Here is a 56,967-nt window from a genome sequence, read left to right as displayed (position 1 = left end):
CTCCTGCTCGCTGATCGCGCCGGTGGCCCGGAACACCGCGTACAGCAGCGGGGAGGCGTGCCCCTTGGAGAAGATCAGGTGGTCGTTGCCGGGGTTGCCCGGGTAGGACCAGTCGTAGCGCAGATGCCGGGCGACGAGCACGGCGAGCAGGTCGGCGGCGGAGAGGCTGGACGTGGGGTGCCCGGAGCCGGCCATCGTGCTGCACCTGATCGCGTCCACCCGCAGCTGGGCGGCCAGGTCCGCCAGCCCGGTCAGGTCCTCGTCGCGCAGTGTGCGCTCTGCTTCCAACGTCACCGCGATCGTCCCCCGGGGTCGCCGAATTTCCGGACCAACGCTAGGCCGCGAACGCGACCATTGGTCCCTTTTCTGGCGATTCATGCTCGACCGGTGAGTAGCCAGAGCGCCACCAGCAGGTACGGCAGCACCGCGACCGCGAAGGCAGCCGGGTTGCCCATCGCACCGGCGAGCAGCCCGTACCCGGCGTAGAAGGCGACGATGGTCAGGTCGGTGGCCATTCCGGCGAGCGAGGTGACGGTGGCCCGCGCCGACCCGGTGATCCGGGCCTGGAGCCGCACGTCGGCGAGCACGGTGGCCAGCTGGAACGCGGCGAACGCCGCAGCCAGCAGCACGAACCCCGCCGGGTGCCGCAGCAGCGCCCCGGCCGCCGTCGCCGCGGCCGCGAACACGAGCAGACCGGCGTACCCGCTGTGGGACAGCCGCTCGCCCAGCGGCGCGAGCAGCCCGCCCACAGTCATCCCGGCCCACACCAGCAGGAGCAGCAGCGGTACGCCGACCTCGGCCATGCCGGTGTCGGCGGCCAGCAGCCCGGTGTACTCGTCCAGCCCACCCCAGATCGCTGTGACCGCCGCGACCAGCAGCACGGCGGCGCGGACGCGGCGGTCGGCCCGCACCTCGCGCAGGCCCAGGCGCAGGCTGTCCAGCCAGCCGGGCTCGTCGTCACCCCCGCTCGGGACAGGCGCGGCCGGCGGCTGGCGGTGCTCCGGGAAGCGGGCCGCGACGGCAGCCGCCAGCAGGCACGTGACCACGCTCGCCGCGCCGACAGCGAGGTAGCCGCCGAGCGCGAACACCGGCCCGGCGAGCACCCCTGATCCGACCGCGCCGAGCACCTCGGCGGTGCGGGTCCGGCCGATCAGCCGGGCGTACCGGTCGGCCGCGCCGAGGCGTTCCAACTCGGTGAAGACGAGCGCCTCCAGCGCGCCGGAGCGCAGTGCGCCGCCGGCACCCCAGAGCAGGAAGCCCACGGCGAAGGCCGGATACGACGGCAGCAGCACCCAGAGCGCGAACCCGGCGGCGGCCAGCAGCGGCGCGAGGCAGAGCAGCAGGCGGCGCGACACCGCGTCGGCCCACACGCCGGAGGGCACCTCCAGCACGATGCCGGCGGCCGCCCAGAGCACGAACAGCGAGGAGATCTGCCCGACCGACAACCCGGTGTCGGCGAACAGCAGCACGTAGAGCGGGTAGAGCAGGACGAGGTCGGTGAGGAACGCGTACCCGTAGAGCGTCGCCGCCAGGCGGCGGGTCGCTGGTACGCGGGCAGGAGCGACGAGCATGGAACCTTCCCACGGGACGTGACGGACACCGGTCGGAATGCACGGCGTCCGCGGCGGCCCGCGGCCTCGTCGCTCAGGAAGGCATCAACATCGCCAGGTCATGCCGGGATCCTATCCGCCGCGAGGCGCCCGGGTGGTCCCCCGGCGGGCACGAATTCGGGGCGGGACCGTGTGGTCCCGCCCCGGTTCGTCTCCGCTGTTCGGGTCAGCGGCGGAACTTCTCCACGTCGGCCTGCGGAATGACCATGGTGGCCTCGTTGTCCGCGGCCTGCTCGGCGGTCGGCTGGCGCGGCGTGGTCGGCTGGGTGCGCTCGGAGTCCGCGTACGCCGGAATGTGCTGCGTGGCCTCCGCGCCCGCCTGCGACGGCACCGGCTCGGTGGGGTCCTCACTTGCGGCGGCCGTGGTCGACGGGGTGGCCGGGTACGCCGGCACCGGCTGCGTGCGGTCCGCCTCGGCGTCGCGGCTCACCGGCTGGGTCAGCTCGGACTCCGCGTACGGGCCGGTCGCGGCGAGCCGGGCCTCGACGTCGCGCCGGCCGGCCTGGTAGGCGCGGGCGTGCGTGGCGATGGTGCGCGACTCCTCCTCGGCCCGGGTCAGCCAGTTCTCCCAGCGGCTCTGCATCGGCCGGACCAGCCCGCCGCCGACGCCGACGACCAGGATGCCGCCCACGGTGGCGAGCACCGCGATCAGCACCGGGGTGGTGACGGTGGTGGCGACGCCGATCTGGTTGAGCGCGGCGATGACGCCGAGGCCCAGGATGAACACCGAGGCGAGGTTCGCCAGCACCCGGCCGTACGAGAGGCCACCGAGCGCGCTGGAGATGATGTCCTTCACCGCGCGGGCGATGGCCGCGGCGACCACCACGATGACGATGGCGACGAACGCCCGGGGCAGCCAGGCGATCACGCCGGCGATCAGGTCGGAGATGGGGTTCGGGCCCCAGATGCCGAACGCGAGCTGGAGCGTGACCAGCAGCACCCCGTAGTAGGCAAGCTTCGCGACGATGTCGCTGGCGTCGTACTTCGAGCGGGCCAGCGCGGTCTTGATCCCGCCGCGCTCGACGGCCCGGTCGAAGTGGACCCGCTCCAGCACCTTGTCCACGAGCTTCAGCACGGCCTTGGCGATCAGCCAGCCGACGACCAGGATCGCGGCGAACGCGACCGCCTTGGGCAGGAACAGCATCACCGAACGGAACGCGTCGCCCACCGCGTCCCCGAAGTTGTCTCTCATCGAAGGGCCTCCACGTGCGTGGTCCAGGTTTGTTCGGGTGGGGCTACCCGGACGGGCGCGCGCGGAAACGCGGTCAGCCTCCGGGGCAGCGGTAGACGACGCGGGTGCTGGCCTGCGCCGTCGTCGGTTCGACGATGTTGACGGTGGCGATGCCGGTGGTCGTACCGACCCCGGTGAACGTCCACTTGAGGGTGAGCGCGGCGGTCTGCTGCCCGCTGCCGACCCGTTCGGTGAGCACGGCGCCGGGCGGCGCGTCGGAGCGGAACCACTGGTACCGGATCGTTCCGCCGCGCCCGTTGGTGCGCACGGTGGCCACCACGTCGACAGTCACGTCGCAGGCGACACCGGCCGGCCGGGGCACCGCGACGGTGACCCCCTCGACCTCCAGCGGGCGCAGCCGCTGCCACAGGTAGAGGCCGACAGCCAGCAGCAGCACCACGGTGAGCAGCGTGGACAGCACCGAGACGACGCGACGCCAGGCCGGACGCGGCCGGATCGGCGGCGCGGTGGGCCAGGGCGGCGCGGGCGGCGGCGTCGCCGGCACGCCCGGCCCGAAGCGCAGCTCACCGCCCGGGGCCGGCACGCCACTCACCGCCCGCGCGTGGCCGGTCCGATCCGGGTACGCCCCGGCGCCGGTCGCCGCCGTCCCGGTGGTGTGACCCTGATGCGGTACGCCGGTGGGCTGCCAGGAGGCGGTGGGCTGCCACGATGCGGTCGGTTCCGCGCCGGGGCGCTGGGGCGGTTCCGCGCTCGGACGCGGGTGGACGGTGGCCTGTCCGGTCGCGTTTCCGGCTGACGGGCGCATCTGGACCGTCGCCTCGCCCGCCGAGCCGTCGAGGGCCGGACTCAGACTCACTGTCCGCTCCCCCGCCCTGCTGTCCGGAGCCGCCACGAAGTGAACGGTCGCCTCACCTGTGTCGTCTGCCCGGCCTGGGCGCATGTGCACGGTCGGCTCGGCATCGGGCGGTGTCGCCGTGGCCGAGGCGGCGAGGTCTGCGGTGCGGTCGTCTCCGCCGGGGATCGCCGTCAGGTGGACTGTGGGTTCGGCGGTGGGTGGCTGGGCGGCCCCCGCCCCGGGTAGGTGGACGGTGGGCTCCGACCTGCCGGTCGCCGCAGGGGTGTCGACGGCGAGCCGGACGGTCGGCTCCGCGCTCTCGATGACCAGTGCCGTCGTCGGCTCCCCACCCTCGGCAGCCGGCTCCGCCTGCATGACGGCGAGCGGCACCGTCGAGTCGGCGTCGGCTCGGGGCCGGGTGAGATGAACGGTGGGCTCGGCGGCGTCCGCGTCGCCGGTGAGCGGCAGGGCGCGGGTGGGCAGCGCCTCGGTGGGCTCGTCGGGGCGGGTCACGCCGACCGTCCCCGGGACGGGCTGCGGTGCGGGGCAGCGGGCACTGTCGTACTCCTAGCCGGGGGTGCAGTCGTGGTAGAGCGTCACGTACACCGGTGACGTCGAGGTGGTCGTGTTGCCGGCGGCGTCGGCGGCGGTGACCCGGATGGGGATGCGGGCGCTGCGCTTGGGCGTGGACAGCGGGCCGAGCGTGCCGGTGAACACGCCGCGCCCGGCGGCGGCCATCCGGATCGTGCCGGTGGCGCCGTCGACGGTGTAGACGAAGGTGACCGTGAGCGCGGCCGGGCCGCTGCGGTCGTCGGTGACGGTGGCGGTGACGGTGCTGCTCTTGGCGCCGTAGGGGCAGCCCTTCGGGTCCAGCTCGCCCGGGTCGGCGCTCACGCCGTCCACGACCGGCGCTGTCACGTCCGGTGGCGGCGGGCTGGTGGTGCGCGACGCGCTGGGGGTGGGTGTGCCGGTTCGGGTCGGCGTCCCGGTCGGATCGGGGGTGGCCGACGGCGCGGGAGGTGGCGGCGCGGCGGACACGGTGGACGGGCCGGGTGTCGGTGACGGGCTGGGTGTCTCGGCGCCGGTCGGGTCCGGTACGGGTGCGCCGGTGGTGGCGGGGGCGGCGCTCGCCGGGCCGGTCGGGCCCGCGGCGGACGTGTCGTCGTGGGCGGCGTAGCTGTAGCCTGCGCCGCCGGCCAGGACGGCGGCGGCCAGGGCACCGGCGGCGAGGACGGTACGGGTGCGGCCCTTACGGAACCGTCCGCCCCGGCCGGTGGTGGTCGTGCCGAGTTCGGTGTGCGCGACGGCGGTGGCGCCCTCGGCCCGGTCCGGGAACGGCCACAGCGCGGCCAGCAGCAATGACCGCCGGGCCAGCTCGCGCAGCCCGCGTTCCTCCCATTCCGGGCCGTAGCCGGTTCCGGCGACCCGTTCCAGCAGCTCCAGGAACGCCTCGGCGGACGGCGGGCGCTCGTCGGGGCGTTTGGCCATGCCGTGGCGCAGCAGTTCGTGCACCGGCGGGGGTGCCGCCTCGGCGGGGATCGGCGCGCTGGCGTGCTGGTCGCGCAGGGAGAGCAGGTCCGGTCCCTGGTACGGGGGGCGGCCGGTGAGGCACTCGAAGAACGTGGCGGTGGCGGCGTAGACGTCGCACGCGGGGCCGGCCGGGGCGCCGGTCCACTGCTCGGGGGCCATGTAGCGGGGCGTGCCGGACACTGTGGTGTCGGAGCCCTGGCCGATCGGCATGGCGATGCCGAAGTCGGCGAGTTTGCTCAGCCCGGTGCCGGTGACCAGCACGTTCTCCGGTTTGTAGTCGCGGTGCACGACGCCGTGGGTGTGTGCGGCGGCCAGGCCGGCGAGTGAGCCCTTGAGGACGCAGAGCGCGGCCTCGGGTGTGGTCGGGCCGTGTTCGCGCAGCATCTGGCGCAGTGAGACGCCGTCGACCAGTTCCATCACGATGGCGGCGCCGTACGGGCTCTCCACGTACTCGTAGAGGCGGCTGACGTGCGGGTCGTCGATCTCGCCGAGGAGCCGGGCCTCGGTGCGGAACGCGGTCCGGAACGCCGAGTCCTCGCCCAGGTCGCGGATCAGGTACTTGATCGCGACGGGGGTGCCGGTCGCGTCGTGGGTGGCGAGCACGACGCTGCCCGACGCGCCGGCACCGAGCCGGCGGACCGGGGTGTATCCGGACAGTTCCCAGCCGCTCATGCGACAGACTCCACGGCGTCCCACGGGCGGATGTCGGACGCCGCCTCGCTCGTCACTCTCACCGTGGCGCAGCCGACGGCCATCGCCGCAACGGCTGTTTCCGGACGCCGGTCGGCGCCCGGTTCCCCGCGCGGCGCTGCGCCGCGCGGCAGGTGGTCGGTATCGGACACACCGTCACGATTACCAGACCCCGGCAACAGCCGTCACCTCGTCGATCATGAAGTTGACAGGGACAAAGAGGACGGATCCCGCCGACAACTTCATGATCGACGGAGAGGGGGCACGGCGGGAGCGGGCGGGAGAGGGGGCGCGGGTCAGAAGCGGCGGGGTGCGGGGATGCCTGCGGGGGGCGGGGTGCGGAGCAGCCAGAGGGGGTTGCTCGCGCCCACTATCTCGCCGTCGCGGTCGCGGACCTGGGTGCGGACGTACGTGCCGGCGCCGACGCGCACCGGCAGGTCGTGCCAGCCCTGCCGCAGCTGCCGCCAGGGGACCTGCCCGACCCGGACCGCCGGTGTCGGGTCCGCGACACCGGCCCGGTCGACGTCGCCGGTGACCGTCTCCAGCGTGGCCCCGGCCGGCAGGTCGGTGGCGCGCAGCCGCACCGTGACGGTGTCCTCGGCGAGCAGGGCGAGCGCGCCCATCGCGCTGCGGCCGCCCAGTTCCAGGTCCAGCGCGCCCCGGTAGCCGGTCAGGTCGGCGAACCACGCCTGCCCGGCGCGCAGCGCCGCGACCAGGTCGTCCCGGCCGGTCGAGGCAGCCCACACGGATGTGACGTTGCGGTCCCGGCCGGCCCGCCAGTCGGTGCCGTCGTGGTCGTCGGTGACCCCGACGGCGGTGAGCGGGATCGCGTTGCGGGCCGCCACGTCGTACGCCCAGAGGTGGTCCTCGACCGGCCGGCGTCCGATCTCGATCAGGTCGACGCCGAGCGCGTTCCGGCTGACCAGCAGGCGGGCCAGTGATTCGCGGCGTTCGGTGTCCAGCGGGTGGTTCCAGCACACCACCCCGCCGTGCGCGTGCAGGAACTCCACCATCCGCTCGGTGGCGTCGACGTCGTTGTCCCGGTACGGCGGGGACGGAAAGCGCGGCAGCGTGCCGTCGCCGCCGAACCAGTTGAGGTGCCGCACCATCGACACCTCGTACGCCCGGTGGTGGGTGACGCCGGGGTACGCGCCGTCGTAGCCGCGCAGCACCTCGGCGCGCAGTTCCTCGCCCGCCTGGCCGGCGCGGCGGGCGCGGTCGAAGACGAGCCGGTCCACCAGGTACGCGCCGCGCCCACCGCCGGCCGCTGTCACGCCGAGGCGCAGCCCGCGCAGCGAGTTGTCCCCGGCGACCAGGTCGGGCCAGAGCCGCCGCACGTCGGCGAGCAGATCGAACGTGTGCCGCCGCCAGGCGCCGGGCGGGGCGGGCAGCTCGACGGTGCCGTGCCGGCCGTCGACAGTGTGCCGGACCGCGTCCACGCCGCCGAGGCGGTAGCGCAGCACGAGCTGCCCGGCGGGCCGGCCGGGTCCGGCCGGGTGGTGCGACAGCGCGAGCTCCACGGTGAGCGTGGCGTGCCGGCCCGCCGCTTCGGGGCGTACGTCGAGATGCAGTGTGGTGTCGGAGATGTTGGCGGTGTGCGTCCAGTTCCACGCCTTGCCCGCGTACCAGAGGGTGCCGGAACCGGCGGCGGTGAGGCGCAGCGCGCGGCCCGGGCCGTCGGGGGCGTCCGGCGCGTCCACGAAGTCGGCGGCCGAGGCGGTCAGCCGTCCCTCGGCGGCGGGCTGCCAGGTCCAGGCGAGGCCGCCCTCGCGTTCCTCCGGGCCGTCGAAGTGGACGACCCGGCGGTGGTCGTGGGCGGCCACCCGGAAGTCGTGGTCGGTCCACCACAGCACGTCGACGCCGTTGCGGCGGGCCTGGTCGAGGTGGGCGGCGTAGCTGGCCACGCCCTCGCTGAACGAGGCGTGCAGGTGCATCGCCATGCTGACCGGCCGCCGGCCGCGCGGCGGGGGCGGCGGCCCGTCGTTCGTGGCGGCCAGCCCGATCGGCACGCCGATCCCGGCGACCGCCAGCCCGCCCGCGGCGACGAGCACGCTGCGCCGGTCCAGCCGCCCTCGACCCGCCATGCCACTCCCCCGTCCGCCGGGGCCAGCGTACGGGCGGAAGCTCAGCGCGGGGGCACCGCCACCCGGGCGGCGAGCGGGCGTCCGGCCAGCCGCCGGATCGTCAGGTACGCCTCGCAGCCGAGGCAGAGCCCGAACGCGGCGTTGAGGAAGGCGGCGGCCAGCGCCGCGCCGGTGGCGGCCAGGCCGAGCGCGGGCAGCCCGGCGAACCAGCCGGCCGCGCCGACGACGCTGAAGACCAGGCCGACGACCTGGGCGAAGCGCACCGGCGCGACCGGCTCCAGCTCCGCCGGCGGGTCCAGCCGGGGCGCCACCAGGGCGCGGAACAGCAGGCCGTACGGGCCGACGCGCGGGTTCAGGGCGGTGAGCGCGAACACGACGGCCTGGGCGAGCAGGAGCAGCCCGGAGCCGGTGACGAGGACGATCGCGAGGACGACTGTGGTGAGGACGGCGGCGAAGCGCGGTCCCCGGGGGTCGAGCAGCATGGGGTGGGTCCGTTCGTGCGGGGGGCGGTCGGTCAGGCGGGACGCGCCGCCGCACAGAGGCTCGTGGCGAGCCGGCCGTGGTCCACCACCCGGCGGCGGGTCAGCCGTACGCCGGTCATCGCGCCGCCCCGGCCGTGAGCGCGGCGATCAGGTCGTCGCGGTCGGGCACGCCGGCGGCCCGGCGCACCACGCGGCCTGCGGCGTCCACCACCAGCACCGTCGGGGTACGCCACACGTCCAGTTCCCGGGCCGCGTCGAGGTGTTCGTCCACGCCCACCTCCAGCACCGCGATCCCGTCGAGGCGGGCGGCGACGTCGGCGAGCACCCGGCGGGCGGCCCGGCAGGGCGCGCAGACCGGGGCGGAGAACTGCACCAGCGTGACCTCGCCGGGGCGTACCCCGAGGGCGGTGAGGGTGGCCCGGTGCGGCGCGTCGGCGCCCGGTGGGCGCTTCCGGACGGCGCGCAGCCGCCCGTCGTGGCGGCGGCGCCACCAGCCGAACGCGGTGGCGGCCGCGAGCACCGCGACGAGCACGACGATCCCGGTCGGGCTGGGCGACTGCACGGGCCCAGGCTGCCACGGCGGGTCGCGGAAGGCCATGGTCCGTCCCGGTCAGCGGACGTGAGATCGCCTACTCCGGTGGTAGGAGCAACCGGCTCACCGGCCGGTGAACGTCGCTTTTGTCCTCTGGCGCGCCGCGCGAGCTTGGCAATATTCTCCACCACGCGCGCAGTCGTTGCAGTTCCTTTACATCGCCCGGCGCCGGCCGGGCCATCGAGGAGGCGAGATGCACTTCGACCACCCCGAGCTGGACCGCCGTACGCTGCTGCGGGCCGGTCTCGGCGCCGCCGCGGTCGCGGTCGTCGGCAGTGAGCTCGCCCTGCCGGGCACCGCGCAGGCCGCGCCGGGCGCGGACCTCGACTGGATCATCAGCTGCGACGAGTGGGCCGCCCGGCCGCCGGCCGACCCGCTGTCGGTGAGCGCGATCCCGACCAACAAGATCATCGTGCACCACATGGCGTTCCCGAACGTCACGGACTACTCCGAGGAGCACGCCAAGCAGCTCGCCCGCGACTGCCAGGACCTGCACATGGACGGCAACGGCTGGTCCGACACCGGGCAGCACTTCACTGTGAGCCGCGGCGGTCACGTCCTGGAGGGACGCCACGGCAGCCTGGACCGGCTGCGCGCCGGCGACCGGCAGATGATCGCCGCGCACTGCCCGGGCGAGAACGGGCGGGCCATCGGCATCGAGAACGAGGGCACCTACGTCTCCGAGACGCCGCCGGAGGAGTTGCTCAACTCCCTCGCCCGGCTGTGCACAGCGATCTGCCGGCAGTACGGGCTGCACGCCCACGACGTCTTCGGTCACTGGGACTTCCGCGCCACGCTCTGCCCGGGCGCGATGTTCTACCGGGAGTTCCCGGCGCTGCGCCGCGCGGTGTTCAAGAAGCTCGGCACGAAGCTGGGCGACGTGCCGGCCCGCCGCTGGCCGGACATCTGGCGCTTCGTCGGCGGCCCGGTGGTCCGGGTCGCGCAGTACCTGCTCACGTTCCGCGGCTACACCGTGCCGGTGACGGGCGTGTTCGACGCGGCCACGGTCGCGGCCGTGCAGGACTGGCAGGCGCGCAACGGCATCCCGGTCGACGTCGACGCCACGCTCACGGCGCCGACGTGGGAGACCCTGGCCCCGGAGCTGGACCAGAAGTCGTCGGGCGTCCCGGTGGTGGCCGCGCAGTTCATGCTCGCCTCCAAGGGCTACGCCGAGGTCACCCCGACCGGCGAGTACGACCACGCCACCCGCACTGCGGTGAAGGACCTCCAGCGCCTGCACGGACTACCGCCCAACGGCAAGATCAGCACCACTACCTGGTGCGCGCTCGTGGGGGGTGTGGTGCGCCAGTCGTTCCGCAAGCACTGACGGCGCACCGGCGGGGAGAGCGGTGGGGGTGGCAACGGCGCCACCCCCACCGCGTCGTTGCGGGATGGAACGCGACGAAACGTCGGCATTGACGACTGGTGAACGACGGCTATCCCGGACGGCGGTGGTGCGCCGATCATTGCCCGCAGATAGATATGAGTCATTCTCACCTCCGGGCAGAACGCCCGGGCGCGGAGGCCGAGACGCCGTCAGCCGGGCGTACCGAACGGCCCTACTCCGCGTCCCCCGGAGGATCGCCATGCCATTACCCGCCATCCGTGCCCGCCTCGCGGCGCTCACCGCCGCCGCCCTCACCGCGAGCGTCCTGACGGTCATCGCGCCGGCACCGGCGCTCGCCGCCACCACGTTCACCCCCGACGACTACTGCCTCGGCCAGTGCGCCGACATCCTGCCCCCCGGGCAGAACGGCAACGCCACACTCGCCGGCATCCTGGCCCACCAGGCGCTCGGCACCCGTCCCGCGCACTCCAGCGACCAGCTCGACGAGTACGCCAACCTGGTCTACAACTACGCCGGGCTGACCGACGAGCAGATCGCCCACTTCTACAACGACGCTTCCTTCGGCGTCCCCGACGCCCAGGTCGAGAGCAGGATCTCGCCACGCTCGGACGTCACCATCGTGCGGGACAAGGCCACCGGCGTCCCGCACGTCACCGGCACCACCCGCGCCGGCACCATGTTCGGCGCCGGGTACGCCGGCGCCCAGGACCGGCTCTGGGTGATGGACCTGCTGCGGCACGTCGGCCGCGGCAACGTCAGCTCGTTCGCCGGCGGCGCGCCGGGCAACCGGGAGCTGGAGCAGAGCGTCTGGGCCAACTCGCCCTACACCGAGGCGGACCTCCAGGCCCAGGTCGACGCGCTGCGCCTCAAGGGCACCCGGGGCCAGCAGCTCTACACCGACGTCGTCGACTACATCGCCGGCATCAACGCCTACATCGACAAGTCGATCGCCGACGACAACTACCCCGGCGAGTACGTGCTCACCGGCGCCGGGAAGCCGAAGCACTTCACCATGACCGACCTGATCGCCACCGCCGGTGTCATCGGCGGGCTGTTCGGCGGGGGCGGCGGCAGCGAGATGCAGTCCGCGCTGGTCCGGGTGGCCGCCCGGGCCAAGTACGGCCCGACCGAGGGCGACCGGGTCTGGACGGCGTTCCGCTCGCAGAACGACCCGGAGACCGTGCTGACGCTGCACGACGGGCAGAGCTTCCCGTACGGCGCGACGCCGCCCGGCGCGACCAGCGCGGTGCTGCCGGACGCCGGGACGGTGGTCGCCGAGCCGCTCGCGTACGACGCCACCGGCGGAGCCGCCGCCCGCACCGGCAGCAGCGCCGCCACCAAGGACCTGGTCGGTGGCCTGTTTAACCTGCGGGCGCACGGCATGTCCAACGCGGTAGTGGTCTCCGGCCGGCACACCACCACCGGCAACCCGGTGGCCGTGTTCGGCCCGCAGACCGGCTACTTCGCGCCGCAACTGCTCATGCTCCAGGAACTCCAGGGGCCGGGCATCAGCGCACGCGGCGCGGCGTTCGCCGGGCTGAACCTCTACGTGCTGCTCGGCCGCGGCCAGGACTACGCGTGGAGCGCCACCTCCGCCTCCCAGGACCTGACCGACACGTACGCCGTGCCGCTGTGCACCACCGACGGCAGCGCGCCGACACTGCGCTCCAACAGCTACCTCTACCGCGGCCAGTGCCTCGCCATGGAGGTGCTGGAGAAGCGCAACTCCTGGTCGCCGACGCTCGCCGACTCCACCCCGGCCGGCGCGTACACGCTGCGCTCGCTGCGCACCAAGTACGGGCTGGTGGCCTACCGCGGGCTGGTGAACGGGCAGCCCACCGCGTTCACCAAGCTGCGCTCCACCTACCGGCACGAGGCCGACTCCGCGATCGGCTTCCAGGCGTACAACGACCCGGCGGCGATGGGCAGCGCGGCGGCGTTCCAGGCGTCCGCGGCCAGCGTCGGGTACGCGTTCAACTGGTTCTACGTCAACTCGACCGAGGCGGCGTACTACAACTCCGGCTCCAACCCGGTCCGCCCGTCCGGGCTCGACCCGAACCTGCCCGCGAAGGCGGAGCCGGCGTACGAGTGGGCCGGCTGGAACCCGGACACCAACGACGCCACGTACGCCCCGGCGTCGGCCCACCCGCAGTCGGTCAACCAGGACTACTACGTCAGCTGGAACAACAAGCAGGCGCGTGACTTCGGCGCGGCCGACGGCAACTTCAGCTACGGCGCGGTGCACCGGGGTCAGCTGCTCGACGGTCCGGTGCGCGCGGCGATCGCCCAGCGCAAGGTCGGCCGCGCCGACATCGTGCGGATCACCGCCGAGGCGGCGGTGACCGACCTGCGCGGCCAGCAGGTCCTCGGCGAACTGCTGCGGGTGCTCGACAGCACGCCGGTCACCGACCCGGCGCTGGCCGCCGCGGTGACCAAGCTGCGGGCCTGGCAGCAGGCCGGGTCGCGGCGGGTGGAGACGTCACCCGGCTCGAAGGTCTACCAGCACGCCGAGGCCATCCGGATCTTCGACGCCTGGTGGCCGCTGCTCACCTCGGCGCAGTTCCGTCCCGGGCTCGGCCCCGACCTGTACGGCGCGCTCGTCGGCGCCCTCCAGGTCAACGAGGCGCCCTCGGGCGGCCAGAACGGCGCCCGCGACGGCACCGTGAACTGGGCGGCGCAGGGCCAGGCCCACAAGGGCTCGGCGTTCCAGTACGGCTGGTGGGGTTACGTCGACAAGGACCTGCGGGCCGTGCTCGGCGACCCGGTGGCCGGCGGGCTCGGACGCACGTACTGCGGCAACGGCAACCTGGGCGCGTGCCGGCAGTCGCTGCTCGACACGCTCGGTCAGGCCGCGGCGGCGCCGGCGACCACCGTCTACCCGGGCGACTCGTCCTGCGGGGCGGGCGACCAGTGGTGCGCGGACTCGATCGCCCAGTCCGGGCTCGGCGGCATCACCCACCCGCTGATCGCCTGGCAGAACCGGCCCACGTACCAGCAGGTCGTCTCGTTCCCGGCGCGCCGGGGCGACGCGGTGACCAACCTGGCGCAGGGCCGTACCGCCACCGCGTCCAGCACGCAGTTCCTGACCAGCAACACCCCGGCGAAGGCGGTGGACGGCAGTCTCGGCACCCGGTGGGCCAGCAGCTACAACGACAACCAGTGGCTGCGGGTGGATCTCGGATCGGCCCGGACGATCAGCCGGGCGGTGCTGCGGTGGGAGGCCGCGTACGCCACCGGCTACCGGATCGAGGTCTCCGGTGACGGCAACTCCTGGCAGCCGGTGTTCAGCACCACCGCCGGCAACGGCGGCGTCGACAACGTGACGTTCGCCCCGGTCAGCGCACGCTACGTGCGGATGTACGGCGTCACGCGGGCCACCTCGTACGGCTTCTCGCTCTACGAGTTCGAGGTCTACGGACGGTGACCGCACGCGACCGGCCGACGGGGACTCCCGCCGGCCGGTCGTCGTGTCCGGGCAGGTCAACACCGTCGATTCGAACACGTGTGCGAAGATGGCGGGGTGTCGAGCGAGGCCACCATCCTGCACGCCGACCTGGACGCGTTCTACGCCTCGGTCGAGCAGCGCGACGACCCCCGGCTGCGCGGCCGGCCGGTGATCGTCGGCGGCGGCGTGGTGCTCGCGTGCAGCTACGAGGCCAAGGCCCGGGGCGTGCGCAGCGCGATGGGCGGCCGGCAGGCGCGGCGGCTCTGCCCGGACGCGATCGTGGTGCCGCCCCGGATGGCCGCGTACACGGCCGCCAGCCGGGCGGTGTTCGAGATCTTCCGGCACACCACCCCGCTCGTCGAAGGGCTCAGCATCGACGAGGCGTTCCTCGACGTGGGTGGGCTGCGGCGGCTCTCCGGAGCGCCGGCCGCCGTCGCGGCCACGCTGCGGGAACGGGTACGCCGCGAGGTCGGCCTGCCGATCACCGTCGGCGTGGCCCGGACGAAGTTCCTGGCGAAAGTGGCCAGCGGCGTGGCGAAGCCGGACGGGCTGCTGGTGGTCGAGCCGGACCGGGAACTGGCGTTCCTGCACCCGCTGCCTGTCGAACGGCTGTGGGGCGTCGGCCCGGTCACCGCCGCGCGGCTGCGCGACCGCGGCATCCGTACCGTCGGGCAGGTGGCCCGGCTGGACGAGCCGGCGCTGGTGTCGCTGCTCGGCGCGGGCGCCGGGCGGCACCTGCACGCCCTGGCGCACAACCGCGACCCCCGGGCGGTGCAGGTGGGCCGCCGCCGCTCCTCGATGGGCGCGCAGCACGCGCTGGGACGCGGCCCGCACTCCCCCGCCGACCTGGACGCGGTGCTGGCCGGGCTGGTCGACCGGGTCACCGGGCGGATGCGCGCGGCCCGGCGCACCGGCCGCACGGTGACGTTGCGGCTGCGCTTCGCCGACTACACGCGGGCCACCCGGTCGCACACCATCGACGAGCCGACCGCGCAGACCGGGCCGTTGCGGGCCGCCGCCCGTGACCTGCTGCGCGCCGCGCTGCCGCAGATCGCGGAACGGGGCGTCACGCTTCTCGGCGTGTCGGTGGGCAACCTGGGCAGCGGGCACACCCAGCTCACCCTGCCGTTCACCGCCGAACCCGGCCCGGCGCTGGACGCCGCCGTCGACGCGGTGCGGGACCGCTTCGGCTCGCGGGCGCTGACCCGCGGCGTGCTGCTCGGCCGCGACCCGGGCGTCGAGATGCCCCGGCTGCCGGACTGACCGCCCGGCCTCCTCCCGGAGTAGGAGACGGGCTCCGACCCGTGGCCGCGGGTGCGGCCTCCGGGCGGGCGCGACCGGCCCGGCCCGTCACGAGCATCTACAGGCATGACTACCCTGCGGAACCGGGCGGCCGGATGGCACCGCCCCCTGATGCTCCTCGTGTCCGCGATGGCGGTGCTCACCGTCGTCGCCGCGGTCGGCGTCGTGGCCGACCCGCGCGTGCTCACCGGCGCGCCCATCTGGCTCAAGCCGCTGAAGTTCGCGATCTCGTTCGTGCTCTACGGCGTCACGCTCGCCTGGATGCTGTCCCTGCTGCCACGACGCAGCCGGGCGGCCGAGCGGGCCGCCACCGTGATCGTGGCCATGTCCGTGCTGGAGATGGTCGTCATCGTGGGTCAGGTGCTCCGGGGCACCACCAGTCACTTCAACGGCACCACGACGCTGAACGCGGTGCTGTTCGACGTCATGGGCGTGGCGATCACCGTGTTGTTCGCGGCCCAGTTCGTGCTGGCGGTCGTGCTGGCCCGCCGGTCCCTTCCGGACCGGGCCGGCGGGCACGCGGTCCGGCTCGGTCTCGCCGTGTCCCTGCTCGGCATGCTCGTCGCGTTCCCGATGGTGGTGCAGCGCCCGGCCGGCGCGGCCGCCGGGATCAGCGGCGCGCACAGCGTCGGTGTGCCCGACGGCGGCCCGGGGCTGCCGCTGCTCGGGTGGAGCACCACCGGCGGTGACCTGCGCGTCGGGCACTTCGTCGGGATGCACGCGTTGCAGGCGCTGCCGCTGCTGGCGATCCTGCTCGACCGGTTCCTCGGCGCGCGGCTGGACGAGCTGACCCGGGCCCGGCTGGTGCTCGTCGGCGGCGCCGCGTACGCCGGGCTCACCCTGCTGGTGACCGGGCAGGCGTTGCGCGGGCAGCCGCTGGTGGCCCCGGACGCGCTCACGCTCGCCGCGGCGGGGGTGCTGGTGGCGGCCACGGCGACGGCCACCACGCTGGTGCTGGCCCGCCGCAGCCCGCGTACCGGTGTGGTGCTGGTCGGATGAGCACCACGGTCTCCGGCCCGCTCGGCCCGGCGGTCCACCTCGGACCGCCGGGCGGGTGGCGGCGGCCGGTGAACGCGGTGGCCTCCGGCCGCACCGGTTGCCTAGGCTGACGCCGTGGCCTGGGTCGGTCGGCTGTTCGACGCGCGCGACACGCTCGCGCGGATTCTGCTGCTGGACCTCAGCGGCATCGGCTACCTGGTCTTCGGCGCGCACGGCGGCCCGGCCGCCACCGGTACGCAGTGGGCGCTGGCGGTCCCGGCGTTCGTGCTGGCGCTGCTGTGCCACCGCCGTCCGCTGCTGAACCTGCTGATCCAGGCGGTCCTGCTGGTCGCCGCGCTCGTCCTGGTCGACGACGTGATGATCAACCAGGTCGGTGCGAGCTGGGCGCTGCTGGAGCTGACGATGCGGGCCACCCGGCCCCGCACCGTCTGGCTGGGCGCCGGGCTGCTCGCCGTCGTCGACCTGACCAGCCTGATCGGCGAACCGGTCCGCGCGGCGCTCACCGGCCTGTTCGGGCTGGCCGTCACCGTCGGCCTGCCGCTGCTGCTCGGGCTGGTCGTGCGGACCACCCGGGAACTCGGGCGGCAGGTCGAGGAGCGGGCCGAGGCGGAACGGCGACGGCGCGAGTCGGAGAGCCGGGCGGCCCGTGCCGACGAGCGCGGCGCCATCGCCCGGGAACTGCACGACGTGCTCGCGCACCACGTCGCGTCGATGGTGCTACGGGTCGGCGTGGCCCGGCACGTGCTGCCGGACCTGGACCCCCGGGTCGGCGAGGTGTTCGACGACGTGCACGCCACCGGCACGGCCGCCCTGACCGACCTGCGGCGGCTGGTGGCGGTGCTGCGCGACCCGGACGGCCTCCGCGGCGACGCCGCCCTGACCGCGATCGAGCCGACGGCGCTGCCGGCCGCGCTCGGCGCGGCGGTCGACCGGGCCCGGCAGGCAGGCGTCGTGGTGGAGGCCGACATCGACCCCGCGGTCGGCACGCTCGACGCGGTACGCGGCCAGGCGGTGCTGCGACTGACCCAGGAGGCGTTGACGAACGTGGCGAAACACGCCGGCGCGGCGGCCCGCGCACACCTGACCGTGTCGGTCGAGGACGGCGCGGTGCACTGGACGGTGACCGACGACGGGCGGGGCGCCGCGCCGGCCGGGGTGCCCACCGGCGGCGGCCACGGCATCGTCGGGATGCGGGAGCGGGTCGAGGTGCTCGGCGGGCGACTGGAGGCCGGGCCCACCGGGTCCGGCTGGCGGGTCCGGACCGTGCTGCCCCCGGCCGAGTCCGCCCACCGGGCGCCCCGGCCCCGGGCGGGCACGCCGGAGCCGGCGTGATCCGGGTGCTGCTGGTCGACGACCAGCACCTCATCCGGGCCGGCCTGCGGATGCTCTGCGACGCCCAGCCCGACCTCGAGGTCGTCGGCGAGGCCGACAACGGCCGGGACGCGGTCGCCCTCGCCGCGCGGCTGCGACCCGACGTGGTGGTGATGGACCTGCGGATGCCCGGCGTCGACGGGATCACCGCGACCAGCCGGATCCTCGCCGACCGGCCCGCCACCCGGATCATGGTGCTCACCACGTTCGGCGACGACGACCACCTCTACCCCGCGCTCACCGCCGGTGCCTGCGGGTTCCTGCTCAAGGACGCGCCCCCGGCCGACCTGCTCGACGGCGTCCGCCGCGCCGCCGCCGGGGACAGCCCGTTCAGCCCGGACGTCCTGCGCCGGCTGGTCGAACGCGCGGTGCACGCCCGCGCCGGCGCGCCCCGGCGGACGGCCGACCTGACCGCGCGCGAACAGGACGTGCTGGACCTGGTCGCCGACGGCCTGTCGAACACCGAGATCGCCGACCGGCTGCACATCGGGGTGACCACGGTGAAGACGCACATCACCAGCCTGATGACCAAGACCGGCAGCGCCAACCGGGTACGCCTGGCGCTGTGGGCGCGCGGCGGCTGACCCGGTCACTCCTCGATCGCGCCGCCCACCGCCCGCAGGTGCGCCCGGAACGTCAGCGCCGGGTCCGCCTCCCGGGCCGCCAGGTACGCGCCGAACCCGACCTGCGCGCGCAGCGACTCCCCGGCCCGGATCCGGTCGGCCTGCCGCCGTTCGGTGTCCCGGATGGACTCGGCCAGGTCGAACAGTTCCCCGGCCCGATCGGCGGGTACGAACAGCACACCGTCGTCGTCGGCCAGCGCCAGATCCTGCGGGCCGACGGTGAACGGCCCGACCATGGCGTGCTCCAGCGCACCGTCCGGACGCGGGTCCAGCTCCAGGGGCCCGCTCGGGGTGGCGCCGAGGCTGAACACCGGCAGCCCGACCGCGACCAGGTCCGCGGTGTCCCGGTGCGCGCCCCACACCACCAGCCCGGCCAGGCCGGCGGCCCGCGCCTCCAGCACCACCAGGTCGCCGACGCAGGCCCGGTCGGTGCGCCCGCCGTCGTCGACGACGAGCACGTCCCCCTCGGCGGCCTGCTCGATCGCCTCCAGGAAGACGTCCACGCTGCCGGCGTGCCGGGCCGGGCGGACCCGGCCGGCCAGGCGCCGCCCGGGCAGCACCGGGACGACGGCGGCCGGGGCGCAGCGGACGGGGACACCGGCGCGCAGGCAGGCGTCGGCGACGTGCGCGGTGGTGAGCGCGGCGAAGCGGGCGGCCGGTGCGTCCTGACGGATGTCCATGCGCCGACGCTAACCAGCCGGACCGGCTCGGGCAGGTGCCAGTTCACGCCCGGTGGCCTTCGGCTGGTGCCGTCCGGCGGGCCGGCGCGGGACCGGCCGGCTCATCCGGGCCCGGACCGGCGGGCGCGCCTCCGCCTCCCCCGCCCCGGCGGCCCGGCGCACTGTGCCGTTGGCGTCCTCGGGCCGGCAGCCGGTGGCCCGCAGCAGCTCGCTCTGCCCGGTCCGCAGGTCGCTGATCATCGCCTCGCCGTAGGTGCGCACGCCCTGCGACCAGGCGCGCCCGGCCAGCTCGGCGCCCTGCCGGACCAGCTCCCGGGTGCGTTCCAGATCCTCTCCGGACTTGCAGGCCCGCTTCAGCTCCCGCACCGCCTCGCCGAGGCGGGCCACCGCGTCGGGCAGCGCGGGCGGGATCGGCTCGTCGTACTGCAACGCGGTGGCGGAGCGGCGGGCGATCGAGCGGGCGTACAGGAGCAGCCGTTCGAGGTGCTGGGTCGCGTCGGCGTACCTGTGGAACTGGGCGCGGCGGTGCCAGCGGGCCGGCGCGATGGTGACCACCTCCTCGGCCCCGCTGAGCGCGTCGTTGAGCCGCCCGATGTCCGGTTCGAGCCCGCGCAGGTCCTCCAGGGCGCGCTGGGCCGCGTCGGCGTCCCGCCGGGTCAGCGCGTGGGCGACGGCGTCGAGCTGCTCGGTGAGCCGGGCGACCACCGGTTCCACCGCCCGGTCCAGCACGCGGATCGGGTTGACCGGCAGCAGCAGCGCCACCACGAACAGACCGACCAGGCCGCCGACCAGCGCATCGAAGATGCGGGGCAGCTCCAGGCCGGGCTGCACCGGCGCGAGCGTGGCGATCAGCACCGCCGTGCCGCCGGCCTGGCCGACGAGCGCGCCGCCGCGCCCGGCCACCAGCAGGGCGGTGGCGATGGCGAGCGTGACCACCAGGCCGGTCTGCCAGGAACCGCTGCCGAGCAGCGCGCGCAGCAGGTCACCGACCACGATGCCGAGGCCGACGCCGACGAGCAGCTCGAACGTGCGACGGGCGCGCTGGCCGATGGCGGTGGCGATGGTGCCGACCGCGGCGGCGGGAGCGAAGACGTGCGCGCCGGAGCCGAGCAGCTCCTGGGCGAGCAGCGCGGCGAGCGCCGCGGCCAGCCCGGCCTGCGCGGAGATCACCACGGTGATCTCCAGCTGGCGCAGCCGGTTCCGGCCGGCCGCGCCGCCCTGGGCGCGGGCCCGGGAGAGCGCGAGACCGCCCCGCTCGACCGCCCGGTCCAGGGGCGAGCGGACGGTGTCGGCGCGGCGGTCGGTCATGACGGCGGTTACCCGGCTCCGGGCCGGTGAATCGTCTGCCGCGCTCCCGCGCGCCGTGGGCGGGTCAGCGGCGGTACGTGCGGTCGAGCAGGTCGAACAGCGCCGTCCAGTGCCGCTGCGTGGCCTGCTCGTCGTACATCGGGGTGTCCGACTGGGTGTAGCCGTGGCGGGCGCCGGCGTACACCTCGGAGCGGTAGGTCACCCCGGACGCGTCCAGCGTCTTCTCCAGCGTGGCGATCTGCTCGGCGGTCATCGACGGGTCGGCGTCGGCGTGCCCGAAGTAGAGTTCGCCGGTCACCGCGCCGACGGCCAGGTGCGGGCTGTCCGGGGCGTCGGTGACCACCCGGCCGGCGTGGAACGCGGCCACCGCGGCGATCCGGTCCGGGAGCGCCTCGACGGCGCGCAGCGCGTTCGTGCCGCCCATGCAGTAGCCGGTGATCGCCGCCGGACCCGGCGCGACGTCCGGACGGGCGGCGAGAAAGTCCAGGTAGGCGGCCGTGTCGCGGGCCACCGCGTCCGGCGTCAACGCGGCCATCATCGGCCCGATGCTCTCGAACAGGGCGCCCCGGCGGCTGTCGTCGGCGAGCGCGCCGAGGTCGATCAGCGGGGCGCGCCCGGCGCGGTGGAACAGGTTGGGGGCGAGCACCACGTACCCGCGCTCGGCGATCGTGGCGGCCATCTCCGCGACCCGGGGCCGCAGCCCGAACGCGTCCATGAACAGCAGCACGGCCGGGAAGGGCCCGCCGGTCCCCGGCGTGGCCAGGTAAGCGTCGGCGGTTCCGTCGGGGGTGGGCACGTCCACGGTCGTCGGCTGCACTGCCGGGCCTCCTCGCTGCGGGTTCCGCGCTGCAGGCTACCCCCCGGCCCGGCGGCCGTTTGCGGAGGTCCAGCGTGGGAATCCGGCGATCCCGGCGGAGGAAGGCGGCGAGATGGACCAGGACCAGTTCATCGGCGCGGTGGCCCAGCGGTGCGGCGCGTCCGCGGAGCAGGCCACCGCGATCACCCGGGCGACGTTGACCACGCTGGCCGAGCGCATCGACGGCGGGGAGGCCCGCGACCTCGCCGACCGGCTGCCGGAGGCGCTGCGGGCGTACGCGTTCGGCCCGGCCGAGGACGCCGAGCCGTTCGGGCTCGACGTGTTCGTGGAGCGGGTGAGCGGACGCGCCGACGTGGACGTGGACGCCGCCCGGGACGGGGTCACGGCGGTCTTCGACGTACTGCGCGACGCCGTCGACCCGGCCGTCTACGCCCAGGTCGTCGGGCAGCTCCCGGCCGAGTACGGCGACGTGGCCGACCAGAGCGCCCCGTACGTACGGCGCTCGGCGTGACGGGGACGCGATGAGCGAGGACGCGCTGCGCCGCCCGCCCGAGGCCGACGCGCAGGAGCAGCGGCAGGACGAGACGCTCGTCGGGCCGCCCGACACGGTCGACGCGGCGGTGCCCGAGGCGAGCGAGGCGGACCTGGCCGAGCAGGGCGTGCTGCGCCCGCCGAGCGACCGGGCCGGCCTGGGCGAGTCGGTGCGCGACGACCTCACCGCCGCCGACGCGGTGGAGCAGAACACGGAGATCCCGCTGCCCGACGAGGAGCACTGGGCCTGACGGTCAGTGATCCGGGCTGTCCGCCCGGGCCATCAGCCGCAACGCGTTCGGGTCCAGGCCGATGCGGACCGGCGTCTGCCCGTACGGCTCGCCGTCGACCTCGATGCGGGCCGGCCGGTCGGTGTCCAGCCACAGCTGGCGTACCGCCAGGAACGGCTCGTCGCCGAGGGTGCGGCGGTGGCCGGCCGCCGCGTTGCGCGCCGTCTCGCGCAGCAGCCCGCGCCGGGTCGGCCCACCCACCGGGTACGCGACCAGCAGCCGGTCGTCGGCGGTGGCGTCGGCGGTGATGGGCCGGCCGGCGTGGAAGCCGCCGTTGGCCACGTACACCTGGTGGGTGGTGAACGTGTGCTCGCGGCCCTCGGCGCGGACCGTCACGGCCAGCGGCCGGTGCCGGGCGAGCAGCCCCAGCCCGGTCAGCGGGTACGCGAGCCGCCCGACGACCCGCTTCAGCCCCGGCGGCGCGGCCTGCATGATGTCGGCGGACAGCCCGATCCCGACGTGGTTGGTGAACCGGGTGTCACCGATCAGGCCCAGGTCGACGTCGATCACCTTGCCGTCGGTGAGCACCGCGATCGCCGCGTCCAGGTCGAGCGGGACGCCGACGGTGCGGGCGAAGTTGTTAGTGGTGCCCAGCGGCAGCAGGCCCATCGCGACGTCCCGGTGGGCGAGCAGCCGGGCCGCCGCGCCGACGGTGCCGTCGCCGCCGCCGGTGACCAGCAGGTCCGGCCCGAGGTCGGCGGCCTCGGCGAGTACCCGGTCCAGCTCGCCGGGCCGGTCCACCGGGTACGCGCCGAGCAGCGTGAAACCGGCCGCCCGCAGGCGTGCGTGCACGGTGTCGTACAGCCGGCGGCCGCGGCGGGAGTGGGCGTTGACCACGAGCGCCGCCCGCCGTCGTTCCCGGATCGCCGTCGACAGCTCCTGCTTGGTCCGCACGGTTGCGACCCTATCCGCTGCGGCGGCGACGGATCGGCGCACGGGTGGACGACATCGGTTATCGTCGCGACGGCCATGATCGTCGATCTTCGAGGGTGGATGTCCAGATGAGTCAGCCGGCCGCGCCGCAGGCGACAGCACCAGTGCCCCCGCCCACGCCGCCGTACCGGCCGTCGCGAGTCCTGATCGGGCTGGCGCTGACCGTTCCGGCGGTGATCGCCTGGGTCTGGTCGTACGTCCTGCCCACGCTGTCCACTGCGGCCCGCAGCTTCCAGGCGGACGGGCCGCGCCGCTCGGGCGAGTCGGTCGGCACGGCGAACTACGAGGCCGCCTTCACCGACGGGGTGGTCGGGCAGATCGGGTTCGCGGTGCTGCTCGGCCTGGTCCCGCTTGCGGTGGCGCTGATCGCGGCGCCGCTGCTCGCGGTCCTCGCCGACCGGGCCGGCCGGGCCGCCCGCCTGGTGACACGGGGCGTGCTCGCACTGCCGCTCGCCGCGTACGCGCCGGTCGCCGTGCTCCTCGGCCTGCGCGCCGAGGGCATCGAGGACGGCACCCTCGCCCGGGACCTGCAGTCCCCCCGGCTGTTCCTCACCTCGGCACTGGCGCAGGTGACGTTCGGGCTGGTCGTCGCGGTGGCCGCGACGCTGTACCTGAGCGCGCTGCGCCGCCGCGAGCCCGGCGACCGGCCCGCGTCCGCCGTGCTCGCCGTCGGCGGGCTGCTCACCCTGGGCGTTCTCGCCACCGCCCTGCAGACGTACGCCGCCCCGGCGCTGCTGACCGCCGGCGGGCCGCGCGGGGACTCCGCCACCCCGGTGTTCGCCACCGTGCAGGGCGCCTTCCGGACGATGCGCTTCGGTCTCGGATCCGCCACGTCGACGCTGCTGCTGGTGCTGCTCGGGATGCTCGGGCTGGCCGCGGCAGGGCTCGTCCTGGCCACCCGGCTGCGGATCGAGTTCGACGGCTGGCGGGACCGGCCGGCCGTCGGGGCGGCGGAGTCCTCCCCCGGCCGCCGGCCGCTGTTCGCCGCGCTGGTCGCGGTCGCGCTCCTGGTCGTCGTCGGCGTGACCGTCTGGGCGTCGCTGCCGTGGCTGCGGAACTCCTCCTCCGGCACCGGGCGTCTACCGGCCGCGGTCGAGACCTCGACGGTGCTCGTCAACACCTGGCTGCCGCCGCTGCTGTCCACGCTCGTCGCGGTGGGCGTCGCGGCGCTCGCCGGGTTCGGCATCGGCGCGCTGCGCCCGCTGGGGCGCTTCAGCGAGCTGCTGCTGGTGCCGTTCGCGCCGTGGCTGTTCGTCGGCGTCGGCCCGCTGGCAATCGCCGGCTACGAGCGCACCCAGGAGTCCGGGCAGCTGGGCTCGTTCCTCGGCCTGGTCCCGCCGGTCTGGCTGTCGGTGCCCGCGCTGTTCGCGTTCACGCTGCTCTTCCGGGGCCAGCACGCCCGGTGGCGCTCCGGCGGCGGCACCGGCCGTACGCTGCTCCTGCCGGCGCTGCCGATGCTGGCCGTGACCGCGCTGCCGACCTGGCTGGCGCACGCCCAGGCGCCACTGTGGGCGATGCTCGTGAGCCGGGGTCCGGACAGCATGACCGCGCCGGTGCTGGTGCAGATGCTCGCCGACCGCCGCTTCGGCGCCGACGGCGGGCCTCCGCTGGGCCTGGTCATGCCGCTTCCCCTGCTGGTGCTGTACGTGCTGCTGTTCGCCGCGCTCATGGTCGGCTACCTGGAGCGGCTCGCGATCCGCGTCGGGCGGCCGACCGACGTGCAGCCGACGCCCGCCGGGGCGGATCCGTCCGTCCGCAAGGTCACCGCGTAGGGAAACCCCCGATTACGGCCGGTGACGGCGCGCCTAGCCTCGGAGCCATGGCATCTGACGCGCTCACACCGGCCCGGACCGCCCGTACCCACCGCGCCCGCCTGGCGCTGCCCCTGCTGCTGCTCGCCCTGCTCGCGCCGGCCGGGTGCGACTCCGGCGACGGGATCGTCGACGGCAGGTCGGCCGACACGGCGGCGGGCGAGGACGGCGGCGGCGTGGACGCGGGCGCGGTCGACGACGTCCGGCCGCCGTGCCCGTTCACCGCCGCCCAGGTCTCCGAGCTGGTCGACCGGAAGCTGCGCGACGAGGGCAACTGCTCGTTCGGCGACGGCATCGCCCAGCTGGCGGTCACCACCGCCTCCGCCACCGCCGGCAAGGCCACCTACGACTACCAGCACGACCAGGCCGGCCAGCAGTACGAGAAGGTCGTCGACCTGGACCGGGGCGAGCGGGGCTACCTCGCGGTCAAGGACGTCCGCGGCGAGGCGGTGCTGATTGACGGCAAGGGCACGTACACGGTGACCATCAGCAGCTTCGGCGGCGGTACCGCCGGCAACGAACAGATCCTCCGCCGCACGCTCGACGCGATCCCGGCCTGAGCGGGGCAGGCATGCGAACCCGCCGACTGATCGCGCTCGCGCTGGCCGCGATCCTGTTCACCGCGTCCGCCGGCTGCGGCGGCGACGAGCCGCCGGCCCCCGGCGGCGCTGCGCCCGGTGCGGGCGCTCCGGTCGCGGACCCGACCGGGGAGGCGCCGGCCGAGCCGAGCGCCGAACCGGTGGACGACGCCGCCCCGGAGGCGTGCGCGCTGGTGTCGAAGGCCGACGCGGAACGCCTCGCCGGCACGCCACTGGACGAACCGGTGGTGGCCGGGCAGTCGTGCACCTACACCGGGCCGGTGAGCGGGCCGACCGCCCAGGTCGAGGTGTTCGTGGGCGAGGGCGCCAAGAAGTACCTCGACATCGAGCGGCAGCTCGGGCACGAGATCCGTGAGCTGGCCGGTACGGCTGACGAGGCGCTGCTCACCGCCGAGGCGTTCTTCCTGCGCAGGGGCGAGCTGTGGGTCGCGGTGCGGCTGGTGCGGCTCAACGACCCGCAGGAGAACCGGGCGCCGCTGGAACGGCTCGCCCGTACCGTCGCCGGCCGGATGTGAGGCGGCCCGTGCGCGGCCGGCGGCTGCTCGCGGCCGGCCTGGTGGTGCTGCTCGCGCTGACCGGCTGCGGCGCGTTCGGGCCGGAGCCGGGCCCGGCCGGCGCGGGCGACGGCGAGCAGCCCCGGTACGGGCAGGCCCCGGCGCCGGGGAAGGACGTCACGCTGCAACCGGACGTGGTGCTGGTCGGCGGCGGCAGCCGCACCGTGAGGTCGGTGAGCCCGGACGGTCTGACCTGGCGGCTCGACCCGGGCGCCCGCGACGCCGACCGGCTCGCGCCCGGCCGGGTCATGTTCCTCACCGGACGCGGCGTGGGTCGGGTGCTCGACCTGGCCGAGGACGGCGGCGACCTGGTCGTCACGATCGGCCCGGTCACGCTCACCGAGGTGATCCGGGACGGCACGTTCGGCGGGGACGGCGTCATCCTCGACCGCCCTACCGTCTACGTGGCGGGTGAACCGTCGTGGACCCGGGAGGCCGCGGCGGCCGGCGGCACGCTGGGCCGGTCGCGTCCGCTCGCCGTCGCGTCCGCGCAGCCGCCACCCGCGCCGGGCGGGCAGGCGGGCGCCACCGCCCACGGCTACCGGGTGCAGACGTTCTGCTGCGCCGGTGGCGTCGGCACGCACTTCACGTACGACGACGGCGGGCTCCGGCTGGCCGGCACCGTGACGCTCACCGTCGGCCGCCCGGCCGCGTCGTTCCACCTGGCCGTCGGCGCCGGCCGGGTGAACCGGGCCGAGCTGGAGATCGGCGGCGGCTTCGGCGTCAAGGTGGACTTCACCGCCGGCATCGACGGCGGCCAGAACCACCGCCGCACGTTCCCGGTCCCGGTGGACATCGCGTTCCCGATCGGGCTGGTCGCCGGCCTGCCGCTGTCGTTCACGGTGAGCCAGACGCTGGAGGTGGCCACCGCGTTCGGCGCGCGCCGGGGCACGTTCCGCGGCGCCGGCGAGTACGCGCTGGCCGGCAAGCTCGGGTTCGGCTACGCCGACGGCCGGGTGGGCTCGCGCGTGACCGAGGGCTTCGCGCGCCGGGCCAGCCTGCTCGACTCGCTCACCGGCGTGCCGGTCGGCGTGATGGGCCTGGTCGTCCGGCACGGCGTGCGGTTCACCATGGGGATCAGCGCGTTCCTGTTCACCGCCGGGATCTGGTTCGAGCTGATCACCTCGTACGGCGCCACCATCGGTTCCGCGCTCGGCGCGCCGTACGCGCTGTGCCGGGGCGTCGGGCTCGGGGTGCGGGCGCGGTTCGGGATCGGCTACCGGATCCTGGAACCCGTCGTCCAGGTGATCAACAAGTTCCTCAGCCTGCTCAGCCCGTCCCGGGCGCCCCGGATACCGCCGATCGTGGCGTCGGGCGGGCCGAGCTGGAGCGCCGACGTCTACCGCAACCAGGAGGTGATCCCGCCCGTCTCGATATGCGGACAGCTTCCGGGCTAGGCCGCGCCGACGCTGGGTTAGCGGGCGCCGCTGTGCCACCATCCCGCCATGGACGCCGCACTGGTCGGCCGCGACGCGGTCGTCGAGCGGGTGTGGCGTGCCCTGACCTCCGGTACGCCGGTGCTGCTCGACGGCCCGAGCGGCATCGGCAAGACCGCGCTGTGGCGGGCAGTGGTCGCCCACGCCGGGCGGACCGGCTGGCGGGTGCTGTCCGCCGCGCCCACCGAGGCCGAGACCGCGCTGCCGTACGCGGCACTCGCCGACGTGCTCCGCCCGCTCGCGGACGCGCTGCCGGGGCTGCCCGCGCCGCAACGGGTCGCCGCCGACATGGTGCTGCTGACCGGCGAGTACGACGGCGCGGTGGACGAGCGGGCGGTGGGCGCGGCCACCCGTACGCTGCTCGACGCGGCGGTCACCGACGCGCCCCGGGTGCTGCTCGCCGTCGACGATCCGCAGTGGCTGGACCCGCCGAGCGCCCGGGCGCTGCGGTTCGCGCTGCGCCGGCTGACCCGGTGGCCCGCCGTCCTGGCCACCCACCGCGCCGGGGACAGCCCGCCGGTGCCGGTGCCGCTCGGGCTGGACGACGACCCGACCGGCCGGCATCCGCTGCTGCGTGCCGACGTACCCCCGCTCTCCCCGCCCGACCTGCACCGCGTCCTCGCCGCCCGGCTCGGCGGCACGCTCAGCCGTCCGCTCACCGACCGGCTGGCCCGCGACGCCGACGGCAACCCGCTGCTCGCGATCGAACTCGCGCGGGCGGTGCTGCGGCTGCCCCGCCCGCCCGCGCACGACGAGGATCTACCCGTACCGTCGTCGCTGCGCCTGCTGCTCGCCGAGACGCTGCGGGCGCTGCCCGGCCCGAGCCGGGACGCGGTGCGGCTGGCCGCGCTGCTGACCGTGCCGACGCTGCGGGACCTGGCGGCGGCGGGAGTGCCGGCCGGGGCGCTGGACACGGCCGAGGACGCCGGGCTGGTCGTGGTCACGGCGAGCCGGATCGACTTCGCGCACCCCCGGTACGCGGCGGCGGTGCGCGAGAGCATCCCGCCGGGCGCCCGGCGGCGGCTGCACGCGCTGCTCGCCGCCGCTGTCGCCGACCCGGACGAGCGGGCCCGGCACCTGTCCCGGTGCACCATCGCGCCGGACGCCGCCGTGGCCGCCGACCTGGCCGCCGCAGCGGCCCGGCAGCGTATGCGCGGCGCGTCAGCGCTCGCCGCCGACTGGTACGCCCGGGCGGCCGAGCTGACCCCGCCGTCCGTGACCGCCGACCGGAACCGGCGTCGCCTCGACGCGGTGCAGTGCCGCATCGACAGCGGCGACTACGCGGCGGCCGGGCGGGCCGCCGAGGCGGCGGCCGGCGAGCTGACCGGCACCGAGCGGGGCGAGGCGCTGCTGTTGCGCGCGCTCGTCGCGTGGTGCGCCGACGACCTGGTCACCGCCGTCCGGGTCGCCGAGCAGGCGCTCGCCGCCGCCGGGCCGGACGGCGACCTGGCCGGGCGGATCCACACCCACCTGACCATGTTCCACGACCAGCCGGAGCCGGCCCGCCGGCATGCGCGGGCCGCGATCGCCCGGCTGTCCGACCGCGACGAGCACCGCCCGCTGCTCACCGCCGCGCTGCTGCTGCTGTTCTTCCACGAGGTACGCGCCGGCGGCCCGGCGCCCACCGAGCTGCTGGACCGGGCACTGTCGCTGGAGGGCGGTGAGCCGTCCTTCCTGGCCGGTTCGGTGCCGGCGATCTGGTGGAAGTCGGTCGACGACCACGACCGGGCGCGGGCCCGGCTGCACGTGATGCTGGACCTGGCGGTGGCGCGCGGCGACGACCCGCTGCGGCACGAGGTGCTGACCCACCTCGGCGAGACGGAACTGCTGGCGGGGCGCTTCGCCGAGGCCGGTACGCACATCGCCGCCGCCCGCGACCTGGGTGAGCAGCTGGGCACCGGGCTGGTGGGCGAGAGCTGGCTGGCCGGTGTGCTCGACGCGCACCGGGGACGGCTGGCGCAGGCGGGCACCGCCGCCGCCGGGCTGCGCCGCGACGACGACCTCGGCGACGCCTGGAGCCGGCGGCTGCACCACCAGCTCACCGGGCTGGTGGCGCTGGCCTCCGGGGAGTGGGCCACCGCGGCGACGGCGTACGGCGCGCTCGCCGCCGACCTGGACGGGTCGGGCATCGCCGAACCCCTGGGTCAGCGCTTCGAGCCGGACTGGATCGAGGCGTGCGTGGGCGCCGGTGACCTGGACACCGCGCACGCCGCGCTGGACCGGCTGGCGCGGCGCCACAGCCGGCTGCCGCGCCCGTGGACGACGCTCGGGCTGGCCCGCAGCCGGGTGCTGCTGGCCGGGGCGACCGGGGCGGATCCGGGCGCGGCGCTGGACGCGCTGACGCAGGCCAGGGCGGCGGTGCCGGAGGCGGTGCTGCCGCTGGACCGGGCCCGCTGCCTGCTCGCCGCCGGCCGCACGTACCGGCGGGTGCGGCGGCGGCGGGAGGCGCGGGCGGCGCTCGACGCGGCGGTGGCCGAGTTCGACGCGCTCGGCGCGTCCGGGTTCGCCGACCGGGCGCGGGCGGAGCTGGGCCGCATCGGCGCCCGCACCCCGGCCCCGACGACGCTCACCGCGACCGAGGAGCGCGTCGCCCGGCTCGCCGCCCGAGGCCAGACCAACCGGCTCATCGCCGACGCGCTCTACATCAGCCCGAAGACTGTGGAGGCCAACCTGGCCCGGGTCTACCGCAAGCTGGGCATCGCCAGCCGCGCCGAGCTGGGCGCGGCGATGGGACGTCCGCCGGGCGACTGACCGTCAGGGCGCGGCGAGCGCGTCCAGGTGCGCGCCGAGCAGTTCCCGGGCGCGCCGGGGCGGCATCCGCTCGGGGTGCAGCAGCGCGTGCAGCGCGAGCCCGTCGAGCAGGGCGTGCAGCCCGGCGACCGCCTCGGGGTCGGCGGCCGGCTCCCCGGTGAGCAGGACGACCGCGAACTCGACGGCGCGGCGGATGCCCTCGTCGGCCTCGGTCATCCGGGCGCGCGCGGCCGGGTCGGTCCGGGTACGCGCGGCGAGCAGCAGCCACACCTCGGCCTCGCGGAGGCGCTGACGGTCCAGCGGCAGCAGTTGTTCCAGGATCCGCTGGGCGACCTCGCGCGGGCTGCCGGTGCGGTCCCCGGTGGTGATCCGCTCGGCCGCCTCGGCCTGCACGTGCTCCATGGCGAACACCAGCAGCTCGGTCTGGGTGGCGAAGTAGTGCCGCAGCGCGCTCGGTGACCAGCCCGCCTCGGCCGCGATGCTGCGGACGGTGGCGGCGCCGACGCCGTCGCGGTAGACGACCCGCCACATCGCCCGTGCCAGTTCGGCACGGCGCGCGTCGTGGTCGACGATCTTGGGCACGGGCCCCTCCGGAACCTTGTCGACGAGCGCTGTTACGGTTATCGCACAGCGTACTAAAAAAGGAGGGCACATGCTCGTGGCAGTGATCGTCGGATGCGAGGTGGCGTTCTGGGTGGTGCTGCTCGCCGGCCTGATCGCCCGGTACCCGCTGCGACGGCCCCGCCTCGGCGCCGCCCTGCTGATCGCCGTGCCGGTGGTCGACCTCGTGCTGCTGGCCGCCACGATGATCGACCTGCGCCGGGGCGCGACCGCCACGTTCGCCCACGGCCTCGCCGCCGCGTACCTCGGGTTCTCGGTGGCGTTCGGGCACAGCATGGTGCGCTGGGCCGACCAGCGGTTCGCACACCGGTTCGCCGGCGGCCCTCCCCCGAGCCGGGCCCCCCGGTACGGAATGGCGCGGGCCCGGCACGAGTGGCGGGAGTGGGGCAAGGGCATGATCGGCTGGGCGGTCGCCTGCGCCGTGCTGCTGGCCGGCATCGCCGTGGTGGGCGACAGCGAGCGCACCGCCGAGCTGCGGGCGTGGACCGGCCGGCTCAGCGTGGTGATGGCGGGCTGGCTGGTGTTCTGGCCGGTCGCGTACACCGTCTTCCCGAAGCGGGCGCCGCGCGACGCGTGAGGATCACCGACCGCGCCGGCGATCCGGCCTCAGAGCGGTCGATGCGCGTCGGTGACCCCCGGCCGTCCGGCGGCGGCCGGCTCACCGAGCCGATCGACGGCGATCGCGGCCAGCAAGAGCCCGGCCAGCGCCGCCAGCGCCAGCGGTGGCGGCAGCACCGTCCCGAGCGCGGCCAGCGGCAGTGCCGCCCCGGCGACGGCGAGCCGGGCCGGTCCGACCGGCTGCCCGGTCAGCCGGCGGAACAGCAGCCGCCCGGCCAGGTAGACGGCCGCGCCGCCGAACAGCGCCACCGCGGCGGAGCGGTCCAGCCGGGGCCCGGCCTCCGGGTCCGCGACGTGCTCCAGCACCTGTTCGATACCCAGCGCCAGGTAGATGACGCCGGCGACCAGCAGCAGATGGGTCTGGCTGTAGGCGTCCGCGGCGATCCGGTCCCGCTGCGCCGGCGACGCGGCGGCGAGCGCCCGGGCCGCCGCCGGGGACGTGCGGTGGAAGTACAGCCACCAGAGGCAGGCGGTCACCACGAACCCGACGAGCGCCACGGCGAGGACCGGCGGCTCGGTCACCGCCGAGGCCGCGCCCACCCCCGCGGCCACCACCGACTCCCCCAGCGAGATGATCAGTACCAGGCCGTACCGCTCGGCGAAGTGCGTCGGGCTGCGCAGCGGCCAGGCTCCCCGGCGGGCGTACGACAGCCGTTGACCGGCCACCTCGACGGCGAAGCCCAGCACCCACAGCACCGCGTGTGCGGCCCCGTCCAGCAGCGCGCCGAGCAGCAACGGCACCCAGCCCACGGCGCTGACGAGCGCGAAGAACCGGATCCGGGCGCGCAGCTCCGGGTCGTCCGCGGCGGCCCAGTGGAACAGCGTCAGGTGCACCACGCGCAGCACCACGTACGCCAGCACGACGATCAGCGGCCCGTCCAGCCCCGGACCCGGCGTCCACGCTTCCGGCATGGCGAGCGCGGCCAGGAACAACGCGGCCATCGCGATCAGGAACCCGCCGCGCACCACCCCGACGTCGGCGGGCGTGTGGTTGCCCAACCAGGCGTACGACAGCCACGCCACCCAGAGCAGCACGAGCAGGAGCATGCCCTGGGCCATCGTGGTCAGGGTCGGGTGCGGCTCGATCAGCGCCATGATCCGGGTGAGCGCGAAGACGAAGACCAGGTCGAAGAAGATCTCGAAGGGGGTGACCCGGCGCTGGTCCGGCCCCGGCCGGGGCGGGCGCAGCCGCCCTCGCACCCGTTCGCGTGCCACGTCCGCCGCCCTCCGCCGGTCCACCTCCTGCGCCGACGGTAGGCGGCCCCGGACGGGCGGTCGGGTGTTTCCCGCGATCACGCCCGGCGCGGTCTGCCGGACCGGTGCCCGCTGAGCGGCACGACGAGGCGGCGCGGCCGGGCTGTCAGGCAGGGCGGCGGCGGGCGGCTCAGCCGGCGTCGGCGTCCGGCCAGGCGGCGCGGACAAGCGCGGGCAGCACCTCGCCGGCCGGGCCGCGCAGGTTCACCGCGCAGATCGCGTCCAGCGGCGTCGGCACCGGGTTCACCTGCACCACGGGCGCGCCGAGACGGGCCGCCACGAGCGGGATCTCGGCGGCCGGGTGCACGAGCGCCGAGGTGCCCACCGTCAGCAGCAGGTCGCAGCCGGACGCCGCCTCGACCGCCGCGTCGAGCGCGGCCGACGGCAGCGCCTCGCCGAACCACACCACCCCGGGCCGCACGGGCGCGCCGCATCCGCCGCACGCGGGAGGTGTCAGCGGCCCGTCGTGCGGTTCCGGCATGCCGTCGGGCGCAGCCGCGTTGCCGGGTGGCGCGTCGTCCCCGGGTGCCGCCGCGTCCTCGGGGATCGACGCGGGCCGGGCGCAGGCCGAGCAGCGGGGTGCGAACAGGCTGCCGTGCAGGCGTACCGGGGCCGGCACACCGCCGCGCTCGTGCAGGTCGTCGACGTTCTGCGTGATCACCACGATGTCCGGCAGCCGGGCCGCGATCGCCGCCACCGCCCGGTGCCCCGGATTCGGGAGCGCCCGGCGCACCCCGTGCCGGCGTGCCTCGTACCAGCCCCAGACCAGCGCCGGGTCGGCCCGGAACGCGGCAGGGGTCGCCAGCTCCTGCGGGTCGTACCGCTGCCAGAGCCCGGTCTGGGCGTCCCGGAACGTCGGCACGCCGCTCTCGGCCGACATGCCGGCCCCGGTGAACACCACCGGCCGCCGGGCGGCGGCGAGCAGCCGGCCCGCCTCGGCCAGCTCCGGCCCGGTCACACGTCCACCGTCAGCCGCACGTCGACCCGGTCGCCCAGCTCGATGCCCTCGGCCCGGCGCGCCGCGACCCGCAGCGGCACCACGTACCGGCCGTCCTTGGGCCACAGCGACGTCCGCCAGCCGGTGTCACCGATGCGGACCGTCACCGGGATCATGCCCCAGCCGTAGGTGACCGACGCCGAGGCGGCCTCGATGGCCGCGCTCTGCTCGTCGGGCACTGTGACGAAGTGGTACGGCGCCGGGCCGCGCCAGAACCACACCTCGCCGCTGAACGCCAGCTCCATCCGGTCAGGATAGGGGCCGGGTCCGACGGAACCGGAGCAGCCGCAGCGCGGTCACCGTCACCCAGGCGAACAGCGGGAACACGGCGACGCGTTCCATGCCGCCCACGCCGATGCCGGCGTCCACCCGGGACAGGAACAGCACGGTGCCGGCCAGGCCGAGCAGGCCCAGGAGCGCGCTGACGGTCCGCAGCTCGCGCAGCAGCGGCGACCGGCCGAGCGCGGCGGCGAGCAGCGCCGCGTTGCCGAGCGCGAAGACCAGCAGCGCGCCGAGCACGTGCAGGTTCTCGTCCACGTCGGCCGGGTGGAGGCCGGCCAGCACGTACCCGGATCCGGCGGCCACTGCCGACGCGACGGTGACGGTCGCGGCGCGGCCCGGGCGCAGCGCCCGGTGTGCGAGCAGCGCGCCGAGCGCGAGCAGCAGCCCGGCGCCGACGAACACGGCGTTCATGAGCGGGTGCCACGGCGAGCAGACCGGACGCGGGCGGCTGCTGTCCCACACGCCGCAGGTCACGTTGCCGAGGTCGCTGATGTTGTGCTCGGCCCAGCTGAACCGGGGCTGCTCCCAGGCCAGGCCGACGACCACGTTGGCGACCAGGAACGACACGGCGGCGAGCAGCCAGCAGGCGCCCGCGAGGCGGTTTCTCATCCGCCGAGTGCACCGTCCCGGGGCATCCCGGCGCACGGGGCGTGGCGGGCCGGTTCGAGGTAGGGCCAGGCCTACCCGGAGAGCGGGGTCCAGCCGGCTGGGAAGCACGGCGTGGTCTGGCTAGCGTCACCGCATGACCGTTGATCACGGGCTGGCCGGCGCGTTGCGCCGCCGCCGCTACCTGCTGTCCGCGTGGCCGTGGCGGGCACTGGCGTACGCCGTCACGACGCTGCCCCTGGCCGGCGCGGCGGCGCTCGGCGCGGCGGTGGTCGCCGCGCCACTGCTGCTGGTGGCCGGCGCGCTGCGGCGGGGCCGCCCGGTCGACGCCCCGGCGCTGGCGGTGCTGGCCGTGCTGGCGCTCGCGGTGGTGGCGCTCGCCCCGCTGGCCGGCGCGCCGGTGGCTGCCGTCGAGCGGTGGCGCCTCGGCCTGGTCGACGACCGCCCGGTGACAGCACCGCGGTGGCGTGGGCTCGCCGCCCGCCTCACCACCGCCGCCGGGTGGCGGGAGGCCGCGTACCTGGCCGTGCTGGGTGTGGCGGTGCCGCTGGCGTACGGAACGGTCGGTCTGCTCGCGCTGCTGGACGCGGTGCTGATCGCCGGTCCGTGGCTGGCCGGCGGCGAGGACCGGATCGTGCTGGTCTGGGCCACAGTCGACTCCCCGGCCGAGGCGGTGCCGTACGCGCTCGCCGGTCTGCTGGCGGTCCCGGCGCTGGTCTACCTGGCCGGCCTGCTCGTAGCGGTCCAGGCGACGGTGGCCCGCCTGCTGCTCGACGACGCGCCCGCCGGTACGGCGCTGCGCGAGGTGACCCGGTCCCGGGCCCGCCTGGTGAGCGCCTACGAGGCGGAGCGCCGCCGCATCGAGCGGGACGTGCACGACGGCGTGCAGCCGCGCCTGACCAGCCTCACGCTCCAGCTCGGGCTGGCCCGCCTCGACGTGCCGGACGACTCCCCGGCGGCGGGGCCGCTCGCGGCGGCGCACGAGCAGGCCAAGGGGCTGATGGCGACGTTGCGCGGGATCGTCCACGGCATCCGTCCGGCGCAGCTCACCGAACTCGGCCTGGCCGCCGCCGTCGGTGACCTGGCCGCCCGGTCGGTCGTCCCGGTCGCCGTGCACGCCGACCTGACCCGCCCGGTGCCGGAGCTGGTGGAGACCACCGCCTGGTACGTGGTCTCGGAGATGCTCGGCAACGTGGCCCGGCACGCCGGGGCCACCCGGGCGCAGGTGCGGCTGATCCGCGACGAACGGCTGCTGGTGGTGGAGGTGTGCGACGACGGCCGGGGCGGCGCCGACCCGGCGCGCGGCACCGGCCTGACCGGGCTCGCGGACCGGGTGGCCGCGGTGGACGGGCGGCTGCTGCTGTCCAGCCCGCCCGGTGGGCCTACCCTCGTGCGGGTGGAGCTGCCGTGCCGTCCGTGATCCGGGTCGTCCTGGCCGAGGACGAGGTCCTGCTGCGGGAGGGCCTGGTGGGCCTGCTGACCCGGTTCGGCTTCGCGGTGGACGCCGCCGTGGGTTCCGCCCCGGAGCTGCTCGACGCGGTCCGCACGCACCGGCCCGATCTGCTGGTGACCGACATCCGGATGCCGCCGCAGCACCGCGACGACGGCCTGCGCGCTGCGGTCACGCTACGCGCCGAGCGCCCGGACCTGGCCGTGGTGGTGCTCAGCCAGCACGTGCAGAGCGGGTACGCGGCCGCGCTGCTCGACAGCGGCGACGGCAACCGGGTCGGCTACCTGCTCAAGGACCGGGTGGCAGACGTCGCCGAGTTCGCCGCGACGCTGCGCCGGGTGGCGGCCGGCGGCACCGCCGTCGACCCGGACGTGGTGCGGCACCTGCTGCGCCGCCCCCGCGACCCGCTCGGCGCGCTGTCCCCCCGGGAGCGGGAGGTGCTGGGGCTGGTCGCCGAGGGCCACTCCAACGCCGCGATCGCGGCCCGCCTGCACGTCACCGAGGCGGCGGTGGGCAAGCACGTGGGCAACATCCTGGCCAAGCTCGGCCTGCCGCCGGACGAGGACACCAACCGGCGGGTGCTGGCAGTGCTCGCCTGGCTGCGCGCGGCGCGCTGACCGGGCGTTACAGGCTCATCGGCCCGGGGTCGGTGGCCAGCGCCCGGAACCGCTCGCGCGGGTCGGACACGAGCCGCCGTGCGGTGAGGTCGAGCAGCCCGCCGACGCCGCTGACCGATGCGACGGGGGTGCCGTCGGCCCGGGTGAACTCCTGGCCGATCCGGAACGTCTTGCCCTCGCCCCAGTGGAACTCGCAGGTCACGTCGACCTCGTCGCCGCCGCGCAGCTCCCGCAGGTAGCGCACCGTCACCTCCAGCGCGACCGGCCCGACGCCGCCGGCGAGCAGCCGGTCCTGGCCGATGCCGGACGCGCGCAGGCACTCCCAGCGGGCGTGCTCGGCGTACTGGAGGTAGACCGCCTGGTTGAGGTGCCCCTGCGTGTCGAGTTCGTAGCCGCGCACGGTGACGCGTACCCGGAACGGATCTGCCATGCCGGCAGCCTAACCAGGGGCGCAGTGGCAATCCGCGTGCGGTCCGGGCCGCGCTGCCCTAGCCTGCCCGGCGTGACCCTGGAGATCGTGACACTGGCGCAGCGGCCCGAGCTGGCGCCGCTGCTGGACAACGACTTCGACGGCGCCTGGCCGCCGTTCATGCTCTGGGATCCGATGGGGGCGCTCTACTACGGCGTCGCGCACGAGCTGCACCCCGAGTTCGTCTTCGCCGCCGTCGACCCGGCCGAGCCGGGCCGGGCCGTGGCCCGCGGGTACGCGGTGCCGCTGCGCTGGACCGAGGACGAGCTGCCCGACGGCGGCTGGGACCGGGTGATCCAGCGGGCCACGCTCGGCCGGCTCACCGGGTCGACGCCGAACCTGGTGTCCGCGCTGGAGATCTGCGTGCGACCGGACCGGCGCGGCGGCGGGGTGTCCGGGCTGATGCTCGCGGCCATGCGCGCGGCGGTGGCCCGCGCCGGCTTCGACACGCTGGTGGCGCCGGTGCGCCCGAGCGGCAAGGCCGCCGTCCCGGACGTGCCGATGACCGAGTACGTGGCCCGGCACCGCCCGGACGGGCTGCCGGCCGACCCGTGGCTGCGGGTGCACGTCCGCGCGGGCGGGGTGATCGAGCGGATCGCGCCCCGCTCGATGACGGTGACCGGCACGCTCGCCGACTGGCGGCGCTGGACCGGGCTGCCGTTCGACACCTCCGGCCCGGTACGCGTGCCCGGAGCGCTGACGCCGGTGCTCGTCGACGCCGACCACGACCACGCCGCGTACGTCGAGCCGAACGTGTGGGTGCGGCACCGGCTCTGAGCGGGCCCGCGGGTCAGGCCGGCCAGGCGTGCCCGATCCCGTCGAGCAGCAGCACGACGCCCTCGGTGGCCGCCTCCCGGTCCCGGGAGATCTCCCGGTACTCCGGCGAGGTGGACCAGCGCTCGAAGTCCTCGCGGCTGTCGAAGGACAGGAGCACCGCCTTCTGGTGCGGCCATTCCCCCTCCACCACGCGGGGGGCGGTGTCGGCGGCGAGCAGCTTCCCGCCGTATCGGGCCAGCACCGGCGGGAAGGCCGCGGCGTACCTGTCGTAGCGCGCCCGGTCGTGGATGGTGAGCTGTGCGAGGGCGTAGACGGTCACCGGCTCAGGCTACCGACCGCCCGACGGCTGCGGCCTCGTCCGTCGGGCCGGATCCCGCACCTCGCGAGCCGGGTCGACTGTCCGGTGTGCTCTAGCCATTATGGCCCTGACCTGCGAATACTGATAGCAGGTCCGCGCGGCATGGGGGGAAAGAGGTGGGGCACGATGATCGAGCAGGAGACCCAGCCGGAGGCCATACCCGAGCCCCGGAACGCGCCGGAGGGCGGGCCGTCCCGGCCCGCCGCGTCGGTTCCCGGTGCGGTGTGGCAGGTCCGCGTACGGACCAAGCTCGACGACCTGTACCAGCAGCTCGCGGTGCTGTCCCCGCGCGACCCCGAGCGGGCCGAGGCGCTGCGCGCGCAGCTGTCCCGGGTGGAGGTGGTGCTCGGACGCAGCGGCGTGGTCGAGTGGTTGCGCGGCGGCAACCTGGAGTACGCGTGGCAGACGATCCACTCGGTGGAGCGGGCCATGGTGGCGCTGCGCTCCGCGGACGAGCTGACCGGGCTGCTGCCCGCGTACCGCAGCGCGGCGGCGCAGGTGCTGCCCGCCGACGACAAGGTGCTCACCGACCTCGACCCGTCGGCCGGCGCCCCGTCCGAGGCGCTGCTGCGCGCCCGGGTGCAGGCGCTGCTGCTGCGCTACCACTCGGCGTCCGACGAGTTCCACGAGTCGGCGCGCCGGCTGCGCAACCGGATGCTGGGCCTGTCGGTGTTCGCGCTGCTGGCGGAGGTCCTGGTGGTGCTGGTGCAGTGGCTCAGCCACGACGTCCGGCTGCTGGAGGCGCCGACCGATGCCGGTGGCGTACCGGCCTGGCGGCTGCTGTTCTTCGTGCTGATCGCCGGGGCCCTCGGGGCGTTCCTCAGCGCGCTGCCGTCGATGATCACCTCCCGGTCCGGCGGGCTGCCCTACAAGCTGCCGTTCCAGCAGGGGCTGCTCAAGCTCGCCGTCGGCCCGCTGGTCGCGGTCGTCGGCATCATGCTGGTCATCGGCGGCCTGGTGGAGACCAGCGTGAGCAGCACCGCCGCGCTGCTGGGCCTGGCGATCGTGTTCGGTGCCGGGCAGCAGGCGGTCACCGCGTTCGCCGACCGGCGGGCGGCCGAGCTGCTCGGCCCGGCGGCCAAGAGCTGATGCCGCGCGGGTGGCCGCCGGCCCTGGGTAGCCTGATCCCATGATCTTCATTACCGCCAAGTTCCGGGTCCGCCCGGAGGACGCCGACCGCTGGCCGCAGATCGCCGCCGACTTCACCGCCGCGACCCGGGCCGAGCCCGGCTGCCTGTGGTTCGACTGGTCCCGCAGCCTGGACGACCCGACCGAGTACGTGCTGGTCGAGGCGTTCCGCGACGACGAGGCGGGCGCCGCGCACGTGCAGTCGGAGCACTTCCGGACCGCCCAGCGCACGTTGCCGCCGCACCTGGCCGAGACGCCCCGGATCGTCAACGTGACGGTGCCGCAGCAGGACTGGTCGCGCCTGGGCGAGATGGCGGTGCCGGGCGACGCCTGACCGGGTGACCGGTCCGGCGCGGGCGGCGGTCGTGCCGCCCGCGCGGCCGGTCAGGGGATGGTCAGGCCGTACGCGGCGAGGATCTCCAGGATCGGCTGGTAGTAGCTGGTGCCGCCGCTCGTGCAGTTGCCGCTGCCGCCGGACAGGACGCCGATGACGGTGCCGGTCGCCGCCACGTAGAGCGGGCCGCCGCTGTCGCCCGGTTCGGCGCAGATGTTCGTGCGGATGAGCCCGGTGACGCTGCCCTCGGCGTAGTTGACAGTCGCGTTCAGCCCGGTGACGGTGCCGCACCGCACGCCCGTGGTGGCGCCGCTGCGGCAGACCGCCTGCCCGACGTACGCGCTGCCCGCGGCGGTGACGGTGACCTGCCCCGGGTAGGTGTGGATCGCGCTCGGGTGGGCGACGGTGCCGGTGTAGCGGACGACGCCGTAGTCGTTGCCGGGGAAGCTGCTGCCGGTCCGGCTGCCCAGCACCGTGGTGCGGGCGCTGTCGGCGTACCAGGTGGCGGCGAGGCGGGTGCAGTGCCCGGCGGTCACGAAGTACCAGGTGGCGCCGCTGCGCACGTTCGCGCCCAGTGAGCAGCGCCCGCCGCCGCCGTGGATCGCCTGACCGCCGGCGATGAGCGTGCGCAGCCGCCCGGGTTCGTGGCGCAGCACCGCGCCGGCCCGGTCGGCGGTCCGGCGCAACGCGGCCAGCTCGCGCCCGCGTACCGTGTCGTCGGCGGTGACTGTCAGCCGGCCGGTGGCCGGGTCGTGCCCCCAGGCGGTGCCGGGCGTGCGGATCGCGGCGAGCGCGGCGGGCTCGGGCGGCGGTGCGGCGGCGCCGGCCCGGGCGACCGCCGGGGTGCCGGCGAGCAGGGCGGCGAGGACGAGTACGACGAGCGCGGGTCGGCGCATCCCCCAGGACCTCCTCCATCGTCTACGGTCGATTCGTCAAGCATCGGCCCGGCGACGCGATCGACTCAACCGGCAGAACCGGCGCTCCCCGAAACTTCCGGAGCCGCGCCGGGCGGTACGCGCGTGCCCGCTGCCACCCCCGCCCGGGATTCCGCCCGTTCGCCCGGTGCCGCGTGCCCCGATGTCGACGTATCGAGGTGATTAAGTTTTCGGAACGCTTCCGGTAGGCTCCGGACAGAGATTCGCTTCGATCCACTCACGATGTGCCGGGGAGTCACTCCCCCACCTGGCGCGGCCACCGGGCGGCCGCGCGGAGCCGACATCGTGGCGGGCGGTGGCCGAGGCGAGCCGATCCCATTGACAGGCTAGAGAGGCGTTCAGATGGACAAGGTGCTCGCCCGCGGCAGCGGGAGCGCGGCAGCCCGGTCACGCCCGCGGACCGCTGTGGTCGCGATGGTGGCGGGGGCCGCGGTGGTCGCCGCCACGATAGCGGCGGCGACCAGCGCCAGCGCCGGTACGACGCTCGGCGCGTCGGCGGCGGAGCAGGGCCGGTACTTCGGCACGGCGGTGGCGGTGAACAAGTTGTCCGACAGCACGTATGTCGGCATCCTGAACCGCGAGTTCAACATGGTCACCGCCGAGAACGAGATGAAGTGGGACGCCACCGAGCCGTCCCAGAACCAGTTCAACTTCAGCAGCGGCGACCGGCTCGTCGCGCACGCCCAGGCCAACGGCATGCGGGTACGCGGACACGCGCTGGCCTGGCACTCGCAGCAGCCCGGCTGGGCGCAGAACATGTCCGGCAGCGCGCTGCGCCAGGCGATGATCAACCACGTCACCCAGGTCGCCACCCACTACCGGGGCAAGATCCACTCCTGGGACGTGGTGAACGAGGCGTTCGACGACGGCAACAGCGGCGCCCGCCGCAACTCCAACCTGGAGCGCACCGGAAGCGACTGGATCGAGGCCGCGTTCCGTGCCGCCCGCGCCGCCGATCCGGGCGCCAAGCTCTGCTACAACGACTACAACACCGACAACTGGTCGTGGGCCAAGACCCAGGCGGTCTACAACATGGTGCGGGACTTCAAGTCCCGGGGCGTGCCGATCGACTGCGTCGGTCTCCAGTCGCACTTCAACAGCGGGTCGCCGTACCCGAGCAACTACCGCACCACGCTGCAGAACTTCGCCGCGCTCGGCGTCGACGTGCAGATCACCGAGCTGGACATCGAGGGTTCGGGCAGCAGCCAGGCCACCACGTACGGCAACGTGACCCGGGACTGCCTGGCCGTGCCGCGCTGCAACGGCATCACGGTCTGGGGCATCCGGGACACCGACTCCTGGCGGGCCAGCGGCACCCCGCTGCTGTTCGACGGCAGCGGCAACAAGAAGCAGGCGTACACCGCCGTGCTGAACGCGCTCAACGAGGGCGGCACCCCGCCGCCCACCACCGCGCCGCCGACCAGCACGCCGCCCACCTCGGCGCCGCCCACCAGCACGCCGCCGACCAGCGCGCCGCCCACGACTCCCCCGCCGACCGGCGCCTGCACCGCCACGCTCACCGTCAACCAGTGGCCGGGCGGCTTCGTCACCAACGTCCGCATCACCGCGGGCTCCTCCGGACTCAACGGCTGGGCCGTGTCGCTGACAGTGCCCTCGGGCTCGGCGATCACGAACACCTGGAGCGCCCAGGCCAGCGGCACCAGCGGTGCGGTGACCTTCCGCAACGTGGACTACAACCGCCAGGTCGGTGCCGGTGGCACCACCGAGTTCGGCTTCCAGGGCACGGGTACCGCGCCCTCCGGCACGCCGGCCTGCGCGGCCGGCTGACAGTCGACGTGACCCGGCACGGGGCCACCGTGCCGGGTCGCGTCCCGGGCGGGCAGCGGCCCGCGACCGTACAGTGGGGTAGGTCCTGTTCCACCGTTTCGCCGGAAGGACCACAGTGAACCGACGCATCAGGACCGCCCTCGGCGTCGCCCTGACCGCCGCCCTCGTCACCACCGCCGTCCCGGCCCCCGCCACCGCCCACGACCGCCGCCCGAGCGTCATCGCGCTGCCCGACGGCTTCCAGCCGGAGGGCGTCGCCGCCGCCGGCCGGTACGCCTGGTTCGGGTCGCGGGCCACCGGCGAGATCTACCGCGCCGACCTCATCACCGGAGCGGGCCGGCAGGTCAGCCCCGCCACCGGCACCCCCTCGCTCGGCCTGAAGGTCGACCCGCGGGGCCGGCTCTTCGTCGCCGGCGGCACCGCCGGTGACGCCCGGGTGATCGACACGCGCACCGGCGCCGTGCTCGCGAGCTACCGGTTCGCCGACGCGCCGACGTTCGTCAACGACGTGGCGCTCACCCGCGACGCCGCCTGGTTCACCGACTCGAACCGGCCGGTGCTGTACCGCCTGCCGCTGGGGCGCGGTGGCACGCTGCCGCCCGCCGGCGCCTTCACCACGCTGCCGCTGACCGGCGACTTCCAGCAGACCGGCACCGGCATCAACCTCAACGGCATCGCGCCCACGCCGGACGGGCGGGCGCTGATCGTCGTGCAGTCGAACACCGGCACGCTGTTCCGGGTGGACCCGGCCACCGGCGTCACCACCACCGTCGACGTGCCGGGGAGCACGTTCGTCAACGGCGACGGCCTGCTGCTGCTCGGCCGCACGCTGTACGTGGTGCAGAACCGGCTCAACCAGGTCGCCGCGGTCGAGCTGAACCGCGCCGGCACCACCGGTGTGCTACGCCGGGTGCTCACCGATCCGGACTTCGACGTGCCGACCACCGTCGCCAGCGCCCTCGGGCGGCTCTACCTGCCCAACGCCCGGTTCTCCACCCCGCCGACGCCGGCCACCCCGTACACGGCTGTCGCCGTCGACGCACGCTGAGCGGGCCGCCGCCTGCGCCGGACGTCCGGCGCGGGCGGCGTCGCTCACTCCTCCATCTCCGGGCCGAGCAGCCGGATCTCCTCGATGTCGATGGCCGCTTGGAGCTGCCGCAGCACCGCGTCGTCGATCTGCCTGGTGTTGCGCAGCCGGGTGATCTCCTGCCGCTTGTGGTCGAGCACCCGAAGCCGCAGCCGGCGGGCCATCTCCCGCTCCGCCTCCGCGTCCTCGCCACCCGGGTCGCGGGCGTCGGCCAGGTGGTCCTCGTAGTCGGCGCGCAGCCGGTCCACGGTGTCCTGGGTGGCGCCCACGTCGCTGGCGGCCCGGGGCAGCGCCTCCAGTGCCGCCTCGGTGGCCCGGATCCGGGCCCAGCGCACCTCCTCGTCGCGTTCCCGGTCGCCGGTCAGGCCGGCCCAGCTCACGACCGCGGGAAGCGTGGTGCCCTGCACCAGCATGATCAGCACGATCACCACGACGGTGACGAAGATGATCAGGTCACGTTCGCGTACCGGGCTCCCGTCGTGCATGGTGACCGGCACGGCGAGCGCCGCGGCGAGCGAGACGGCGCCCCGGAAGCCGGCCCAGCCCACGGCGGTACGCATCCGGCCGTCGAAGTGCCGTGCCCGGCTCGACTCCCGCCGGTCCACCCGTTGCAGCGCCGACACCGACAGGTGCACCCAGAGCAGGCGGATCGCCACCACGACCGCTGCGACGAGCACCGCGATGCCGAGCGACGCGGTCGGCGAGTGGCTGGTGATGCTGCGCAGCGAGCGCGGCACCTGCGTGCCGAGCAGCACGAACAGCCCACCGTTGATCATGAAGGTGGAGAGGTCCCAGAACGCGAACGCGGTGACCCGGGAACGGGCCCGGATGACCCGGGGCGCGGCGTACGACAGCAGCAGCCCGGACACGACCACCGCGAGCACCCCGCTGGCGTGCACCGCGTCGGCGAGCAGGAACGCGACGAACGGGGTGAGGATGCTCAGCCCGCCCTCGCGCATCGGGTCGTCCACGTGCTTGCGGATCAGCACCACGACCGCCCCGACGAGCAGGCCCGCGGCCACCCCGCCGGCCGACTTGCCGACGAACTCGCCGCTGAGCGTCAGCGCACCGGGCACCGTACCGCCCGCGACCACGCCCGCCGCCACCGCGAACAGCACGAGCGCCGTACCGTCGTTGACCAGGCTCTCCGCGCGCAGCGTGGTGAGGATGCCGCGCGGCATCCGTTTGGCCAGGCCGGCCACGGCGGCGGCGTCGGTCGGCGCCAGGACGGCCCCGAGCACCCACGCGGCGGCCGGCTGCACGCCGAGGGCCTGCGCGGTGTACGCGACGGCGACCATCGTGACGATCACCAGCACGACGGCGAGCCCGACGATCACCGTGAGGTTGGCCCGGATCTCGCGGAGGCTGATGACCAGACTCTCCCGGTAGAGGATCGCCGGAAGGAACAGCACCAGCACGACCTCGGGTTCGAGGATCAGGTTCTCGAACGGCGGCAGCAGGCCGATCAGCGCGCCCATCGCGATCAGCAGGACCGGCGGCGCGACGCTGTAGCGACCGCCGATGGTGGTGCCGACGAGCACGGTGGCACCCAGCACCGTGATCAGCACGAGTGCTTCCACGCCGTACCCCCGTCACCGTCCGCCGGGGATCACGGTGCCCTACGGCGGCGGCCCGGCGGGGCGGAACGGGTGATCGTTACTCGAAGCGGGCCGGGTCGCCGGCGCCGCGGCGCAGGATCTCCGGCTCGGGGCCGGACAGGTCGACCACTGTGGTCGGCTCCAGCCCGCAGTCCCCGGCGTCGACCACGGCGTCGACGAGGTGGTCGAGCCGTTCCTTGATCTCCCAGCCCTGGGTCATCGGCTCGTCCTCGCCGGGCAGCAGCAGCGTGCTGGTCAGCAGCGGCTCGCCGAGTTCGGCGAGCAGCGCCTGGGTCACGGTGTGCCGGGGTACGCGCGCCCCGACCACCCGGCGCCGCGGGTCCTGCAACCGGCGGGGCACCTCGGCGGTGGCCGGCAGCAGGAAGGTGTAGCTGCCCGGGATGACGGACTTGACCTGCCGGAAGACCGCGTTGCTGAGCTTGACGAACTGGCCGAGCTGGGCGAAGTCGGCGCACATCAGGGTGAACGGGTGCCGGTCGTCGAGCCGCCGGATCTCCCGGATCCGCTCCACGCCGTCGCGGTTGCCGATCCGGCAGCCGAGCGCGTAGCAGGAGTCGGTCGGGTAGGCGATCACCCCGTCGGCGCGCAGCAGGTCCACCACCTGCCGGATCACGCGGGGCTGGGGGTTGTCCGGATGCAGGTCGTAGTACCTCGCCACGCCGGCCAGCCTATGTCCACGCCCCGGCGGGCGCAGGTTTGGCCGGGGCGGTTTCCGGAAACAGGTGGGGGCCGTTCACGACAGGGGGACCGAATCATGTCCGAAGCCAGCACAGACCGCGTCGCCGACCGCCCCGCGGAGGTGACCGATCCGCTGCTGTGGGACCTGGCCGCCGCGGTGGCCGACGCGCACCAGCCGGACGCCGAGCGCGTCTGCACCAGCCCGAGCTGCGTCGGGGCGGCGTGGCCGTGCGCGGCCTGGAACAACGCGCAGGCGGGGCTGAGCGCCGCCCGGACGCCGCGGCAGCCCGCCGCGCCCCGGCAGTCCGCCGGCTCGCCGCAGTCCGCGTCGCGGCCGGTCGCCGGGCAGCCGGGCGCCGGTCGAGCCGGTGCCGCCGGTGAGCCGGGCACGGCTGCGGCACGCACCGACGCGCGGAGTCTCGCCGCCACCGCCGCCTGACTCAGCGTAGGCGTACGCGTCCTCGCGCCGCCCCCGGCCGCCTCGGTCGGGGGCGGCGCTTCGTGCGGGCCGTCGACGCTGGTCAGGGCGCTTCGCGAGGTGACCGGAGGGCCTTCCGTGCGCACGGGAGAGCGCTCTCTTTGGTAACAAGACATTGACGGAGCCGTAACCCGAACCTTACTGTCCCTTCTCAAGAGAGCGCTCTCACGACTGCCGGAACACCACTTCGTACCCCGCCTTCTCCTCGTGAAGGGGACCTCCATGAACCTCCTGCGGGACTTCTCCCCCGACCCCGTACCCCCGACTGCGCCCGTCCCGTCCCCGGCCCGCCGTCGCGGTCTGCGGGCGACCGCCCTCGTCGCCGCGTCCGTGCTCGCCGCCGGCCTGCTGGGCGCCGTGGCCGGCGGCGGCGGCACGGCCACCGCCGGCGCCGTCGGCGCGGGCAGCTATACCGAGACGCTGCCGCCCGGCGCCCAGCTGCCCAAGGGCTGCGGCGCGATCAGCACCAACCCGCGCATCTTCACCACCCCCGACGCGCCCGCCGGCGCCATCCCCACCAACGACTGGTGGTCGTCGCTGATCTGGAAGCGCAACAACTGCGCCGGCAGCGAGAACCTGCACGCCCACCCGCTGGCGTTCAAGGCCGAGAACAACGGGCTCGGCCTGTCGTACACCACCACCCCGGCCATCAGCGGCACCGCGACCGGCGTCGGCGAGTTCCACTACCCGTACGGCGAGGACGTCCGCGTCGGGATGCCCGGACTGTCCGCGCCGGTCGTCAAGGCCGCCGACTGGAGCGACTGGACGGTCACCGCCGACTGGAGCGACGGCAGCCGCACCATGCGCGCCACCATCGGCCACGGGCTGCCGTTCAGCTACTACACGGTCAGCGGCGGCACCGCGCAGCTCACCGCCACCGCGACGCCCACCGTGTGGCGCAACTCCGGCGCCACCATCGGCTTCACTGTCAACGGCCACGACTACGTCGCGTACGCACCGACCGGCGCGACCTGGACCGTCAACGGCGCCGGCATCAGCTCGACGCTGGCCGGCAAGGGGTACTTCTCGGTCGCGGTGCTGCCCGGCGGCGGCGACCGGGCCGCTCTGGCCGACACCTACGGCCGGTACGCCCACGCCCACGTCACCGGCACCCGGATGAGCTACACGTACGACCCGTCCGCGGGAACGGTGCGCACCACGTACGCGTTCACCACCACGCCCCGCGAGGGCAGCGAGACGAAGACAGTGGTGGCGCTCTACCCGCACCAGTGGCGCAGCCTCACCGGCGCCACCCCGATCACCCCGACGTACGTCTCGGCGCGCGGCGCCATGCGGGTGCTCACCGGCGTGCCGTCGTTCACCACCACGATGCGTTTCACCGGTGTGCTGCCCGAGGTGCCCGCCGTCGGCGACTCCAGCGGCGCGGACCTGGCCACCGTCACCGGCTACCTCAACGCCGAGCAGGGCAACCCGGAGGGCGTCAGCGGCCGGGACACCTACTGGGCGGGCAAGGGACTCGGCCGGGCCGCCCGGATCGCCGAGATCGCCGACCAGCTCGGGCAGACCCCGGTCCGCGACGCGGCGGTGACCGCGATGAAGAACCGGCTGACCAACTGGCTCACCGCCGGCTCGGGCGAGACCAGCCAGCTGTTCTACTACGACCGCAACTGGGGCACGCTGATCGGCTACCCGGCCTCGTACGGCTCCGACGAGGACCTGAACGACCACCACTTCCACTACGGCTACTTCATCGCCGCCGCCGCCACTGTCGCCAAGTTCGACCCGGGCTGGGCCGACGACAGCCGCTACGGCGGCATGATCGACCTGCTCATCCGCGACGCCAACAACTACGACCGCGCCGACAGCCGCTTCCCCTACCTGCGGGACTTCGACATCTACGCCGGGCACGACTGGGCCTCCGGGCTGGCGCCGTTCTTCGCCGGCAACAACCAGGAGTCCTCCTCGGAGGGGATGAACTTCGCCAACGCGCTGATCCAGTGGGGTCAGGCCACCGGCGACACCGCCGTCCGCGACGCCGGGGTCTACCTGTGGACCACGCAGTCGGCGGCCATCTCCGAGTACTGGTTCGACGTGTACGACCAGAACTTCCCGGCCGCGTTCGGGCACAAGACGGTCGGCATGGTGTGGGGCGACGGCGGGGCGTACTCGACCTGGTTCTCCGCGGCGCCGGAGATGATCCAGGGCATCAACATGCTGCCGATCACCGGCGGTCACCTCTACCTGGGCGACTTCCCCGAGTACGTCAAGGCCAACTACGCCGAGCTGGTCACCAACAAGGGCGGCCCGCCCACGGTGTGGCAGGACATCATCTGGGAGTTCCTGGCCCTCGGCGACGGTGAGCAGGCGCTGCGCAACTTCCGCGCCAACAGCGGATTCACCAGCGAGGAGGGTGAGAGCAAGGCGCACACGTTCCACTGGATCCGCAACCTGGCCGCGCTCGGCACGGTGGACACCTCCGTCACCGCGAACCACCCGCTGGCGAAGGTGTTCGTCAAGAACGGCGCCCGCACCTACGTGGCGTCGAACATCACCGCCCGGCCGCTCACAGTCACGTTCTCCAACGGCACCACGCTCACCGTGCCGGCCGGGAGGACGGCCACCTCCGGGGCGTACGCGTGGAGCGGCGGCGACGCCACCGGCGGCGTGACCGTGCCGACCGGTCCGCCGACGACCTCGACGCCGACGCCGACCCCGACGACCGCCAGTCCGACGCCGACCACGGCCAGCCCGACGCCGACGCCGACGCCGACCACCGCCAGCCCCACTCCGAGTACCGGTACCCCGCTGACGCCGGTCCGCTACCTGCGTACGGGCGGCGGGCTGGACGGCAGCGCCGGCACCGCCGGCACGGTGAACGTGGCGGCGGCGAACGGCAACTCCGACGGCACACCGGCCAACCCGCAGGTGTTCACCGCTACCGGGCTGACCGGCACGTACACCGGCGGGGCGACCGCGTTCGACCTGGCCGTCGATGCGGGGACCGCGATCGGCAACGGCGTCCAGATCCGGGTCTCGTACGACCTGACCGGCAACGGCAGCGTCGAGCGGGTGGAGACCTACCGGTACTTCGCCACCGATCCGATCCCGGGTGCGGAGCGCTACCGGCAGACCCAGGGCCTGCTCTCGGCCACCGGCACGCTGGGCAACCTGTCCGGCGGCACGGTACGCGTCGAGGTGTGGAACGCCATCGGTGGCGCGCCCACGATCCTCGGCGTCGGCAACGCCTCGACGGTCACGCTGCCGTACGGCTCCTGACCCACGGTTCCGGCGCCCCGGCCCGCGCGGCCGGGGCGCCGGCTCGTGCCTACCGGTTCACGGCCAGCGGGTCGCGGTGGCCTCGAACACCTCGCTGTCGCCGGCCACCGGGATGACGCAGAGCAGGTGCCCGCCCGGCGCGCGCAGCACGTGGCAGTCGAGCCAGCGGGACACCGGCGTGGCGCCCAGCCCGCACAGCCGCTCCACCTCGGCGGCCACGTCGTCGGTCTCGATGTCGAGATGGTGACGGGGCGCGTCGTCGACCGACTGCACGGCGGTGACCAGCCCCGGCACGACGTCGGCCAGGCCGGTGAACTCCGGTTCGGCCGGATCGGTGCGCAGGCTCGCGCCGAGCGCGGCGGACCAGAACGCGGCCGTCTCCCCCGCCTCGTCCTGCGGCGCGTCGATGATCAGGGCGTACAACCTCGATCGATGCATCGCCCGAGCCTAGCCACGACCGCCGGCAGCGGCAGCCCGGCGAGGTCAGGCGGTCACGTGGGCGCTGTCGCCGGCCGTCGCGGCGAACGACGTGCCGCTGACCATCCGCGCGGCGTCGGAGGCGAGGAACACCACCAGCGGCGACACGTCCTCCGGCTCCACCCACGGCACGCCGAGCGGCGTCTTCGACCGCAGCGCCTGAATCGCGGCGTCCTCCACCTGAGCCAGGTCACCGGAGGCCGGCTTGCCCGCCTCGACGAGCGCCTGGACGTACCGGTCCCGGTGCCGGGTCAGGGCGGTGTCGACCAGGCCCGGGATCACCGCGTTCACCGTCACGCCGTGCGGCCCGAGTTCCAGCGCGGCGGACTTGACCAGCCCGATCAGTCCCCACTTGGACGCCGAGTACGCGGACCCGTTCGTGGTGCCGTGCTGCCCCTGGGTGGACGACGTGACCACGATCCGGCCGCCGCCGCGACGTACCAGCAGCGGCGCGAAGACCCGCAGCACGTTCGCGGCGCCGGTGAGGTTCACGTCGATCTGGTCGTGCCAGTGCCGGTCGGTCATCTCCAGCAGCGGCGCGAACGCCTGGATGCCGGCGTTGGCGAACAGCACGTCCATGCCGCCGTGCTCGCGTTCCACCGCCTCGGCGACAGCGCGTACCGCGCCGATGTCGCGCTGGTCGGCCACGTGCGCCGACCAGCGGGCGCCCGCCGCCGTCACCCGCCGGCCGGTCTCGGCCAGGTCCTCCGGGGTAGCGGGCGGCAGGTCCAGGATCGGGCTGACCGGCCCGGCGACGTCCATCCCGGCCACGTCCGCGCCCGCCTCGGCCAGCGCCACCGCCGCGGCCCGGCCGATCCCCCGCGCGGCGCCGGTGACCACAGCGACCCGCCCCGACAACACCCCCGCCACCGCGTCACCCCTCCCGTGGACTCCCCCCTCTCGCACCGTAAGCCCTGCCGCCATCGCCCCGCCTGCAATCGAGATCCCCGGACGCCCGCCCAGCTCACCGCTGGACAGAACCAGCCACCTCCCGGAGTTGGCGTCAAGCACGCACCCCACGTGCACCCGCCGATCCAAGGTCAACGCCAGCACGGGGAGGTGGTGACATCCAACCCACCCGGACCCCACCACTTCCCCGAACTGGTGTCGATCTTGGAGGACCGGACCGCTACGGCGCGGTCACCTCGGCCAGCAGCTCCAGCAGGTGCCGGTACGGCTGCCCGGTGGCCCGCGCCAGCCCGATCTCGCAGGTGCGGTTCACCGAGGCGTACCCGTCGAAGGGCCGTGCCGCGACGGCGGCGGCCTCGGCCCGGGTGGCCGACGCGGTCAGCTCCGGATGCAGCAGACCCCGGTCGCCGGCGAAGCCGCAGCACTGCCAGCCCTCCGGGACCACCACCTCGTCGGCGACCGTGCGGGCCACGGTGAGCAGCGCGTCGTCCAGGCCGAGCCGGACCGACGAGCAGGTCGGGTGCAGCGCGAGCGAACCGATCCGGCGGCGCACCGTCAGCCGGGGCAGCAGCGTGCCGGCGGTGTACGCGACCGCGTCCACGACCCGCAGGTCCCCGGCGCCGTCGAGCAGCCGTTCGAAGCCCTCGGTGCAGGACGCGGCGTCGCTGACCACCGGCAGCGCGCCGTCGCGGCTCGCGGCGCGCAGCACCGGGGGCACGCGGTCGCGGACCGCCCGGTAGCCGTCGGCAAGACCCTTCGACGACCAGGGGGTGCCGCAGCACAGGTCACCGATGCCGTCCGGCACGAGCAGGCGTACGCCGGCCCGCTCGGCGAGCGTGAGCAGCGCTGCGGCCACGCCGGTGCCACCCTGCGCCGGGGCGAACAGCGTGCCCAGGCAGGACGGGACGAACACCGCGTCCGGGGCGTCGGCCGGGTGGGGGCGGCGCGGGGTGCCGCCGCGCGGCAGGTCCCGCTGCCACCGCGGTACCCGGTCGGCGCCGAGCACCGCGCGGGCGGCCCGGGTGGCGGCCTCGGGCAGCGCGGGCGGCAGCGCCCCGGCCAGGTCGAGTCCCCGGGCCATGCCCCGGGTGGTGGCGCCCCAGTGGCGGGCCGCGCCGCGCCAGGCGGTCCCCGCCGTCCGGCCGTGCTCCTGCGCGCGCAGCCGCTTGACCAGGTCACCGGTGTTGATCAGCACCGGGCAGGCGGTGGCGCACATGCCGTCGACCGCGCAGGTCTGCACCGCGTCGTAGTCGTAGTCGTCGGTCAGCTCCCGGGCCAGCGCGGTGTCTCCGGCGGCCTGCGCGGCGGCGATCTCCCGGCGCAGCACGATGCGCTGCCGGGGCGTGGTGGTGAGATCACGGCTGGGGCAGACCGGCTCGCAGTAGCCGCACTCGACGCAGCGGTCCACCTCCTCCTCCACCGCCGGCACGGTCTTGAGGTGCCGCATGTGGATGTCCGGATCGTCGCTGAGCAGCACGCCCGGGTTCAGCACGCCGTCCGGGTCGCAGAGCGTCTTCAGCTCGCGCATCACCTCGTACAGCTCGTCGCCGAACTGGCGGCGCACGTAGGGGGCCATCACCCGGCCGGTGCCGTGCTCTGCCTTGAGCGTGCCGCCGTGGCCGAGCACCAGGTCGACCATCTCCTCGGTGAAGTCGGCGTAGCGCGCCGGGGCCTCGCCGCCGTCGAACCGCTCGTTGAGCATGAAGTGCAGGTTGCCGTCCTTGGCGTGGCCGAAGATCACGCTGTCGGCGTACCGGTACCGCTCGAACAGGTCGGCGAGCGACGCGCAGGTGCCGGCGAGCGCCTCGACCGGCACGGCGATGTCCTCCAGCAGCGCCGTGGTGCCGGACGGGCGGGCGCCCGCCACCGCCGCGTACAGGCCCTTGCGGATGTGCCACAGCGCGGCGCGGGCGGCCGGCTCTCCGCTGAGCCGGGCCGGGGCGCTCAGCGGCAGGCCGGACAGCACCGGTCCGGCGTCTGCGACCCGGTCGGCGAGCGCCGCCGGGTCGGACTCCTGCCACTCGGCGAGCAGCGCGGCGTGCCCGCGCACGGCCAGGCCGCGCAGCGTGGCGTCCGCCTTCGGGTCGCGCTGGGCGACCCGCAGGGCGGCGGCGTCGAGCAACTCGATCGCCGCCGGCCCGGCGGCCACCAGCGCCGGCATGGCGGCCATCGCCGCGCCCAGGGTGTCGAAGACCAGCAGGCCGGTCGCGGCGTGCCGGTGCACGGGTACGGTGCGGAACGTCGCCGAGGCGACGAACGCGAGCGTGCCCTCGCTGCCCACCACGAGCCGGGTGAGCAGGTCGGCCGGGTCGTCGTGGTCGAGGAACGCGTTCACGCCGTACCCCATGGTGTTCTTCATGGCGTACTGGGCGCGGATGCGGCGCACCGAGTCGGGATTGCCGCGTACCCGGTCGCGCAGCCGCAGCAGCCCGGCGTGCAGGTCCGGTTCGGCGGCGCGCAGCCGGGCGTCGGCGTCCGGGGCGCCGGTGTCCAGCACGGTGCCGCCGGGCAGGGCGAGGACCAGCGACTCCAACGTCCGGTACGTGTTGAACTCGGTTCCGCAGGTCATGCCGCTGGAGTTGTTGGCGACCACGCCGCCGACCGTGCAGGCGGACTCGCTGGCCGGGTCGGGGCCGAGTTTGCGGCCGTACGGCGCGAGGCGCGCGTTCACCTGCCGCAGCACCACCCCGGGCTGCACCCGTACCCGCCGCCCGTCGTCGAGCACCGTCAGGTCGCGGAAGTGCCGCCGCACGTCGACGAGCAGCCCGTCGGTGACCGCCTGGCCGCTGAGGCTGGTGCCGCCGGAGCGGAACGTCAGCGCGGTTCCGGTGCGGCGCCCGTACGCGAGCAGCGCCGCCACCTGACCGGCGTCGGCCGGCGTGATCACCGCGCCGGGGTGCAGCAGGTAGTGCGAGGCGTCGTGGGCCATCCGCAGCCGGTCCGCGGCCCGGGTCGTCACGCCGCCGGGCACCACCGACTCCAGCCCGGCCCGCGTGGACGCGCTCAGCTCCGTCATGATCACCGCACCTCCCCCGGCTCACAGTAGTCACGCACGGCGGGGCTCACCGCGCGGTGATCCGGTCCAGCACCCGCCGCTGGAACGCGCGGGCAGCCGGGCCGGACGGCGGCGTGCCGCCCCGGCGGGCCGCGATCGAGGCGCGGATCAGCGCGGCGTCCGGGTCGTCGGCGGCCACCCGCAGCCCGGCGTCGACCTTGCCCAGCCAGACGCCGTCGCGGATGCGCACCAGCGCCCGGCAGGCGCCGAGCACCGCGTCCTCCGCGCCGGGGGCCGGTTCGTCGCCGGGTGGCGTGGGCAGCGCCAGCCACCAGCGCAGCGCGTCCGCGAGCAGCGCCCGCAGTGCCTCCGGGGACGGGTCGGCGAACATGTCGGCGGCGGGCGGGCCCAGTAGCGTCCGGCCGGACTGGCGCAGGATGCTGCGGTCCAGCGCGTACCAGAACCGCCCGTCGGCGGCGGGCCGGTCGGCCGGGTCGTAGGTGGCGCGGAACGGCATGGTGGCACCGGTGTTCAGCTCGACCTCGAAGCCCGGCTCCGGGGTGCCGGAGGCGGCCACGTCGCGGCGGTAGACGACCAGTTCCAGGCCGCGCGCCGGGCAGGGCAGCGACTCGTGCCGCAGCCGGTCCACGAGCAGGCGCTTGTCCGGCTCCGGCATCGGCCCGGCGGCCACCAGCGCCACGTCCACGTCGCTGCGGCCCGGCTGGTACGCGCCCAGCCCGACCGACCCGGCGGCGTACGCGCCGACCAGGTCCTCACCGAGCACGTCCCGGGAGCGGCGGACCACTTCGGCCAGGTAGTCGCGGATGTCGTCGCGCATTCCGGCATCCTGCCCCGGCCCGGGCGCGGTCAGTCCGCCGGGTCGGGACAGCACACGGTCAGCGCGCCCGGCACCACCTTCACCTTGAGCCGTTTCGCCTTGCCCCGGGCGCCGCCGTCCAGCTCGTACGTCTTCGGCGCGTCGAACCGGACCTTGATCTTGCGACCCCGGGTGATCCGCACGAACGGCGACTCCTCGGAACGCCCGGCGGCCATCCGGCCCAGCGTGCGCGCCCAGTCCACCGCGCCGCTGGCGGTGGACACGCCGACCTCGAGCGCCCCGTCGTCCGGGCGGGCGTCGTCGAAGGCCGGGATGCCACCGGTGATGGTGCCGACGTTGCCGAACAGCACGCAGCTCGCCTCGTCGTCGAACCAGTCGGCGCCGTCGACCCGGATCCGGGTCCGTACGCACTCGCCGCGCACGTGCCGCAGCCCGGTCCAGACGTACGCGATCCGGCCGAACCGGCCCTTGAGCTGCCGGTCGGCGTCACGGATCAGGTCGCCGTCGAACCCGGCGCCGGCCATCACCGCGAAGTGCTCGCCGTTGATCCGGCCCAGGTCCAGCTCGCGCCGGCGGCCGTGCAGCGCGATGCGCACCGCCTCCGGCAGGTCGACCGGGATGCCCAGGTTCACCGCGAACAGGTTGGCCGTGCCGGCGGGCAGGATGCCCATCGGCACGCCGCTGCCCGCGAGCGCGTCGGCGCACCGCTGCACCATGCCGTCGCCGCCCCACACCAGCACCAGCTCGGCACCCTCGTCCAGGGCCGCGCGCACCCGCTTGGGCGCCTTGCGGCTCTTCGGCACCTCGTACCAGAGCAGCCGCCCGACCCCGGCGGCGACGAGCCGGGAGCGCAGCTCGTCGAGCCCACCCCCGAACGTCTTCTTCCGGTGGGCGACGACAGCGATCACACCGGCCGGGGGCGCGGCGGGGGCGGGGGTGGTGTCCGGGCGTTCGGCCGTGCGCGTGTCCATGGCCGGCTGGTACCCGGACTCCGCGGATCCCACGCCTGCGCCCGGCGCGACGCGCCCGACACGGATCGACGGCGTACTGTGCCCGGGCCGCCACGTTGGGTACAGTGCGGGGCGTCGATCGGTGCCGCCGGGCGTGGATCCGAAGGGTGCGGGATGTCGGAACGGACCGGGTGGATGGCGCGCTGCACGCTGCGCCTCGGCCTGCTGCTCGGTGCCGTGGCGGTCGTCTGGGGCGCCCACGAGGTCGCATCCGGCTCGGCCGCCCACGCCGCCGACCGCGAGCCGTCCGGCCCGCTCACCGCCACCGTCGGGGTGCTCACCCACACGCTCGGAACGGTGCTCGGCCTGCCCACGTCCGGAACGGGCGCCGCGCCCTCCACCGGATCCGGTGACGCCGCGGCGCAGCCGGCGACGCCCGCCGCGCCCGCGCCTGCTCCCGACCCCGCCGCACCCGGCCCCGCCGCACCCGCGCCTGCGTCCGACTCCGCCGCGCCGGTGCCCGCACCTGACGCGACCGCGCCGAAGCCCGGCACGCCCCCGTCCGGAACGCCGTTGCCCGGCACGGGCCGGCCGAATGCCCAGCCGGCCCCCGCGGCGCCGGCCACCGGCCGGGTGGTCGAGGCGGTGGTGACGCCGGTCCGGGACCACGTGCTCACGCCCGTCACCGACGGCCTGCGCCCGGTCACCGACCCGGTACGCGACCACGTGCTCGCGCCGGTCGCGGAGGGCCTGCGCCCGGTCACCGACCCGGTGAGGGCAGGCGTGCTCGACCCGGTGGCGGACGTGCTGGCCCCGGTCGTGGAGCCGTTGCGCCCGATCCTCGGCCCGGTCTGGCGGGGCCTGGAACCGGTACTCGACCCGCTGGATCCGGTGCTCGATCCGCTCAGCCCGGTGACCGATCTGATCGACCCGCCGGCCGCGCCGGACCCCGGCTCGCCCCCGGCGCCCGGCGAGCCCGTGCCCGGCCCGGCCGCTCCCGGCGCCCCGATCGTCCCGGCCGACCCGGCCGCGACGCCGGCACCGGCTCCCGAGCGTGCGCACGACACGCCGCCCCGCCTCGGCGGGCCGGTCCTCGCCGCCCCGGCGGCGCGCAGCCTCACCGTCGTCGGCACGCGGTGGGTCGAGCCCGTACGCAGCCGGGCACCGGCGACCGTCGGTCCGGCCGCGCACGTCACGACCACACCCGCCCTGCCGCTGCCGCTCGACGGCGTCACCCACGGCGGCGGCGCGGTGCACAGCGAGGCCGCCGACGCGGACGCGAACCGCTGGCGACTGCCGACGCTGACCGACGGGTACGCGCGACCGGCGGCCGACCCGCTGCCGCCGTCGCGCACGTCGCGCCCCGGCACCAGACCTGCCTGAGCGGACTCCACAGGCACCACCTCCGATCCGGAGCACGGGCGTGTCCCGCCCGACTGCCGCATGCCGCGGCGGCGCCGTCGACAGTCGTCCGGCGCCCGTAACCGACCCGACCACGCCTGGAAAACAGGAGTTCGTTCATGAGCACAGCCCTGCCCGTCGTCCGCGCCCGATGGTGCGACATCGGCCGGATCGCCGATCTCGTCGCCGAGGCCCTCGCGCCCACCGCGCTGGCCGCCTGGCTCGTCCCCGACAAGTCCCGCCGCCTGCCG

The 56,967-nt window shown here is 75.2% G+C and carries 52 protein-coding genes (2 of these 52 cut by a window edge); 25 read left to right on the top strand and 27 right to left on the bottom strand.

Annotated elements, in window-relative coordinates; genetic code table 11:
* The 8 genes from ML5_RS25360 to ML5_RS25325 form a co-directional block, all read right to left on the bottom strand.
* Nucleotides 1-294, bottom strand: the 5' end (the start) of a protein-coding gene (locus ML5_RS25360) for a transketolase (protein ID WP_013476702.1). It extends 1,569 nt beyond the left edge of the window; the window shows 294 of its 1,863 coding nt (coding positions 1-294); it begins with the start codon at nt 292-294; its stop codon lies off the left edge, out of view.
* Between the two features lie 80 nt (nt 295-374).
* The gene (locus ML5_RS25355; protein ID WP_013476701.1) at nt 375-1,571 is read right to left on the bottom strand and encodes an MFS transporter; all 1,197 of its coding nucleotides are present in this window, start codon (nt 1,569-1,571) and stop codon (nt 375-377) included.
* Between the two features lie 205 nt (nt 1,572-1,776).
* Complete coding sequence (locus tag ML5_RS25350; RefSeq protein WP_013476700.1) at nt 1,777-2,802, bottom strand: hypothetical protein; 1,026 nt, start codon at nt 2,800-2,802, stop codon at nt 1,777-1,779.
* A gap of 73 nt (nt 2,803-2,875) precedes the next feature.
* Nucleotides 2,876-4,150, bottom strand: coding sequence for a hypothetical protein (locus ML5_RS25345; RefSeq protein ID WP_013476699.1), 1,275 nt, complete (start codon nt 4,148-4,150; stop codon nt 2,876-2,878).
* A gap of 54 nt (nt 4,151-4,204) precedes the next feature.
* Entirely contained in the window at nt 4,205-5,839 is a 1,635-nt protein-coding gene (locus ML5_RS25340; RefSeq protein WP_013476698.1) for a serine/threonine-protein kinase, read from the bottom strand.
* A gap of 314 nt (nt 5,840-6,153) precedes the next feature.
* The gene (locus ML5_RS25335; protein ID WP_013476697.1) at nt 6,154-7,941 is read right to left on the bottom strand and encodes a hypothetical protein; all 1,788 of its coding nucleotides are present in this window, start codon (nt 7,939-7,941) and stop codon (nt 6,154-6,156) included.
* A gap of 41 nt (nt 7,942-7,982) precedes the next feature.
* Nucleotides 7,983-8,423: a DUF4395 domain-containing protein gene (locus ML5_RS25330; RefSeq protein ID WP_013476696.1), complete on the bottom strand. Its 441-nt coding sequence runs from the start codon at nt 8,421-8,423 to the stop codon at nt 7,983-7,985.
* Between the two features lie 115 nt (nt 8,424-8,538).
* Nucleotides 8,539-8,985: a thioredoxin family protein gene (locus ML5_RS25325; RefSeq protein WP_232236745.1), complete on the bottom strand. Its 447-nt coding sequence runs from the start codon at nt 8,983-8,985 to the stop codon at nt 8,539-8,541.
* Nucleotides 8,986-9,208: 223 nt separating this feature from the next.
* Between ML5_RS25325 and ML5_RS25320 the strand changes: the two genes are divergently transcribed.
* The 6 genes from ML5_RS25320 to ML5_RS25295 all read left to right on the top strand — a co-directional run bounded on the left by ML5_RS25320 (nt 9,209) and on the right by ML5_RS25295 (nt 18,064).
* Nucleotides 9,209-10,342 (top strand): N-acetylmuramoyl-L-alanine amidase, encoded by a 1,134-nt coding sequence (locus tag ML5_RS25320; RefSeq protein ID WP_013476695.1) that lies wholly within the window; start codon nt 9,209-9,211, stop codon nt 10,340-10,342.
* A 259-nt stretch (nt 10,343-10,601) separates the two neighbouring features.
* Entirely contained in the window at nt 10,602-13,787 is a 3,186-nt protein-coding gene (locus ML5_RS25315; protein WP_013476694.1) for a penicillin acylase family protein, read from the top strand.
* Between the two features lie 96 nt (nt 13,788-13,883).
* Nucleotides 13,884-15,071 carry a DNA polymerase IV gene (gene dinB / locus ML5_RS25310; protein WP_013476693.1) on the top strand — a complete coding sequence of 396 codons (1,188 nt, stop codon included), beginning with the start codon at nt 13,884-13,886 and terminating at the stop codon, nt 15,069-15,071.
* 105 nt (nt 15,072-15,176) lie between these two features.
* Nucleotides 15,177-16,109, top strand: coding sequence for a hypothetical protein (locus ML5_RS25305; protein ID WP_013476692.1), 933 nt, complete (start codon nt 15,177-15,179; stop codon nt 16,107-16,109).
* Between the two features lie 114 nt (nt 16,110-16,223).
* Entirely contained in the window at nt 16,224-17,441 is a 1,218-nt protein-coding gene (locus ML5_RS25300; protein WP_013476690.1) for a sensor histidine kinase, read from the top strand.
* Nucleotides 17,438-18,064: a response regulator transcription factor gene (locus tag ML5_RS25295; protein ID WP_013286463.1), complete on the top strand. Its 627-nt coding sequence runs from the start codon at nt 17,438-17,440 to the stop codon at nt 18,062-18,064. The genes ML5_RS25300 and ML5_RS25295 overlap by 4 nt, the downstream gene beginning before the upstream one ends.
* A 5-nt stretch (nt 18,065-18,069) precedes the next feature.
* Here the strand turns inward: ML5_RS25295 and ML5_RS25290 are convergent, their stop codons facing one another.
* The 3 genes from ML5_RS25290 to ML5_RS25280 all read right to left on the bottom strand — a co-directional run bounded on the left by ML5_RS25290 (nt 18,070) and on the right by ML5_RS25280 (nt 20,908).
* Complete coding sequence (locus tag ML5_RS25290; RefSeq protein ID WP_013286464.1) at nt 18,070-18,783, bottom strand: RraA family protein; 714 nt, start codon at nt 18,781-18,783, stop codon at nt 18,070-18,072.
* A 9-nt stretch (nt 18,784-18,792) separates the two neighbouring features.
* Entirely contained in the window at nt 18,793-20,091 is a 1,299-nt protein-coding gene (locus ML5_RS25285) for an aromatic acid exporter family protein (protein WP_013286465.1), read from the bottom strand.
* Between the two features lie 64 nt (nt 20,092-20,155).
* On the bottom strand, nt 20,156-20,908 hold the full coding sequence (locus ML5_RS25280; RefSeq protein WP_013476689.1) for a dienelactone hydrolase family protein: 753 nt from the start codon (nt 20,906-20,908) through the stop codon (nt 20,156-20,158).
* A 112-nt stretch (nt 20,909-21,020) separates the two neighbouring features.
* On the opposite strand from ML5_RS25280, the gene ML5_RS25275 reads away from it, so the two are divergent.
* Nucleotides 21,021-21,419, top strand: coding sequence for a DUF2267 domain-containing protein (locus ML5_RS25275; protein WP_013286467.1), 399 nt, complete (start codon nt 21,021-21,023; stop codon nt 21,417-21,419).
* 10 nt (nt 21,420-21,429) lie between these two features.
* Nucleotides 21,430-21,690 carry a hypothetical protein gene (locus tag ML5_RS25270; RefSeq protein WP_013476688.1) on the top strand — a complete coding sequence of 87 codons (261 nt, stop codon included), beginning with the start codon at nt 21,430-21,432 and terminating at the stop codon, nt 21,688-21,690.
* A 3-nt stretch (nt 21,691-21,693) separates the two neighbouring features.
* Here the strand turns inward: ML5_RS25270 and ML5_RS25265 are convergent, their stop codons facing one another.
* Nucleotides 21,694-22,623, bottom strand: coding sequence for a diacylglycerol kinase family protein (locus tag ML5_RS25265; protein WP_013286469.1), 930 nt, complete (start codon nt 22,621-22,623; stop codon nt 21,694-21,696).
* Nucleotides 22,624-22,730: 107 nt separating this feature from the next.
* On the opposite strand from ML5_RS25265, the gene ML5_RS25260 reads away from it, so the two are divergent.
* From ML5_RS25260 to ML5_RS25240, 5 genes are read left to right on the top strand one after another with little or no spacing between them, the layout of a single operon-like run.
* Nucleotides 22,731-24,434 carry a sugar ABC transporter permease gene (locus ML5_RS25260; RefSeq protein WP_013476687.1) on the top strand — a complete coding sequence of 568 codons (1,704 nt, stop codon included), beginning with the start codon at nt 22,731-22,733 and terminating at the stop codon, nt 24,432-24,434.
* A gap of 47 nt (nt 24,435-24,481) precedes the next feature.
* The gene (locus ML5_RS25255) at nt 24,482-25,033 is read left to right on the top strand and encodes a hypothetical protein (protein WP_013476686.1); all 552 of its coding nucleotides are present in this window, start codon (nt 24,482-24,484) and stop codon (nt 25,031-25,033) included.
* 11 nt (nt 25,034-25,044) lie between these two features.
* Nucleotides 25,045-25,587 carry a hypothetical protein gene (locus tag ML5_RS25250; RefSeq protein WP_013476685.1) on the top strand — a complete coding sequence of 181 codons (543 nt, stop codon included), beginning with the start codon at nt 25,045-25,047 and terminating at the stop codon, nt 25,585-25,587.
* Complete coding sequence (locus ML5_RS25245; protein ID WP_236619288.1) at nt 25,584-27,023, top strand: hypothetical protein; 1,440 nt, start codon at nt 25,584-25,586, stop codon at nt 27,021-27,023. Before ML5_RS25250 ends, ML5_RS25245 begins: the two co-directional genes overlap by 4 nt.
* A 48-nt stretch (nt 27,024-27,071) precedes the next feature.
* A complete protein-coding gene (locus tag ML5_RS25240; RefSeq protein ID WP_013476683.1) occupies nt 27,072-29,813 on the top strand; it encodes an AAA family ATPase in 2,742 nt (913 codons plus the stop codon).
* Nucleotides 29,814-29,816: 3 nt separating this feature from the next.
* On the opposite strand, the gene ML5_RS25235 is transcribed toward ML5_RS25240, so the two are convergent.
* Complete coding sequence (locus tag ML5_RS25235; RefSeq protein WP_013476682.1) at nt 29,817-30,395, bottom strand: TetR/AcrR family transcriptional regulator; 579 nt, start codon at nt 30,393-30,395, stop codon at nt 29,817-29,819.
* Between the two features lie 70 nt (nt 30,396-30,465).
* Here ML5_RS25235 and ML5_RS25230 point away from each other — a divergent pair, with 70 nt between their 5' ends.
* Nucleotides 30,466-31,011 carry a hypothetical protein gene (locus ML5_RS25230; RefSeq protein WP_013476681.1) on the top strand — a complete coding sequence of 182 codons (546 nt, stop codon included), beginning with the start codon at nt 30,466-30,468 and terminating at the stop codon, nt 31,009-31,011.
* Between the two features lie 29 nt (nt 31,012-31,040).
* Here the strand turns inward: ML5_RS25230 and ML5_RS25225 are convergent, their stop codons facing one another.
* From ML5_RS25225 to ML5_RS25210, 4 genes are all read right to left on the bottom strand, one after another.
* The gene (locus ML5_RS25225; protein WP_013476680.1) at nt 31,041-32,267 is read right to left on the bottom strand and encodes a low temperature requirement protein A; all 1,227 of its coding nucleotides are present in this window, start codon (nt 32,265-32,267) and stop codon (nt 31,041-31,043) included.
* A gap of 169 nt (nt 32,268-32,436) precedes the next feature.
* Entirely contained in the window at nt 32,437-33,264 is an 828-nt protein-coding gene (locus tag ML5_RS25220) for an NAD-dependent protein deacylase (protein ID WP_013476679.1), read from the bottom strand.
* The gene (locus tag ML5_RS25215) at nt 33,261-33,548 is read right to left on the bottom strand and encodes a DUF1905 domain-containing protein (protein ID WP_013476678.1); all 288 of its coding nucleotides are present in this window, start codon (nt 33,546-33,548) and stop codon (nt 33,261-33,263) included. The genes ML5_RS25220 and ML5_RS25215 overlap by 4 nt, the downstream gene beginning before the upstream one ends.
* 4 nt (nt 33,549-33,552) lie before the next feature.
* On the bottom strand, nt 33,553-34,194 hold the full coding sequence (locus ML5_RS25210; protein ID WP_013476677.1) for a DUF998 domain-containing protein: 642 nt from the start codon (nt 34,192-34,194) through the stop codon (nt 33,553-33,555).
* A gap of 133 nt (nt 34,195-34,327) precedes the next feature.
* Between ML5_RS25210 and ML5_RS25205 the strand changes: the two genes are divergently transcribed.
* A complete protein-coding gene (locus ML5_RS25205; RefSeq protein WP_013476676.1) occupies nt 34,328-35,611 on the top strand; it encodes a histidine kinase in 1,284 nt (427 codons plus the stop codon).
* On the top strand, nt 35,599-36,258 hold the full coding sequence (locus ML5_RS25200) for a response regulator transcription factor (protein WP_013476675.1): 660 nt from the start codon (nt 35,599-35,601) through the stop codon (nt 36,256-36,258). Before ML5_RS25205 ends, ML5_RS25200 begins: the two co-directional genes overlap by 13 nt.
* 7 nt (nt 36,259-36,265) lie before the next feature.
* Here ML5_RS25200 and ML5_RS25195 read toward each other — a convergent pair whose 3' ends face one another.
* Nucleotides 36,266-36,688 carry a thioesterase family protein gene (locus tag ML5_RS25195; RefSeq protein WP_013286483.1) on the bottom strand — a complete coding sequence of 141 codons (423 nt, stop codon included), beginning with the start codon at nt 36,686-36,688 and terminating at the stop codon, nt 36,266-36,268.
* A gap of 72 nt (nt 36,689-36,760) precedes the next feature.
* Between ML5_RS25195 and ML5_RS25190 the strand changes: the two genes are divergently transcribed.
* On the top strand, nt 36,761-37,504 hold the full coding sequence (locus tag ML5_RS25190; RefSeq protein WP_041784271.1) for a hypothetical protein: 744 nt from the start codon (nt 36,761-36,763) through the stop codon (nt 37,502-37,504).
* A 13-nt stretch (nt 37,505-37,517) separates the two neighbouring features.
* Here the strand turns inward: ML5_RS25190 and ML5_RS25185 are convergent, their stop codons facing one another.
* On the bottom strand, nt 37,518-37,823 hold the full coding sequence (locus tag ML5_RS25185; RefSeq protein WP_013286485.1) for a DUF1330 domain-containing protein: 306 nt from the start codon (nt 37,821-37,823) through the stop codon (nt 37,518-37,520).
* Nucleotides 37,824-37,988: 165 nt separating this feature from the next.
* On the opposite strand from ML5_RS25185, the gene ML5_RS25180 reads away from it, so the two are divergent.
* Both ML5_RS25180 and ML5_RS25175 read left to right on the top strand, forming a co-directional pair.
* On the top strand, nt 37,989-38,951 hold the full coding sequence (locus tag ML5_RS25180) for a hypothetical protein (RefSeq protein WP_013286486.1): 963 nt from the start codon (nt 37,989-37,991) through the stop codon (nt 38,949-38,951).
* A 40-nt stretch (nt 38,952-38,991) separates the two neighbouring features.
* Nucleotides 38,992-39,324: a putative quinol monooxygenase gene (locus ML5_RS25175; protein ID WP_013476672.1), complete on the top strand. Its 333-nt coding sequence runs from the start codon at nt 38,992-38,994 to the stop codon at nt 39,322-39,324.
* Nucleotides 39,325-39,374: 50 nt separating this feature from the next.
* Here ML5_RS25175 and ML5_RS25170 read toward each other — a convergent pair whose 3' ends face one another.
* Entirely contained in the window at nt 39,375-40,220 is an 846-nt protein-coding gene (locus tag ML5_RS25170; RefSeq protein WP_013476671.1) for a S1 family peptidase, read from the bottom strand.
* Nucleotides 40,221-40,601: 381 nt separating this feature from the next.
* Between ML5_RS25170 and ML5_RS25165 the strand changes: the two genes are divergently transcribed.
* Nucleotides 40,602-42,047, top strand: coding sequence for an endo-1,4-beta-xylanase (locus tag ML5_RS25165; RefSeq protein WP_013476670.1), 1,446 nt, complete (start codon nt 40,602-40,604; stop codon nt 42,045-42,047).
* Nucleotides 42,048-42,162: 115 nt separating this feature from the next.
* The gene (locus ML5_RS25160; RefSeq protein WP_013476669.1) at nt 42,163-43,095 is read left to right on the top strand and encodes a hypothetical protein; all 933 of its coding nucleotides are present in this window, start codon (nt 42,163-42,165) and stop codon (nt 43,093-43,095) included.
* A 44-nt stretch (nt 43,096-43,139) separates the two neighbouring features.
* Here the strand turns inward: ML5_RS25160 and ML5_RS25155 are convergent, their stop codons facing one another.
* Both ML5_RS25155 and ML5_RS25150 read right to left on the bottom strand, forming a co-directional pair.
* Nucleotides 43,140-44,714, bottom strand: coding sequence for a Na+/H+ antiporter (locus tag ML5_RS25155; RefSeq protein ID WP_030273226.1), 1,575 nt, complete (start codon nt 44,712-44,714; stop codon nt 43,140-43,142).
* Between the two features lie 76 nt (nt 44,715-44,790).
* A complete protein-coding gene (locus tag ML5_RS25150) occupies nt 44,791-45,411 on the bottom strand; it encodes an L-threonylcarbamoyladenylate synthase (RefSeq protein WP_013286492.1) in 621 nt (206 codons plus the stop codon).
* 96 nt (nt 45,412-45,507) lie between these two features.
* Between ML5_RS25150 and ML5_RS25145 the strand changes: the two genes are divergently transcribed.
* The gene (locus ML5_RS25145) at nt 45,508-45,870 is read left to right on the top strand and encodes a hypothetical protein (protein WP_013476667.1); all 363 of its coding nucleotides are present in this window, start codon (nt 45,508-45,510) and stop codon (nt 45,868-45,870) included.
* 261 nt (nt 45,871-46,131) lie between these two features.
* Nucleotides 46,132-49,146, top strand: coding sequence for a glycosyl hydrolase (locus tag ML5_RS25140; protein WP_013476666.1), 3,015 nt, complete (start codon nt 46,132-46,134; stop codon nt 49,144-49,146).
* A 57-nt stretch (nt 49,147-49,203) separates the two neighbouring features.
* On the opposite strand, the gene ML5_RS25135 is transcribed toward ML5_RS25140, so the two are convergent.
* From ML5_RS25135 to ML5_RS25115, 5 genes are all read right to left on the bottom strand, one after another.
* Nucleotides 49,204-49,584, bottom strand: coding sequence for a VOC family protein (locus ML5_RS25135; RefSeq protein WP_013476665.1), 381 nt, complete (start codon nt 49,582-49,584; stop codon nt 49,204-49,206).
* Nucleotides 49,585-49,629: 45 nt separating this feature from the next.
* A complete protein-coding gene (locus ML5_RS25130; protein ID WP_013476664.1) occupies nt 49,630-50,493 on the bottom strand; it encodes an SDR family NAD(P)-dependent oxidoreductase in 864 nt (287 codons plus the stop codon).
* Between the two features lie 259 nt (nt 50,494-50,752).
* The gene (locus tag ML5_RS25125; protein ID WP_013476663.1) at nt 50,753-53,548 is read right to left on the bottom strand and encodes an FAD-binding and (Fe-S)-binding domain-containing protein; all 2,796 of its coding nucleotides are present in this window, start codon (nt 53,546-53,548) and stop codon (nt 50,753-50,755) included.
* Nucleotides 53,549-53,594: 46 nt separating this feature from the next.
* The gene (locus ML5_RS25120; RefSeq protein WP_013476662.1) at nt 53,595-54,365 is read right to left on the bottom strand and encodes a hypothetical protein; all 771 of its coding nucleotides are present in this window, start codon (nt 54,363-54,365) and stop codon (nt 53,595-53,597) included.
* Nucleotides 54,366-54,394: 29 nt separating this feature from the next.
* The gene (locus tag ML5_RS25115) at nt 54,395-55,336 is read right to left on the bottom strand and encodes a diacylglycerol kinase family protein (protein ID WP_013286499.1); all 942 of its coding nucleotides are present in this window, start codon (nt 55,334-55,336) and stop codon (nt 54,395-54,397) included.
* Nucleotides 55,337-55,489: 153 nt separating this feature from the next.
* Here ML5_RS25115 and ML5_RS25110 point away from each other — a divergent pair, with 153 nt between their 5' ends.
* Both ML5_RS25110 and ML5_RS25105 read left to right on the top strand, forming a co-directional pair.
* On the top strand, nt 55,490-56,698 hold the full coding sequence (locus ML5_RS25110; RefSeq protein WP_236619287.1) for a hypothetical protein: 1,209 nt from the start codon (nt 55,490-55,492) through the stop codon (nt 56,696-56,698).
* 137 nt (nt 56,699-56,835) lie between these two features.
* Nucleotides 56,836-56,967, top strand: partial view of a hypothetical protein gene (locus tag ML5_RS25105; RefSeq protein WP_013476660.1) — the 5' end (the start) only. It continues 531 nt past the right edge of the window; the window shows 132 of its 663 coding nt (coding positions 1-132); its start codon is at nt 56,836-56,838; the stop codon falls past the right edge of the window.

Source organism: Micromonospora sp. L5, assembly GCF_000177655.2.
Classification (GTDB): Bacteria; Actinomycetota; Actinomycetes; order Mycobacteriales; family Micromonosporaceae; genus Micromonospora; species Micromonospora aurantiaca.
The sequence above is the reverse complement of the archived record's forward strand: the minus strand, read 5'-3'. Positions and strand labels throughout refer to the sequence as shown.

Coding starts and splice junctions, on each gene's coding strand:
- ML5_RS25355 (WP_013476701.1), bottom strand. CDS start 1,571: ATGCTCGTCGCTCCTGCCCGCGTACCAGCGACCCGCCGCCTGGCGGCG.
- ML5_RS25350 (WP_013476700.1), bottom strand. CDS start 2,802: ATGAGAGACAACTTCGGGGACGCGGTGGGCGACGCGTTCCGTTCGGTG.
- ML5_RS25340 (WP_013476698.1), bottom strand. CDS start 5,839: ATGAGCGGCTGGGAACTGTCCGGATACACCCCGGTCCGCCGGCTCGGT.
- ML5_RS25335 (WP_013476697.1), bottom strand. CDS start 7,941: ATGGCGGGTCGAGGGCGGCTGGACCGGCGCAGCGTGCTCGTCGCCGCG.
- ML5_RS25330 (WP_013476696.1), bottom strand. CDS start 8,423: ATGCTGCTCGACCCCCGGGGACCGCGCTTCGCCGCCGTCCTCACCACA.
- ML5_RS25320 (WP_013476695.1), top strand. CDS start 9,209: ATGCACTTCGACCACCCCGAGCTGGACCGCCGTACGCTGCTGCGGGCC.
- ML5_RS25315 (WP_013476694.1), top strand. CDS start 10,602: ATGCCATTACCCGCCATCCGTGCCCGCCTCGCGGCGCTCACCGCCGCC.
- ML5_RS25305 (WP_013476692.1), top strand. CDS start 15,177: ATGACTACCCTGCGGAACCGGGCGGCCGGATGGCACCGCCCCCTGATG.
- ML5_RS25290 (WP_013286464.1), bottom strand. CDS start 18,783: ATGGACATCCGTCAGGACGCACCGGCCGCCCGCTTCGCCGCGCTCACC.
- ML5_RS25285 (WP_013286465.1), bottom strand. CDS start 20,091: ATGACCGACCGCCGCGCCGACACCGTCCGCTCGCCCCTGGACCGGGCG.
- ML5_RS25275 (WP_013286467.1), top strand. CDS start 21,021: ATGGACCAGGACCAGTTCATCGGCGCGGTGGCCCAGCGGTGCGGCGCG.
- ML5_RS25270 (WP_013476688.1), top strand. CDS start 21,430: ATGAGCGAGGACGCGCTGCGCCGCCCGCCCGAGGCCGACGCGCAGGAG.
- ML5_RS25260 (WP_013476687.1), top strand. CDS start 22,731: ATGAGTCAGCCGGCCGCGCCGCAGGCGACAGCACCAGTGCCCCCGCCC.
- ML5_RS25255 (WP_013476686.1), top strand. CDS start 24,482: ATGGCATCTGACGCGCTCACACCGGCCCGGACCGCCCGTACCCACCGC.
- ML5_RS25250 (WP_013476685.1), top strand. CDS start 25,045: ATGCGAACCCGCCGACTGATCGCGCTCGCGCTGGCCGCGATCCTGTTC.
- ML5_RS25240 (WP_013476683.1), top strand. CDS start 27,072: ATGGACGCCGCACTGGTCGGCCGCGACGCGGTCGTCGAGCGGGTGTGG.
- ML5_RS25230 (WP_013476681.1), top strand. CDS start 30,466: ATGCTCGTGGCAGTGATCGTCGGATGCGAGGTGGCGTTCTGGGTGGTG.
- ML5_RS25215 (WP_013476678.1), bottom strand. CDS start 33,548: ATGGAGCTGGCGTTCAGCGGCGAGGTGTGGTTCTGGCGCGGCCCGGCG.
- ML5_RS25210 (WP_013476677.1), bottom strand. CDS start 34,194: ATGAGAAACCGCCTCGCGGGCGCCTGCTGGCTGCTCGCCGCCGTGTCG.
- ML5_RS25205 (WP_013476676.1), top strand. CDS start 34,328: ATGACCGTTGATCACGGGCTGGCCGGCGCGTTGCGCCGCCGCCGCTAC.
- ML5_RS25195 (WP_013286483.1), bottom strand. CDS start 36,688: ATGGCAGATCCGTTCCGGGTACGCGTCACCGTGCGCGGCTACGAACTC.
- ML5_RS25180 (WP_013286486.1), top strand. CDS start 37,989: ATGATCGAGCAGGAGACCCAGCCGGAGGCCATACCCGAGCCCCGGAAC.
- ML5_RS25175 (WP_013476672.1), top strand. CDS start 38,992: ATGATCTTCATTACCGCCAAGTTCCGGGTCCGCCCGGAGGACGCCGAC.
- ML5_RS25170 (WP_013476671.1), bottom strand. CDS start 40,220: ATGCGCCGACCCGCGCTCGTCGTACTCGTCCTCGCCGCCCTGCTCGCC.
- ML5_RS25165 (WP_013476670.1), top strand. CDS start 40,602: ATGGACAAGGTGCTCGCCCGCGGCAGCGGGAGCGCGGCAGCCCGGTCA.
- ML5_RS25145 (WP_013476667.1), top strand. CDS start 45,508: ATGTCCGAAGCCAGCACAGACCGCGTCGCCGACCGCCCCGCGGAGGTG.
- ML5_RS25140 (WP_013476666.1), top strand. CDS start 46,132: ATGAACCTCCTGCGGGACTTCTCCCCCGACCCCGTACCCCCGACTGCG.
- ML5_RS25135 (WP_013476665.1), bottom strand. CDS start 49,584: ATGCATCGATCGAGGTTGTACGCCCTGATCATCGACGCGCCGCAGGAC.
- ML5_RS25125 (WP_013476663.1), bottom strand. CDS start 53,548: ATGACGGAGCTGAGCGCGTCCACGCGGGCCGGGCTGGAGTCGGTGGTG.
- ML5_RS25120 (WP_013476662.1), bottom strand. CDS start 54,365: ATGCGCGACGACATCCGCGACTACCTGGCCGAAGTGGTCCGCCGCTCC.
- ML5_RS25115 (WP_013286499.1), bottom strand. CDS start 55,336: ATGGACACGCGCACGGCCGAACGCCCGGACACCACCCCCGCCCCCGCC.
- ML5_RS25110 (WP_236619287.1), top strand. CDS start 55,490: ATGTCGGAACGGACCGGGTGGATGGCGCGCTGCACGCTGCGCCTCGGC.